Source organism: Clostridium sp. AM42-4 (assembly GCF_003480105.1).
Taxonomy (GTDB): domain Bacteria; phylum Bacillota; class Clostridia; order Lachnospirales; family Lachnospiraceae; genus Brotaphodocola.
This window is the reverse complement of sequence record NZ_QUIK01000023.1, coordinates 1-53,177: the sequence shown is the minus strand read 5'-3', so window position 1 is coordinate 53,177 and position 53,177 is coordinate 1. Positions and strand designations below refer to the sequence as shown.

Below are 53,177 nucleotides of genomic sequence, written 5' to 3'. Positions count from 1 at the left end.
CGTGATCTACAATGCAGATGCAGTAGGAGCTTATAATATTTTGAGAAAGTATCATGCCGTATCCGGCAAAGAAATTGATATGCCCGTAACCGGGCTGAGCAGTACAAAAACAATAAAAGTAGCTGTGTAACCCACCTGGGTAGCAGTAAGGGTGTCATGGACGCACCCCTGAAACTACGGAGCTATGCTTCGTAATCAGATGCTCGGTAATTCAATTGCCGATGTAGTTCACTAGAGGAGGCTGTAAATGGCCAGGAAGCGGTTGACAAGAAATTAGTAAATATGCATTGGGAAAAGGAGAAGGACTATGTTTTTAGGAAATGGAAAAGTAAAATTTGAATTTGCGCATGTAGGCATTAATGCACAGACTCCGGAAGAAGGGGCGCGGATGAAGGATTTCTTCACAGATGTCATGGGATACCATGATTACCGCGATAATCAGGTGGCCTATTTCACGGTAGATAATAAGATGGAGCTTATGAAGATCATGGGAAAAGGTACTATGGGACATCTTGGCTTCTTTGTGAACGATATGCCGGCCGCGATCGAATATCTGGAAGAAAAAGGATATCAGCTAGACTATGACACCGCACGTTATGACGAGGACGGCAAAACCATCCGCCTGATCTTTTTAAAAGAGGAGATCAATGGATTCCGTATCCACATTACCGTGAAAAAGGCACCGTTTTATGTAGAAGCATGACAACACACATCTGGAACGTGGCGCTGGTGTGTAAAATGAGAGCTATCTACAACATAAAACTGAACATGAACAAAAAGATGCTGCCGCATCGAAAGCCAGTCTGACTTTTGATGCGGCAGCTCCATTTTTAGCAGTACGCCTTGCGGCATACGTCTCATTCGTTTTAATTCCAGTTATCCTTCAAAAACTCTACAATATCTGCAGCCTTTGGCGGACAACCGGTGAGGCTCTTTTCACAGCACTTGGTGCAGCGGCCGACACCGATCTTGGCGCATCCTTCCGGCATATTCTGGTAGCCCTGGCCGATGGCAACAGACGGAAGACCGCGGCGCAGGTAACCAGCATCGTTTAAACGGTCCAGCGCATAGATCAGGGAACCGTAGCAGGCACTGCAGGCATCCTTCGGTTCGGTGTAGGCTGCCAGCTTCTGGACGCGGTGGGTCATGCGGAATTTGACTCCGGCCTGATCTGGCTGGTTTAAGTAGATCATGTTCGCATGTGCGGTATCGCTGCTTCCGACACCAAGCTTTTCAGCAAGCGGAATGTACGGAACGTCCTGAATGGAATAGCCCATGCTGTCACAGACAAAGGAATCGCAGAGTACCGGGTCTTTAAAGCCAAGAACGCGGTTCATGACAACCGGGTTGCCGCCCTCCTCAAAGTCCAAATCTCCGCAGATGTTGTCCACCAAGATAAAGTCGTTACGTGCAATGGTATTTAAGTGTGCGATCGGTTTATGTAATCCCATGGTGTGGAAGTGACGTTTTTCCTGGTTCGGGATTACTCCCTTGTTGTTCTTTAAGGCACAGGTTACCGTAGTCTGGCAATGTCCCTTTAAGACTGGCATATTGATCATGTAATCGACAGCAGCCGCTTTGTCACAAAGCTTGATCTTCATGCCTGCTGCATCGTATTCTTTCCAGGTATCGCGCTGGAGGTCGACGAACGGAACATGGTAACGGTCGCAGACCATGTCATAGCCTGCTGCGCGGAACGCTTCCCCGGTACGGTCTCCAACCCAGGAGCCTTCCATGATGGTGATGTTCTCAAAACCATGCTCCTGCAGATATTCAATGACACCGGCAAGAAGCTCACTGTGGGTAGTTGCACCGCTGGAAGGAGCTTTTGCAGTAACCAGATTCGGTTTTAAAGCAATCTTTTTCTTCTTATCGCCGATATCCTCTGCGACGTTAGCAGCTTCCATGACTTTTTTCGCCATCTGTTTGTAATTGGTTCCGTGTATTAGGATAATGTCGTTCTTTTCCATTAGAATTTCCTCACTTTGTATTGGACTTTTTCTCAATTATTATACAGCGTTTCTTTATTTTTGCAAATGGAAAGTCGAAAGAATGCCTGCATGCTTTATCTGCCGGGCATGCAGGCGTGAACAGTAACAACAAATTTGGGACAATGCGTGAACAGCAACGTAATACTTGACAAAATGGCGTGGTGAGGGGTATAGTATAACTCGTAAAGAGAATAGAACATAAGTACCGGGGAGTCTGCGGAAGCAGACTGAGAGCTGGCTATAGACCGCCAGGACCCGTATACCTGATTTGGATCATGCCAACGTAGGAAGTGACTGTGACTGGATAAAAACAGAAAGTGGTATTGCGTCCCTGCGTAGTTCCGCTTTTTTCTTTTGCCTAAATATCTCTAGCTGCCAAAGCTGCATGAATATGCTGCTGAAGATGCTACAGGTCATTCTCTTTGCGGCGGTGCATTGGGGGCACCACCTTGAGCCGCCTAAAAAATATGGATGCATGAGAGGAGTTTCATCATGAAAATGAAAACAGCATTAACGATCGCTGGAAGTGATTCCAGCGGAGGCGCCGGAATCCAGGCTGACTTAAAGACCATGACTGCAAATGGCGTTTATGCCATGAGTGCAATTACTGCGCTGACAGCCCAGAACACGACCGGAGTCCAGGGAATTTTTGAAGTAACCCCAGAGTTTTTGAAACAGCAGATCGACAGTGTCTTTACAGACATCCGCCCGGACGCGGTGAAGATCGGCATGGTTTCCTCTGCAGGCCTCATTCAGGCGATTGCAGAAAAAATGAAAGAATATAAAGCAGAAAATATTGTAGTAGACCCGGTGATGGTGGCAACCAGCGGCGCAAAGCTCATCAGCGACGATGCCATCGGAACCTTAAAGGAGTGTCTGTTCCCGCTTGCAACGGTTCTGACACCAAATATTCCGGAAGCGAAAGTGCTTTCCGATATGGATATCACCACGGCAGAGGAAATGATCGATGCAGCGAAAAAAATCAGTGAGACGTATCACTGCGCCGTTCTTTTAAAGGGCGGTCATCAGTTGAATGACGCGAATGACCTGTTATACCGGGACGGCGGATACCGCTGGTTTAACGGAAAACGGATCGATAACCCGAATACCCACGGTACCGGCTGCACCTTATCCAGTGCCATTGCTTCCAATCTGGCAAAAGGCTATGATCTGGATACTGCAGTAGAGCAGGCAAAGGCATACATCTCCGGTGCACTTGCTGCTATGCTGGATCTGGGCGCAGGCTCCGGACCGATGAATCATGCATTCGAATTCTGCGGCAAGGGCTTTGCAAAGGAGGAAGCATGAGCATGACACCGACCGAGAAACTTTTAGATTCCGTAAAAGACATCTGGACAGGCTACCACAACCATCCGTTTGTAACCGGGATCGGCGATGGCAGCCTGGACCAGAAGAAATTCCGCTATTATATGATACAGGATTATCTGTATCTGATCGATTATACAAGAGTCTTTGCCATTGGCGCGGCCAAGGCAAGGGACTTAAACGTAATGAAACTGTTCGCAGCCTATACGCATAACATTTTAGATGGGGAGATGGACATTCACCGCACTTACATGAAACGCCTTGGCATTACACAGGAAGAGGCAGAAACCACCCCGGTATCCCTTGATAACTGTTCTTACACCTCTTATATGTTAAGGGCAGCTTATGAAGGGGGAGAAGCAGAGGTTATGGCAGCCATCCTTTCCTGCGCGTTAAGCTATGAAGCGATTGCAAAAGAGCTTGTGCAGCATAACCCGGACGCGAAGGATCATCCGTTTTACGGAGAATGGGTATCCGGTTATGCGAGCGATTCCTACCATGAGGAAAATGAAATCCTGATTGGTCTGATGGACCGCCTTGCTGCAGAGTGTACTCCTGCACAGATGGACCATCTGACCGATATTTTCAAAGCTTGCTCCCGCTATGAAATGGCATTCTGGGATATGGCATGGGAAATGAGGGATTAACATGCTGGAATTTGACCATGTGTGTTTCCAGTACGATACCGATGCGTATCCGATCATGGACCAGCTGTCTTTTCAGGTACAGGACGGCGAATTTGTCTGTGTGATCGGTGCTTCCGGCTGTGGAAAAAGTACGATTTTCCGATTGGTTAACAAGCTTCTTTCCCCAGATCAGGGAACGATCCGCATCAACGGAAATCCGATCGAAACACAAAAAAACTATTGCGGCTATATGCCGCAGCATGACCTTTTATTTCCGTGGAGAACGGTAAGAGAAAATATCATGCTTCCGCTCGAGATCCAGGGCGGGATTTCAAAAAAAGAAATGGAAAAACAGGCAGATGAAGCATTGGCCTCGGTCGGTCTTTCAGACTGGGGGCAGAAAAGCCCGAGAGAGCTTTCCGGCGGCATGCGCCAGCGGGCAGCTTTTGCACGGACCGTTCTGACCGGCTCGGATCTGCTGCTTCTCGATGAACCATTTTCGGCACTCGACTATCTGACACGCCTTTCCATGCGGGAGTGGCTGTTAAAACAGTGGGAACAAGATAAGAAAACGGTATTATTTATCACCCACGATGTAGAAGAGGCGCTCTTTTTATCTGGCAGGATTCTGGTAGTTGAGGAAACACCGATGACCCACCTGCGCTCCATCGAAGTTCCGGCCGCCTATCCGCGGACCCGGGACGAACTGTCGCGTCCGGAAATCCTTACATTAAAAGAAGAACTGATCAAGATGTTAAGGAGGAACCAGGCGTGAAAAAGAAAATGAGAAACAATTCCAGCCTTCCGGCCCTAATCTTAATGTTTCTTCTGCTGTTTTTCTGGCAGGCAGCAGCAATGGGCGTAAATGCGGCCTATATTCTCCCTTCCCCAATCCAGATCCTGGTACGGCTCTGGGAGCTTCGGGAGCTGCTTTTTACGGCACATTTGCCGGCAACCATGTCTGTGGTAGCGATTGGCCTTGGCATCTCTATTGTGCTTGGCTTAGGACTTGCTGTTTTAATGGATGCAAATGACACTGCAAGAAGGGCACTGTATCCGCTCATCATTGCATCACAGACCATTCCTACTACAGCCCTGGCTCCGCTTTTTGTGCTGTGGTTTGGCTATTCCATCTGGGGAAAGGTGCTGGTTACAGTACTCATTACCTTTTTCCCGATCACCATCACGGTGTTTGACGGTTTTCAGTCCGTAAAGACAGAGATGGAAGAATTACTGTTTACCTTCGGGGCTTCACCGTCCCAGATTTTCTGGAAACTGAAGGTACCGGCAGTTTTGCCGTATTTCTTTTCCGCGATCAAGATGGCAGTACCACTTTCCATTATCGGAGCAGCAATCGGAGAATGGCTGGGTGCCCAGAATGGACTTGGCTATTTCAGCCGCCGTATGATGACGCAGTTAGATGGTGCCGGAGTATTTGCACCGATTCTGTTATTGTCGGTAGTGGCGATGCTCTTTGTGTGGCTTGTCACACTTCTGGAAAAGCGGATGATCCGCTGGAGAAATGATTTATAGAGAATAAGCATTACTGTGAAGACATGCATGCAAGAACAGTAATGACAAATGAACAACGATTGATGACACGAAAGATTGATAATACGTAAAAGTGAGGACTTTAACATTATGAAAAAAAGAATACTGATCGCAGCATTTACCGCAGCAGCTATGACTATCGCAGCTCTTTCTGGCTGCTCAAACAGCGCAAAACCGGCAGAGACCTCTGTACAGGCTGAAACAGCAGACAAAGCAGACGCAAACGATACAGAGACCAAAGATGCAGAAAGTAAAGAGCAGGCTTCTGATGCTGCGAAGGATGAGAAAAAAGATCTCCGTGAAGTGAATGTGGTTCTGGACTGGTATCCGAATGCCATCCATACCTTCCTTTATACCGCGATTGAGCGTGGCTATTACGAGGAAGAAGGACTGGATGTCCAGATCCGTTTCCCGGCTAACGCAAACGATGCGCTTTCCATGGTAGCAGCAGGAAAAGCCGAGATCGGCATGTACTACCAGCAGGATTTGATCCAGGCAGTGGCAAACCAGAAGGCATCGATCCGTTCCATCGGAGCCATTGTACAGTCTCCGCTGAACATCATCCTTTCCCTGAAGGATAAAAATATCACCAGCCCGAAAGATATGGTTGGAAAGACCATTGGTTACGGCGGCACCGTATTAAGTGAATCTTTAGTAAAATGCATGATGGAGTATGTGGGTGCGGATGCTTCCGACGTCAATCTGGTCGACGTTGGTTTTGACCTGATGAGCTCCATGACGACCGGCAATGTCGATGCCACGATCGGCTGTCTGGTGAACCACGAGGTTCCGCAGATGGAAGAAGAAGGCTTCGAATTAAACTATTTCCCGGTAAGCGGATATGGAATCCCGAATTACTATGAGGAAGTCTTCCTGACTAACAATAAGCTGCTGGAAGAGGAGCCAGAAGTGGTAGAAGGATTCCTCCGTGCATCCAAGAAGGGCTTTGACGATTTCAAGGCTGACCCGGATGGCTGTCTTGCAATCTTAATGAACAACCAGAACGAAGCAAACTTCCCGCTGACCCAGAGCGTAGAGGAGCAGTCCTGCAAGACGCTGCTTCCGCTTATGGAGACAGACTCCGCTGAGTTTTTAAGCCAGACTGAAGAATGCTGGCAGGAGAACATCGACTGGATGTTAGAAAACGGACTGATCGACAAAGCAGTAGATGTCTCCGATGTCATGACCAATATCGAGTATTAGGAAAAATGTCCCTCCCTTGTCCTTTTCTGGAAATTAAGCTATAATGTATAAAATGTTTGATATGCAAAGGAAAACCAGACTGCGTCTGGTGGGAAAAGGAGAAGATGTTTCAAATGAGAACAACAGGAATTGTAACAGACAGCCATAGCGGCATTTCGCAGGGGGAAGCACAGAAGCTTGGGATTTTTGTATTGCCAATGCCTTTTTATATGAATGAAACCTGTTATTATGAGGGTGTGAATATTACCAGGGCGGAATTTCTGGAACGGCTGGGAAGACTGGAGAACATCAGCACCTCCCAGCCTTCCCCGGAAGCTGTGATGGAGCTCTGGGATAAGGCTCTGGAAACCTATCAGGATATCCTTTATATCCCGATCAGCAGTGGTTTAAGCGGCTCCTGCCAGACTGCCATGATGCTGGCCAGGGAAGAAAAATACGAGGGAAAGGTTTATGTGGTCGATAATGGAAGCGTGGCTACCCCGCTTCACCAGAGCATTCTGGATGCACTGGAGCTTCTGGAGACCGGCTGCAGTGCGGCAGAGGTAAAAACGCGCATGGAAGCGGTGAAGACCAGAGCCGGGATCTATATTGCAGTGGATGACCTGAAATACTTAAAGCATGGTGGTCGTATCTCTGCGGGTGTAGCCCTGGTTGGAGGTCTTTTGAATGTAAAACCGGTCCTTCATTTCGATATTGGTATTCTGGAGCTTTACAAAAACTGCCGAGGATTAAAACGGGCAAAGCAGATGATGATCGAGGAAGTCAAAAAAGTGATCGAACAATCTTACCAGAGGGAATATGAAGAAGGCCGGCTACATATCGTGGCAGCGACAAGCTCTGGAAAGGAAGAAACAGATGCCTGGGTGAATGAAATCGAGGCTGCATTTCCGGGACACAAGATCCTCTGTGATGATCTGTCGTTTGGGGTAACCTGCCATATCGGACCTGGCGGACTTGGAATCGGCTATTCCTGCAAACCGTGAGAAAATGCTTTCCAGTAGTTCCCAGTAGATTTTCCATTCTCTGTATGTTAACATATTTTTGTAACATTTATGAAACATTTGTGTAACAAAAGGAGAATGACAACTATGAAAAAACACATCGTATCAACCGCAGCAGCTATGGCAGTGACCGCCCTGATGGCATTTCAGCCGATGACCGCATTTGCGGCAGTTAGCAACTGCCCGGGCAACAGCGGATGTTATAGTTCCGGATGCTATAGTAATAGCTGTGCTGCTTCCGTATGCCAGAGCCTTGGCTGTAAGACAGATGGCTGCAGACAAAGCAAAGCTTCATGCAGAACAAACCTGCCGGTGAAAGGCTGCAGCAGTCCAAAGCTGGTTTCCTGCAAGATTACTAACCTGGGATGCCAGAGATAACAGAAAACAAAAGAAACATAATCTGACGGATAACTACATAAGATTATACCTGCAGGCGCACCATGCTGGTGCGTCTGTTTTGCATTTGAATGAGATTACGTGATGCGGTATGTATGCTGTAAAGATTTTTGTTAAATCGTTGTTGGTTTTAAGTAAAATGTGACAAGACACTAACAAGTAAAATGTGAAATATAAATTAAAATTGAAAAAAATATTCAAAATCTATTGCAAAATATACAAAACGTGGTATAGTTAATGCAGAGTTAATGTTAATTAATTAACGAGATGAAACAGAAACCAAAATCAAAAAGGTGTCGCGACAAGACGCGGCAGAATGGAGGATTTGTTATGGCTAGATTCACATTACCAAGAGACTTATACCACGGAAAAGGTGCTTTAGAGGCATTAAAGACATTTGAAGGCAAAAAAGCAATGATCTGTGTTGGCGGCGGTTCCATGAAACGCTTCGGTTTTCTGGATAAAGCAAAACAGTATCTGGAAGAAGCAGGAATGGAGGTTCAGCTTTTCGAAGGCATTGAGCCAGATCCGTCCGTAGAGACCGTTATGAAGGGTGCAGCAGCTATGGAAGCATTCCAGCCAGACTGGATCGTAGCTATGGGCGGCGGTTCCCCGATCGATGCAGCAAAGGCTATGTGGATCAAATACGAGTATCCGGACATCACCTTTGAAGATATGTGTAAGGTATTCGGTATTCCGAAGCTGAGAAAGAAAGCTCATTTCTGTGCAATTTCCTCCACATCCGGAACTGCAACTGAGGTTACCGCATTCTCTATCATTACCGATTACCAGAAGGGTATCAAGTACCCGATCGCAGACTTCGAAATCACCCCGGATGTTGCGATCGTAGATCCAGATCTTGCAGAGACCATGCCGCAGAAGCTGGTTGCCCATACCGGTATGGATGCTATGACCCATGCAATCGAGGCTTATGTATCTACCGCAAACTGCGACTTTACCGATCCACTGGCTCTCCATGCGATCAAGATGATCCAGAGAGATCTGGTTGATTCCTACAACGGCGATATGGCAAAGCGTGACTCCATGCACAATGCACAGTGCCTGGCAGGTATGGCATTCTCTAATGCACTGCTTGGTATCGTTCACTCCATGGCTCATAAGACTGGTGCAGCATTTGCAGATTACGGCGCACACATCATTCACGGTGCAGCAAACGCTATGTACCTGCCGAAGGTTATCGCATTCAACGCAAAAGACGAAACCGCGAAAGAGCGTTATGGCGAGATTGCAGACTTCATGAAGCTGGGCGGCGAGACCTTAGACGAGAAGGTAGCTCTTCTGATCGCTTACTTAAGAAAGATGAACGATGACTTAAAGATTCCGCACTGCATCAAGAACTATGGCGCAGACAGCTATCCGACCGAGCAGGGCTTTGTACCGGAGGAGGTATTCTTAGAGAGACTTCCTGAGATTGCAAAGAACGCGATCGCAGACGCATGTACCGGTTCCAACCCGCGTCAGCCTAGCCAGGAGGAGATGGAAAAACTCCTGAAGTGCTGCTACTACGATACTGAAGTAGATTTCTAATTATTGTTCACGCATGCGTGCCATCAACGATTTTTAATCAATAACATTACCTGTTACAGAAACAGAGCCCTGCCGGGTGAAAATCCGGCAGGGCTTTATTAGTGTTTCTTCCTATTGCCAGCTTTCGAAAAAATGGTTATAATAACACTTTGTTACTTTAAGAATAAATCAAGGGGATGAAAAGAATCATGAAAAGGCTGGTCGCATATTTCAAAAAGGAGACGGTGCTTTGCATTGCAGCAATTCTTGCTGTTATTTCTGTATTTTTTGTCCATCCGGACAGTCAGTATCCTGGATATCTGGACTACCGGACACTGGCATTGCTGTTTTCTCTGATGACGATCATGGAAGGGTTTAAACAGACCGGGTTTTTTGGAAAGGTGGCGCAGGCACTGCTTGCGAAGGTCCATACGTTCCGCCAGCTCTATCTGGTACTGGTGATGCTTTGCTTCTTTTGCTCCATGTGGATCACCAACGATGTGTCACTGCTGACGTTTGTTCCATTTACGATCCTGGTTCTGGAGCTTGCCGGCTTACAAAAAGAAATGATCCCGGTCATTGTCATGCAGACGATCGCAGCGAACCTGGGCAGCATGATGACACCGGTGGGAAATCCGCAGAATCTGTATCTGTATTCGGTTTCCGGTATGGGAATGGGGCAGTTTCTGATGATCATGGGACCGCTTAGCCTCCTTTCTTTTTTGATGATCCTTGGAGCCTGTGTGGCTCATAAAAACTTCCCATTAGATTCGGAACGGTTGAAGTCAGAAATGCTGGCCTCTCATACAGATACAAAAACGCAAAAAGCTACCGCAGACCATGCTTTTGCAAATGTAAAAACACAGGACCGCCCTGCAGGCAAACGACACAGTGAGAAGGATCAGTCCCGTTACCAGAATCTGCTGCTGGCAGTGCTGTTTTTGTTCAGCCTGCTTTCGGTATTCCGCGTGCTGGAATGGCCGCTTCTTCTGCTGATCGTATTGATCGGATGCCTGCTGTTAAGCGGACTTTTCCACAGCACGTTTCTGCCACGAAACGTCGATTACAGCCTTCTGCTTACGTTTATTGCATTTTTTATTTTTATCGGCAATATGAAGCGGATGGATCTGGTGCGGGATCTGCTAAACCAGCTCTTGACGGGCCGGGAACTGTTTGTTTCTTTTGCCTGCAGCCAGGTGATCAGCAATGTACCGGCAGCAATCCTGCTTTCCGGCTTTACCGACCAGTATGCTGCACTTTTGCGCGGCGTGAACATTGGCGGACTCGGTACGCTGATCGCATCGCTGGCCAGCCTGATCTCTTATAAGTTTTTTGCGGAAAGTCAGGAGCATTTTCCGGAAGCCGGAACGAAACAGCAGTACCTGATCCGTTTTACGACCTGGAACTTTGGAATGGCAGTCATTTTACTGCTTGCAGCAGTGATTTTTGGTTAGCAGACTGTTGGATGAAAACAGCATGAATAGGAACAGTCTGACATCGAATCATGGATTTTGGTTCTTGATTTTGATGGAAATTTTATTTATAATTTAGATTCGAACATTTGTTTTATAGTTGGAGGGAAACATGGCAAATACACAGTATAACGCAGACAGCATCACGGTCCTGGAAGGGCTGGAAGCGGTGCGCAAACGCCCGGGTATGTACATTGGAAGCGTTGGAACAAAAGGATTAAATCATCTGATCTACGAGATCGTGGACAATGCGGTAGACGAACATCTGGCTGGCTTCTGCGATACCATATGGGTTACCCTGGAAGCAGACGGCTCCTGCACCGTAAAGGACAGCGGACGTGGCATCCCGGTAGAAATGCATAAAAAAGGCGTATCTGCAGAGCGTGTGGTTTTATCTACACTGCATGCGGGCGGTAAATTTGACAACCAGGCTTACAAGACCAGCGGCGGACTGCACGGTGTCGGTTCCTCTGTCGTGAATGCCTTATCTGCCCATATGGATGTCAAAATCTATAAAAACGGTTTTATCCATCACGATGCGTATGAGCGCGGTATCCCCACCGTGGAACTGGAAAACGGATTGCTCCCGGTACTCGGAAAGACCAGACAGACCGGTACAGAGATCAATTTCCTGCCAGACGACGAAATCTTTGAAAAAACACGGTTTAAGGCAGACTGGTTAAAGAGCCGTCTGCATGAGACCGCTTATTTAAATCCGGGCCTTACCATTTATTATAAAAATGCACGTGCCAGCGAGAAAGAAGAGATCACCTACCATGAACCGGAAGGAATCGTGGCTTATGTAAAGGAATTAAACCGCGGCAAGACGGTGATTCACGAACCAATTTACTTTAAGAAGGAACTGGATCAGATCGAGGTGGAAGTAGCGATCCAGTTTGTCGATGCTTTTGAGGAAAATATCCTTGGCTTCTGTAATAATATTTTTACGCAGGAGGGCGGTACGCATCTGGTTGGATTTAAGACCCGCTTTACCCAGCTGATCAACTCCTATGCCCGAGAGCTGGGCATCTTAAAGGAAAAAGATCCGAACTTTACTGGTGCGGATACCCGAAACGGCATGACGGCGATCGTTGCAGTGAAGCATCCGGATCCGATCTTTGAGGGTCAGACGAAAACGAAGCTTGCAAGTGCAGATGCCACCAAAGCAGTCTTTACGGTATCCGGCGATCTGCTTTCGCATTATTTTGACCGCAATCTGGAGACTTTAAAAGCCATCATCGGCTGCGCGGAAAAATCCGCAAAGATCCGCAAAGCAGAAGAGAAGGCGAAGACCAACATGCTGACAAAGTCTAAATTTTCCTTTGACAGCAACGGGAAGCTGGCAAACTGCGAGAGCCGTGATGCCGAGCTTTGCGAAATCTTTATCGTAGAGGGAGATTCTGCGGGCGGTTCTGCCAAAACAGCCAGAAACCGCAAATACCAGGCAATCCTTCCAATCCGTGGTAAGATCCTGAATGTGGAAAAAGCATCCATGGACAAGGTACTGGCCAATGCCGAGATCAAAACCATGATCAATACCTTCGGCTGCGGCTTTTCAGAAGGGTATGGAAACGATTTCGATATCACCAAACTAAAATATAACAAGATCATTCTCATGACGGATGCCGATGTCGACGGAAGCCACATCGACACCCTGCTTCTGACGTTTTTATACCGGTTTATGCCGGAGCTGATCTACAACGGCCATGTTTACATTGCCATGCCGCCGCTTTACAAGGTCATCCCGTCCAGAGGACAGGAGCAGTACTTATACGATGATAAAGAGCTGGAGCGCTACCGAAAAAACCATACCGGCGATTTCCGGCTGCAGCGTTACAAAGGTCTTGGTGAGATGGACCCGGAGCAGCTCTGGGAAACCACGCTCGACCCTGAGCGCCGCGTCTTAAAGCGTGTGGAAATCGAGGATGCACGCATGGCATCCGAAGTGACCGAGATGCTGATGGGAAGCGAAGTGCCGCCAAGAAAACAGTTTATCTATGACCATGCAAACGAAGCAGAGATCGATGCGTAAGGGAGTGAAGGAGAAAAAACATGGCTGAGAAGATATTAACAACAGAATATTCGGAGGAGATGCAGCGCAGTTACTTAAACTACTCCATGAGCGTCATTACTGCCAGAGCGATCCCAGATGCGCGCGACGGCTTAAAGCCGGTACAGCGCCGTGTCCTTTACGATATGAGCGAGCTGCGCTTGGGACACGATAAACCACACAGAAAATCGGCGCGTATCGTCGGCGACACCATGGGTAAATACCATCCGCACGGTGACAGCTCCATCTACGAGACGCTGGTTGTGATGTCCCAGGACTTTAAAAAGGGAATGGCCCTGGTAGATGGTCACGGAAACTTCGGTTCCATCGAGGGAGACGGCGCCGCGGCTATGCGTTACACCGAGGCCCGCTTAAAGAAGTTTGCGGAAGAAGTGTATTTAAAGGATCTGGACAAGACCGTGCAGTTCGTATCCAACTACGATGAATCTGAAAAAGAGCCTGAGGTTCTTCCGGTCCGCGTGCCGAACCTTCTGATCAACGGTGCGGAGGGCATCGCGGTCGGCATGAGCACCAGCATCCCGACACACAATTTGGGAGAGGTGGTCGATCTGGTCAAAGCCTATATCGACCGTCCGGACATGTCACTTGAAGAGATGATGGAATATATGCCGGGGCCGGATTTTCCTACCGGAGGTATCATTGCCAATAAAAAAGATTTGCCGGCGATCTATGAAACTGGAACCGGAAAGATTAAGCTGCGCGGTAAGATCGAGGTGGAGCTGGGACGCCGGAAAAGTGACCGAGATAAACTTGTCATCAGTGAGATCCCATACACCATGATCGGCGCCGGCATCAATAAATTCCTGGTCGATATTGCGGAGCTTGTAGAAAACAAGACTTTGTCCGATGTTGTGGACATTTCCAACCAGTCTAACAAAGAGGGAATCCGCATTGTCCTCGAACTGAAAAAGGATGCTGACATCGAGAAAATCCGCAACATTCTCTATAAGAAGACAAAGCTGGAGGATACCTTTGGCGTCAACATGCTGGCGATCGCCCACGGACGTCCAGAAACCTTAAACTTGCGCGGAATCCTGGAAAACTATCTGGAATTCCAGTATGAAAATACGACCCGCAAGTATCAGGCACTTCTGGAAAAAGAACTGGAGAAAAAAGAAATCCGCGAAGGTCTCATCCGTGCCTGCGACGTGATCGACCTCATCATTGCGATCCTGCGTGGTTCGAAAAACTTGAAAGACGCCAAAGCCTGCCTGATGACCGGTGACATTTCCAGGATCCAGTTTAAGCATCCGGGCTTTGAGGAGGATGCAAAGCAGCTTAACTTTACGGAAAAGCAGGCAAATGCCATTCTCGAAATGCGCCTTTACAAATTGATCGGTCTGGAAATCCTGGCACTGCAGAAGGACTATAAGGAATGCCTGAAGAAAATCGCAGAATATGAGAAGATCTTAAAGAGCCGCGACGGTATGAACCGGGTCATCAAGGAAGATCTGGACCACATTAAAGAAGAATTCGCCCAGCCGAGAAAGACCCTGATCGAAAACGGAAAAGAAGCCGTATACGAGGAATCTGCGGTAGCTGTGAGCGAAGTGGTGTTTGTCATGGACCGCTTCGGTTACTGCAAGCTTCTCGACCGTTCCACTTACGACCGGAACCGGGAAACCGTAGATACCGAATACAAGTATGTGATCCCGTGTCTGAATACCGATAAACTCTGTGTATTCACTGACACCGGAAACCTCCACCAGATCAAGCTGATGGATGTTCCATCCGGAAAGCTCCGCGATAAGGGAACTCCAATCGATAATTTAAGCAAATACGATGGAAGCAAAGAAGAAATCATCTTCCTGACCAATTTTGGCCGCCTGACCGGGCAGATTTTATTATTTGCCACGAAGATGGCCATGGTAAAGCAGGTCCCGGCAGAAGAATTTGTGACCAACAACCGCACGGTGGCGTCGACCAAGCTGCAGGAGGGAGACAGCCTGTTAACCGTCCGGATCGTGGGAACCGAGACCGATCTTGCCCTGCAAAGTGCCAGCGGCATGTTCCTGCGTTTCTCCATGGAAGATATTCCAGAGCTGAAGAAGAATTCCCGCGGTGTACGCGGTATGAAGCTGGGAGCGGGAGACGAGCTGGAAAACGTTTATTTTGTAACCCAGCAGCCACAGATCACTTATAAAGAAAAAGAAGTGCATCTGAACCGTCTGAAATTAGCAAAACGAGACGGCAAGGGAAGCAAGGTACGCCTATAATGTTACGATTCAAGAATTGATTTCAAACCATATAAATCCGTCTCTCACGTGCAGTTGTACTTATATCAAAGAAAACATCCGTGCAGCACGCACAAATGTATTTTTCTGACGAATAAGTATTGATTTTTTACAAAAATTGAGATAGGATAAGCGGGAACGAAAAAGCAAAAAGTGACAAACAGGTGAAAAATGTTTCTGCAGCGTGTGAACAGCCACAAAACAGTCACCGGTCAGAATCAGGAAAGAATTGTCACGAAGAAAATAAGGAGCTTATGATTATGGAAAAGAAATTGCGTGTTGGCGTGCTTGGCGCGACCGGTATGGTAGGACAGAGATTTATCTCCCTTCTGGAGAATCATCCGTGGTATGAGGTAGTTACCGTGGCTGCAAGCCCGCGTTCTGCCGGAAAAACCTACGAGGAGGCTGTCGGCGGACGCTGGAAAATGACCACACCAATGCCGGAAGCAGTAAAGAAGCTGGTAGTCATGAATGTCAATGAGGTAGAAAAAGTTGCTGCCAGTGTTGACTTTGTATTCAGTGCAGTAGACATGACCAAGGAAGAGATCAAGGCGATCGAGGAAGCGTACGCAAAGACTGAGACCCCGGTTGTTTCCAATAACAGCGCACACCGCTGGACTCCGGATGTTCCGATGGTTGTTCCGGAGATCAACCCGGAGCACTTTAAAGTAATCGAGTTCCAGAAAAAACGTCTGGGAACCAAGAGAGGATTTGTTGCTGTAAAGCCGAACTGCTCCATTCAGAGCTACGCTCCGGTCCTGACTGCATGGAAAGAGTTTGAGCCATACGAGGTCGTTGCTACCACCTACCAGGCAATCTCCGGTGCAGGAAAAACCTTCAAAGACTGGCCGGAAATGGAAGGAAACATCATTCCTTACATCGGCGGCGAGGAAGAGAAGAGTGAGCAGGAGCCGCTTCGTATCTGGGGCGAGATTAAAGATGGCGTGATCGTAAAGGCATCTGAGCCGAAGATCACCTGCCAGTGCATCCGTGTTCCGGTATTAAATGGCCACACTGCTGCAGTATTCGTAAAATTCCGCAAGAAACCGACCAAGGAAGAGCTGATTGACCGTCTGGTGAAATTCTCCGGACTTCCGCAGGAGTTAAAGCTTCCGAGCGCACCGAAGCAGTTTATCCAGTACTTAGAGGAGGATAACCGTCCGCAGGTTTCCTTAGATGTAGACTATGAGAACGGCATGGGCATTTCTGTAGGCCGTATCCGTGAAGACAGCATCTACGATTACAAGTTCGTAGGTCTTTCCCACAATACCGTCCGCGGTGCTGCCGGCGGTGCAGTGCTTTGCGCAGAGCTTCTGACTGCACAGGGTTACATTCAGGCAAAATAATCGGATTGGATTCAGGCAGTATTACAAAATAAAGGTTCAAAAACGAGGGTGCATTCAGTTCCTACTGGATTGCATCCTCGCTTTATGCTATAATCGAATAGAACATGCGTTGCTTTTTCGCAGCACATGAACAGTAACGAATTTCATACTGAAAACGTGGAGGGAATACGACTATGGCATGCAGCAAGGAATTATTTGGCACTTTGGAAAATGGGGCTAAGCTCACAAAATACATTCTTACAAATGAACACGGGTTAAAAGCTTCGTTTACAGATCTTGGCGCTATCTGGCTGGAAATGTATGTACCGGATAAAAACGGTAAGTTCAGCGATGTGGTGCTGGGCTTTGACGCACCGGAAAAATATCTGGACCAGGATGTACATTTTGGCGAGATCGTCGGAAGAAATGCGAACCGGATCGGCACTGCAACCTGCACGATCGACGGCATCACCTATGCACTGGTCATCAACGATAACGGGGTTAACAATCTTCACAGCGGACCGGATTTTCTGCGTAACCGGATCTGGGATGCAGAGGTTTCCGAAACAGAGGAAGGAACGAAGATCACCTTTTCCCTCTTTAGCCCGGACGGCGACCAGAACTACCCTGGCAATGCCGATATCCGTGTCAGCTACACCCTGACAAATGACGATGCACTCCGCATCGATTACCACATGACCTGCGACGAGGACACCATCGCAAACTTTACAAACCATGCCTACTTTAACCTGGCTGGCCAGGAATCTGGACCGGCCATGAACCAGAAGGTCTGGATCGATGCAGACCAGTTTACCATTGCAGACCAGTATTCCATTCCGACCGGAGAACTGGTTCCGGTCAAGGGAACGCCGATGGATTTCACACAGTTTAAAACCATTGCAGATGAGATTGATGCGGACTATGAGCCGTTAAAATTCGCAAAAGGCTATGATCACAACTGGGTTTTAAACCATAAGGAAGGCGAACTGTCACTGGCTGCGAAAGCCAAAGATGAAGCAAGCGGCCGTATCATGGAAGTTTATACGGACCTTCCGGGAATCCAGTTCTATACCGGCAATTTTCTCACATCTATGGAGGGCAAGAACGGAGCAGTCTATAACCATCGTCAGGGATACTGCTTTGAAACCCAGTATTTCCCGGATGCAGTCAATAAGCCGCAGTTTGCTTCCCCGATTTTAAAGGGCGGAGATATTTACCAGACTACCACGATCTATCAATTTAAAACAGAAGCGTAACAGCTTTTGCCCGTGACTGTGAAGGTACAAAACAGTTATGAAAATAGCATAATTCTGTCAATTTACACAGAAGATGCCAGGGTAAGATTCTTTCTTAAGTACATACTAGGAATGTAACAAAAAACAAACCGGCCGTGATGCAGGAAAATGCCTGCCTTACGGCAGGCGCTTAAGAAAGGAGACCAATTATGGCAAGCAGATCTTCTAACAGGGCAGAGGTACCGGAAGCAAAGGAAGCACTGGACCGCTTTAAAATGGAGGTTGCAGATGAGCTTGGTGTTCCGTTATCCGATGGTTATAACGGAAACTTAACCTCTGCACAGAACGGTTCTGTCGGCGGTTATATGGTCAAAAAAATGATCGAGGCCCAGGAAAGACAGATGGCAGGAAAGTAAACATGCTGTAAAGGTCAGCGGACGCGAAACATGCGTCCGCTGATTCTTATGTATAAAAAAAGATACGAAACTACATAATAAACTGCTTGTATATAAGAAAAAATACAGTTATAATTGCTATGATTATCATTGTGAAGGAACAGACAAATTTCAGATACCTTCAGATAAAGGGAGAATACTATGCGAGTAATAGCAGGGAGTGCAAGGCGGACACCGTTAAAGACACTGGAAGGCATGAATACCCGCCCTACGCAGGACCGCATTAAGGAAACACTTTTTAATATGCTTCAATATGACCTGGCAGACTGCACATTTTTGGACCTGTTTGCAGGAAGCGGCGGGATTGGCATCGAGGCGTTAAGCCGCGGAGCCAGTCAGGCTGTTTTCGTAGAGCAGAATGAGGCCGCTGTCCAGATCGTCCGGGATAATTTAAAGGCTACAAAGCTGGAGGACAGGGCAGTGGTCATGCATTGCGATGCACTTCTGGCATTGAAACGCCTGGAAGGAAAGCACCGCTTTAATCTTATTTTTATGGATCCTCCATACGATCATGAGCTGGAAAAGCAGATGTTAGATTATTTAAAAACCTCTTCCCTGATCGATAAGCAGAGCACGGTCATCATTGAGGCATCCCTCCAGACCGATTTTTCCTATCTGTCTGAAATGGGCTACATTACAGAGAAAATAAAAGAATACAAGACAAATAAGCATGTATTTGTCTATCGAGGTGAGTGATATGGCAATAGCAGTTTACCCTGGAAGCTTTGATCCGGTGACACTTGGACATCTGGATATCATTGAGCGGTCGGCCCATATGGTAGACCGTCTGATCGTAGGCGTTTTGCAGAATAATTCAAAAACGCCGTTGTTTTCTGTCGAAGAACGTGTTAAGATGTTAGAAGATGTGACCTCATATCTGCCAAATGTAGAAATCCGTTCCTTTGGCGGGCTTTTGGTGGACTTTGTGCACCAGTCCCAGGCAGACATTATTGTAAGAGGGCTTCGCGCGATCACAGATTTTGAATACGAGCTTCAGATGGCCCAGACCAACCGGGTCATTGCTCCCGACATCGACACGATCTTTCTCACAACAAACTTAAAGTATTCCTACTTAAGTTCCAGTATTGTCAAGGAGATCGCAGGCTACCAGGGAGATATCAGCGAGTTTTTACATCCTGCCATTGCAGAAAAAGTCAGAGAGAAGCTTGCAAATCAGTAACAAAGCATTAAGGAGAAGAAACCATGAGTAGAATCGAACAGTTAATCGGTGAGATTGAAGAATATATTGAAAGCTGTAAATTCCAGCCGCTTTCCAACACCAAGATCCTGGTAAATAAAGAGGAGCTGGAAGAGCTGCTGGTAGAGCTTCGTCTCCGTATCCCAGACGAAATCAAAAAATACCAGAAGATCATCAGCAACCAGGATGCAATCCTGAATGAGGCACGTGCCCAGGCCGATGCCATGGTGGCTGAGGCAACTGCCCAGACAAACGAGCTTGTGAACGAGCATGAGATCATGCAGAAGGCCTATGCAGAAGCAAACCGTGTCGTTGAGGACGCCCAGGCCCAGGCCCAGGCGATCATCGATGAAGCAGTAAATGAGGCAAATGGAATCCGTCAGGCATCCATCAACTATACCGATGATATGTTAAACAGCCTGCAGACCATTATCACCCATTCCATGGAGGGGGCACAGAGTCGTTTCGACGCATTTATTTCCTCCATGCAGTCCAGCTATGACATCGTATCCTCAAACCGTGGAGAGCTGGCAGGAAGCGTTACCAATGTAGAGGAAACACCAGAGGAAGAACCTGTCGAAGAACAGTAAGAATGATCACGGAAAAACCTGCATGCAGGAATTTCCACCCAATATAATGCCGGATGTCAAATCCGGCATTTTTATTGCATTGGATATCAGAAAAGCTCCTGTGGCCTGTCTGAGGATCGCACGATGTGACAGAAAGCGCTTGCCCGTGTGTCTGCTGATCACAGGACAAAGAATCCTGATATAACACACTCTTTACCTGGAAAATACCGGAGATCCCGCCAAACGAGGCAGCTGCTGCACATAGGGGAAGCTGAATGGAAGGTGGGAAGACCTGGCAGATCTGCCGGATCCCCGTAGTCATTTCCGCAATCCCGCATAACAGGGCAGCAGCTGGTCCGGGGATCCAGGCGGCATGACGGATAAAGCAGACCAGAATGGAAAACAGCATCAGATAGCCTCCGATCAGGACCATCGTATCACTTACCGAGTAGAGAACGGAATCAAGAACCGAGACTGCGCGGGCTTCCGGCTGTACGGATACCTGGGAGAAAGCCTTTTCCAGCACATCTGTACCGTTTTGTGGAGCCTTCTGACCGGGAGCACAGACTTTCGGATAATGCAGGATTTTTTTTGCTGCAGCGGACAAAAGAAAGACCGGAGCATAAACACTTATTAGTAATAGTGCGCAAGAGCTGCTTTCTGGAAGCTGCTGGCGGACATAACCAAGCAGGAACATCGGACTGGGATAGCTGCACAGGGCCAGCAGGTAAGCAGCCTCTTTTCGTGAGAGCTTTTGTTCTGTCAGAAGGCTGCTGCACAGGGATGGTCCGACCGGATACCCGCAAAGCATTCCGCCAAGGAGTGCAAAGGCACCCTGATCACTCAGAGAGAACACATGGGAGAGCAGCGGGTGAAACGGATGCATCAGAAGTGTTACGCCATTGGACTTAAGGATCAGCTGTGTCAGGATCATTGCAGGCGCCAGTGCCGGAAGCACCGTGTGAAACCAGAGCAAAAGACCATCTGCAGCACCCTCCACAGAATATTGCGGGAACAGGAGAAGCAGAAGAAAAACCAGGATAAACACCGGCGCACAAAACGATGCATCAGTCATAAGAGACTCCAGGAAAACAGGTTTTCACTTGAAGTAAATTATGCTATACTTAATGCAATTATGCCAATGTGGCAGTCATGACCGTATACAAGAGAAAGGAAGCTTATGCAGTTACCAGAAACATTTCTAAAACAGATGAAGCTGCTTTTGGGCGCGGATTACAATGAATGGCTGGAAAGCTATGAAAAAAAGCCTTTTGCAGGACTTCGGATCAATGCAGCAAAAATTACACCGGAAGAATGGGAGACTTCTCTTTGTCCGTTTCCGTTCCGGAAGGTTCCCTGGACCCCGAATGGATATTATATCAGTGAGGACAGCAGGGCATCCCGCCATCCCTACTATTATGCAGGGCTTTATTATCTGCAGGAGCCAAGTGCCATGGCACCTGCCTCTGCCCTTCCGGTTAAGCCGGGAGATAAGGTACTGGACCTTTGTGCCGCACCTGGCGGGAAGAGCACTGAGCTTGGCGTAAAGCTGCAGGGAGAAGGACTTCTGGTTTCCAACGATATCAGCAATTCCCGGGCTAAGGCGCTGCTTAAAAACCTGGAATTATTCGGAATCCCCAATCTTTGTGTAACCAGTGAAACGCCGGAAAAGCTGGCTTCTGTATTTGGCCCGTTTTTCGATAAGATCCTGGTCGATGCGCCATGCTCCGGGGAAGGTATGTTCCGGAAGGACCCGGACCTGATCAAAAGCTGGATGGAACGTGGGCCGCAGTATTATGCCCCACTCCAGCGTCAGATCTTAACCTCCGCAGTGCAGATGTTAAAGCCGGGAGGAATGCTTTTATATTCTACCTGTACGTTTGCAAAGGAAGAGGATGAGAACACGATCCAGTGGCTTCTTGATACGCACCCAGACATGAAGCTGGTGCCGCTGACCCCATGGGAGGGCGCCTGCAGCGGGTTAGATGGCATGCCGGTCATCCGCCTGTTTCCGCACAAAATAGAAGGAGAAGGGCACTTCCTTGCTTTACTCCAAAAGGATGCCGGGGCGGATGCCGAGCCGGATACACAGGCTTACACTAACACCGTACCTGCTGAGGTACGCAGACTGGAAAAGGAAAGCGATTACCTGCAGTGGGAAGCAATGCTAAAGAGTCCGCTTGACCGAAGCCGTATGATGGTCCGGGATGGCATGGTATATTATCTCCCGGAATGCTTTGACCAGTCCTGGAAGCTTCGCTATCTGCGTACCGGATTGCTTCTTGGGGAGTGGAAGAAGAACCGGTTCGAGCCATCCCAGGCGGTTGCGATGGTACTGCAGCTGCGGGAGTTTTCCCAGAGCCTGTCCCTCACGGCCATCGATGAGCGAAGCATCCGTTATTTAAAGGGGGAGACAATTTTCCCGGATCCGGAGGAAACGCTCCAAAAGGGCTGGGTGCTGGTCGGCGTAGACGGCTATCCACTCGGCTGGGCCAAGTATACCGGAAGCAGCTTAAAAAACAAATATTATCCAGGATGGCGGTGGCAGTAATGGCAAAATTAATGAGACTGGACAAGTATCTGGCAGAAATGAATAAAGGAAGCCGTACCCAGATCAAGGATGCGGCAAAAAAAGGACGGATCCAGGTAAACGGAGCCGTAGAGAAAAAAACAGAACGGAAGATTGATCCAGATACCGATGAGGTGTCTTTTGATGGCACACCCGTCCGTTACCGTGCGATGGAATACATCATGCTCTATAAACCGCAGGGTGTTATTTCCGCAACAGAGGATAAACGCCATAAAACGGTGATCGACCTGCTAACCGGGGAAAACCGAAGTGATCTGTTCCCGGTTGGACGTCTCGATATTGACACCGAGGGGCTTTTGCTTTTAACCAATGACGGAGACCTGACCCACCGCCTGTTAGCGCCTGGAAAGCATGTCGATAAAGTGTATTTTGCCAGGATCGCGGGCACACTTCCTGACACAGCAGTGGAACAGATGGCGGCTGGGCTGACCCTAAATGATGGAACACCAGTCATGCCAGGAAAGCTCGAGATCCTGAAGCAGTGGACAGGGCAGACCCGCCAAAAAGCGCTGGAGCAGTTCAGTGCTGATGCGGAGACTGCAGACAGCGCTGAGGCGAATGCCGGAGCAGAGATCCTTTTGACGATCCAGGAGGGAAAATTCCACCAGGTGAAGCGGATGTTTGAAGCGCTTGGCTGCCATGTAGTGTTTTTAAAACGTCTTTCCATGGGAAGACTGAAGCTGGATCCAGATTTAAAGCCGGGGGAATACCGGGCTCTGACAGAAGGAGAATTAGAACTGCTTCAAAAATAGGATAGTACCCTGTCTGTATATTCTTGCGATAAAATTGCGCTAATAAATAATAGAAGACAAAAGGAAGCTGTTTATGAATCAAAAAAACATAGAAAATGGAAATGCTATATCCAGCATACCGGCCGCCCTGGTACTTCCGACCATGGATGCCGTACTCTTTGACCTGGACGGTACACTGGTAGATTCCATGTGGATGTGGAAGGAAATCGATATTGAGTATCTGGGACGCTTTGGCCTGGCATGTCCGCCGGATCTGCAGAAGGTGATCGAAGGCATGAGCTTCTCAGAGACTGCAAGGTATTTTAAAAACCGGTTCGAAATTCCGGATTCCATCGATGAGATCAAGCATGCCTGGATCCAGATGAGTATTGAAAAATACCGGAGTGAAGTCCCGTTAAAGCCGGGTGCCAGACGGTTTTTGGAGTATCTGGCCTGCACAGGGAAAAAAGCAGGAATTGCTACCAGCAACGGGCAGGATATGGTAGATGCCGTGCTGGAATCATTAAAGATCCGCCCATATTTCCAGGTGATCGCAACGGCCTGTGAGGTGCCGGCCGGAAAGCCGGCCCCGGATATTTATTTAGAGGTTGCAAGACGTCTTTGCGTGTCTCCGGCACGCTGCATGGTTTTTGAAGATGTCCCTGCGGGAATCCTGGCCGGGAAACGGGCCGGCATGACTGTCTGTGCGGTAGAGGATGAGTTTTCTGCAGGGATGCGGGCAGAAAAGAAAAAGCTTGCCGATTACTATATCCAGGATTATAACAAACTATTTCAAACAGAAAAAGAATAAGGGTTACCGGCACGTGTATGCGCATGGTAACCAATAAGGAGAATCAGTTTTATGATACATGATTATTTACCAATCTGCCGGGAAGATATGGACCGGCGTGGCTGGGAAGAATGTGATTTTGTCTATGTATCCGGAGATGCCTATGTGGATCACCCATCCTTTGGTCCGGCTATCATCAGCCGCCTTCTGGAATCCCGCGGGTATAAAGTAGGAATCATTGCACAGCCGGACTGGAAGGATCCGCAGAGCATCCAGATCCTTGGAAAACCGCGGCTTGGCTTTCTGGTATCAGCAGGAAACATGGATTCTATGGTAAACCATTATTCTGTATCCAAAAAGCGCAGACAGCAGGATTCCTATACGCCGGGTGGTGTTATGGGCAAGCGCCCGGATTATGCGACCATTGTATATTGTAATCTGATCCGGTCTGTTTATAAGGATTCTGCCATCATCATTGGTGGAATCGAGGCCAGCCTGCGCCGTCTTGCCCATTACGATTACTGGTCTAACCGCCTGAAGCGTTCTATCCTGTTAGATTCCCAGGCAGACCTCATTTCTTACGGAATGGGCGAGCATTCCATTGTGGAGATCGCAGATGCCTTAAACAGCGGAATAGATGTAAAAGATATCACATTTATAGATGGAACCGTATTTAAAACGCGGAATCTGGAAATTGTATACGATTATAAGCTTCTGCCGGATTACCAGGAATTGAAGGACGATAAAAAGGTTTATGCAAAAAGCTTTTACATCCAGTACAGCAACACAGATCCGGTTCTTGGAAAGCGCCTGGTAGAGCCATACTATGGAAAAGAATATGTTGTGCAGAATCCGCCGGCAAAGCCGCTGACACAGGAGGAAATGGATGAGGTCTACGCCCTTCCTTACATGCGTAATTACCATCCATGCTATGAAGCAGAGGGAGGAATCCCGGCGATCCGCGAGATCAAATTCAGCCTGATCAGCAACCGCGGCTGCTTTGGTGCCTGCAGCTTCTGTGCACTGACCTTCCACCAGGGCCGTATCATCCAGGTAAGAAGCCATGAGTCTTTGGTTGAGGAAGCAAAGCTTCTGACGGAGGAGCCTGATTTCAAAGGCTATATCCACGATGTAGGCGGTCCTACCGCAAACTTCCGTTTCCCTGCCTGCGAAAAGCAGCTGACCAAGGGCGCATGCCCAAACAGACAGTGCCTGTTCCCGGAACCGTGTAAAAACATCCGTGCAGACCATAGCGATTATATTTCCCTCCTGCGCAAGCTTCGGGCAATCCCGAAGGTGAAAAAAGTGTTTATCCGTTCCGGTATCCGCTTTGACTATGTCCTGGCAGACAAAAACCGTGCATTCTTACGGGAACTCTGCGAATACCACGTCAGCGGACAGCTTAAGGTTGCACCGGAGCATGTGGCAGACGCAGTCTTAAAACGAATGGGTAAACCAAAAAATTCCGTATACATGCAATTTGTGAAGGAATATAAAGAGATGAACAAAAAAATCGGAAAGGAGCAGTATCTGGTTCCTTACCTGATGTCCTCCCATCCGGGTTCTTCTTTAAAGGAGGCGGTAGAGCTGGCTGAATACCTGCGTGATCTGGGCTATATGCCGGAGCAGGTCCAGGACTTTTACCCGACTCCATCGACGCTTTCGACTTGCATGTATTATACCGGCCTGGATCCACGTACCATGGAAGAGGTTTATGTTCCGCATAATCCACACGAAAAAGCCATGCAGCGTGCCCTGATCCAGTACCGGAACCCGAAAAACTATGACCTGGTAAAGGAAGCCCTGATCAAAGCCGGGCGCACAGATCTGATCGGATTTGACAAAAAATGCCTGATCCGTCCTAGAGAAATGCACTGGTGTGCGGGAGCATCATTTTCCGGCGGGACAAGGCAGCCTGGAAACAGGAATACAGACCGGAAATCATCTGGCTTTGGATCCGGAGCAGCGAAGACCGGTACATCAAATGCAGCGAAAAAGGCTACGGCTGGCAGTGTCCGCTCCGCAGGAAAACAAGCCTTCGGTACAGGATCTGAGAGCCGCAAGCCCGGAAAGAAAAAAACGATCCGCAATGTTCATAAGAAAAAATAAGGCTGTGCAATGCGTAAGCAGCAAAACAAGGCTATGTGATTATGTAAGATTCTTTTACTGAGTAGTGTTCAGGAGTGTGACGCATGAAAATGACAAAGAAAAAAATTGCCATCATAACCGGTGCATCCTCCGGCATGGGCCGGGAATGTGTAATACAGCTGGCTGACCGGTTTGCCGGTCTGGAGGAAATCTGGGTCATCGCCAGACGGAAGGAGCGGCTTTTTCGTCTTGTCAGTGAGGTTCCGGTCCCCTTAAAAATACTGGAACTGGACCTGCAAAGAGAGGAAGCCTTTGCAGCACTGGAGGAAAAGCTGGAGTGGGAAGAACCGGAGGTGAAGATTCTGGTAAATGCAGCCGGATTTGGAAAGATCGGGCAGGTATCAGAGCTTTCTCTTGATGAGGAAACCGGCATGACCGATGTAAATTGCCGTGCACTGGCCGCGGTTACCCGTCTAGTGCTTCCTTATATGACCAAAAACAGCAGGATCCTGCAATTTGCCTCGGCTGCTGCATTTCTTCCGCAGCCAGGGTTTGCCATCTATGCGGCAACAAAAGCGTTTGTATTAAGCTACAGCCGTGCTCTGTCCATGGAATTAAAAAGACGGCAGATCTATGTGACTGCAGTGTGCCCGGGACCGGTAAAAACAGAGTTTTTTGCGATCGCAGAGACAACTGGAAAGATTCCGCTTTACAAGCGACTGGCCATGGCAGATCCAAAACGGGTCGTGAAAAAGGCGCTCCGTGACAGCATGATGGGGAAGCCGGTTTCCGTATACGGACCACTTATGAAGGCGTTCTGGCTTTTGTCAAAGCTCTGCCCGCATGAGCTGATCCTGTCTCTTTTTGTTTCAATAGGGAATTGCGTTCTATGAAACAAAAAACGCTCCGCAAGGATCGCACTGCGGCACATTCTTTTATATATTGATTACGATACAGAGGAGAACAAACTACAATGAAGAAAATCCGAAAAGGGCAGTACGGTTACCGGGACCAGCATAAAAAATCAAGACTCCTGATGACCGGCCTCTTTGTGGCGGCGATCATCGCCCAGCTTGTGGCGAGACAGCTGACCGGGGACCAGGCTGCAAAAAATATCCTGACTGTTATGGCAATCCTGACGGTACTGCCAATGGCGAATCTGGCGTCCCCGCTTTTAGCATCCTGGAAATACCGCACGGGAGATCCGGCCTTTTATGAGCATGCGCGTAAATATGAGACAGCCTGTACGATGTTATATGACCTGATCGTAACGACAAAGGAGCAGATTCTTCCGCTCGATGTGGTAGCAGTTCATCCAAACGGCGTATTTGCTTTCTGCAGCAGCGAAAAGGCAGATCTTGCGAAGGCAGAAAAGGCTTTGAATACACTGTTTTCAGCAAATAAACTGGATCCAAATGTAAAGCTGATCTGCGATCCACACGCATTCTGGCGCAGAATGGACAGCTTAAAGCCGGCCTCAGAATATGAGGATGATGGTGTTGTGGATTATGCTGCTGCATTGATGAAAAACCTGTCTATGTAATATCTGGGAAAAACGAGAAAAGGAGATTTTCTTCATGAAATGCATTACCGTAAATAAAAATGAAGCAGGACAGCGCTTAGACAAGCTCCTTTCCAAATATCTGAACCTGGCAGGAAAGGGCTTTCTTTACAAGATGATGCGCAAGAAAAATATTGTGCTGAATGGGAAGAAATGTGACGGGTCTGAAAAGCTGTCTGAGGGTGATGAGATCAAGCTGTTCCTTGCAGATGAGACCATAGAGAAGTTTTCTGAGGTAAAGGTGCAGAAAGTAAAAAAAACAAAGCTGCACATCATTTATGAAGACGAGCATATCCTTCTGATCAATAAGCCATCCGGTATGCTTTCCCAGAAGGCAAAGGAGAATGATGAATCCCTGGTAGAATATCTGATCGATTACCTCCTTGATTCCGGAAAGCTGACAAAAGAAAACCTGCGCAGCTTCCGCCCATCGGTCTGTAACCGGCTGGACCGCAATACCAGTGGTCTGGTGGCAGCGGGCTGTTCCCTTGTGGGCCTTCAGAAGCTGTCGGCTATGTTTAAGGGCCGTTCCCTGCACAAATACTATCTGTGTGTGGTTTCCGGAGCAGTCCGGGAAAAAAAGAAGATTGAGGGATTTTTAAAGAAAGATGAAAAGACCAACCAGGTTACCATCAGCCAGAAAGAACTTCCGGACAGTGCACCAATTTGCACAGAATACGAACCATTGATGGAGAGCGGTGCATACACCCTTTTAAAGGTAACCCTGATCACCGGACGTACACACCAGATCCGCGCGCACCTGGCTTCCATCGGTCATCCGATCGTAGGAGATACCAAATACGGGACTCCACGGGTAAATGAAGAAGCAAAACGGAGCTATCACATTCATTCCCAGATGCTGCATTCCTGGAAACTGGTGTTCCCACAGATGGAAGCGCCGCTGGAATACTTAAGCGGGAAAAGTTTTACTGCACCTGTTCCGGGAGAATTTCAAAGGGTTCTTGGCATCCTTCCGGAAGGAGTGCGTTAGATGGGCACCTGGAAAAGCCGGGGGCTGCGTGGCTCCACGCTGGAGGATATGATTAATCACAGCAATGAGGTTTACCGCGAGAAAAAACTGGCCCTGATTCAGAAAATCCCAACCCCGATCACCCCGATCAGCATCGATAAATCCAGCCGCCATATCACGCTGGCGTACTTCGACCAGAAAAGTACGGTCGACTATATCGGGGCCGTGCAGGGAATCCCGGTCTGCTTCGACGCAAAGGAATGTGCTGTCAAAACCTTTCCGCTCCAGAACGTCCACGAACATCAGATCCGCTTCATGAAAGAATTTGAACAGCAGGGGGGAATCGCATTTATCATCCTCCACTTTACCGCGTTAGACGAACTCTATTATATTCCGTTTCGCGACCTGGAGCAGTTCTGGAAACGCATGGAAGAGGGCGGCCGCAAAAGCTTTACATATGACGAAATCGACAAAAGCTACCAGATCCACGCAAGCCGCGATATCCTGGTACACTATCTCGAAACCATCCAGAAGGATCTGGATGAGCGCGATAACAATATCTTACAGTAAACACAAATGGGCCGGAAGGTTCCGTCCCCGCCGAATGGCGGGACGAAACCTTCCGGCCCTCGTTCGTTACTGTGTAATATTGTTATATTTACTCTTGCCCATCCCAGCAGTACGTGCACAAACATTCTTTCGGAAGTCCGATGGACTTAACCAGGTCGTCCAGACGGTGGAATTTCAGGGTTGTGAAGTTTAAGCGCTTGCGGATCTCCTCGACCATTTCCTGATAATTTTTGCTGTCCGGGTTTGCGTAATCAGCTAATACTTCTGCAGATACGTCGTCGCCTTCCCGGTCGCGGATGATGCGGCGGGTGATCAGGTCTAACTCAGAATTGGAGCGGGAGAAGTTTAAGTATTTACATCCGTAAAGGAGCGGCGGGCATGCCGGGCGGATATGTACTTCTTTTGCACCGCTCTCATAAAGAAATTCGGTTGTTTCACCTAACTGTGTGCCGCGGACAATGGAATCGTCGATCAGAAGCAGGCTCTGGTCTTTGATCAGGGCGCCAACCGGGATCAGCTTCATTTTTGCGATCAGGTTGCGCTGGCTCTGGTTCTGCGGCATAAAAGAACGCGGCCAGGTAGGTGTATATTTGATAAACGGCCTTGCAAACGGGATACCGGATTCGTTGGCATAACCGATCGCATGGGCGATTCCGGAGTCCGGAACACCTGCGACGATATCCGGGTGGATAGTTTCTTTTTTGTGCCCCGGACAGTTTTCACAGCTGCCACAGCCTAAATCCCGGTCAGCCAGGATCTGTCCGCAGCGATAACGCATTTCTTCTACATTGATTCCTTCGTAGCTGGAGGTTGGGTAGCCATAGTATACCCATAAGAAGGAACAGATCTTCATTTCTTTTCTTGGGGCAGAAAGCTGCGTAACGCCGTCTGAAGTTACCCGCACAATCTCTCCAGGTCCCAGTTCATAGCAGTCATGATAGCCGAGATTGATATAGGCAAAGCTTTCAAAGGAAACACAGCAGGCATCTTCTTTTTGTCCTACGGTCAGCGGGGTACGGCCATAGCGGTCTCTGGATGCATAGATTCCTTCTGGTGTAAGGAGCAGGATCGTCATGGAACCCTGGATCATCTCCTGCGCGTAGAGCAGGCCATCGACCAGACTTTGCTTCTGGTTGATGATCGCAGCCGTCAGCTCGGTGGCATTGATCCGCCCGCCGCTCATTTCCATAAAGTGGATATGTCCGTTCTGGAAAGCATGCTGGATTAGCTCTTCCTCATTATTGATCTTGCCGACAGTTACGATCGCATAGCTTCCTAAATGGGAGTGGATCAGCAGTGGCTGTGGTTCATTGTCTGAAATCGAGCCAATTCCGGCATTTCCTTTCAGTTCTTCTACATCCCGTTCAAATTTCGTACGGAACGGGGAATTTTCTATATTATGAATACTTCTCTGAAAACCAGATTCTCCATATACAGCCATGCCGCCGCGGCGGGTACCCAGGTGAGAATGATAGTCTGTACCAAAAAACAGATCCATCACACAGTCATGCTTGGAAACAACTCCGAAAAAGCCTCCCATAGTCTCAAACTCCTTCCAAATCGATTGTCATCATGCAAATTCACGTTACTGTCTGCGCAGGAAATGAGCAAAACCGTTACACGTGTTCTTTCTATCACAAATACAGAAATAGTGTATCATATATCGTCATATTTATACAACGGCTATTATATATAAAATATACTAATAAATAACAGATGAGGAATACTAGCCATAACCGGAGTCTATTTGACGTGTTTTTTGAAAAGTCGTAAAATGTTTAAAACAGTGGAAAGATATTGATTGACAATTCAGATACTTTCTCCTATAATTGGAATCACGTTATCGAATTAGCACTTTACCATAGCAAAGTATTGGAGACGGGATTATGAACATGAATAACCAGTTACTGCATACCCCCGAGGGTGTGCGTGATATTTACGCAGAGGAATGTGCCAGAAAGCTTGCCGTGGAGCAGAAGATCCAGCATGTATTCGGGCTTTACGGATATCAGAGCATTGAGACACCGGTGTTTGAGTTCTTCGATATTTTCAAAAAGGAGCGCGGAAGCGTAGGCAGCCAGGGAATGTACAAGTTCTTTGACCGCGACAACAACACTCTGGTACTTCGTCCGGATATGACACCGCCCATTGCACGCTGCGTGGCAAAGTATTATATGGATGAGACAAAACCGCTCCGTCTGTGTTACCTTGGCCCTACCTTTATCAATGGGACCAGCTATCAGGGGCGCTTAAAAGAATCCACCCAGACGGGAGCCGAGCTGATCGGTGATGATACCTCCGATGCTGATGCAGAAATGATCGCGATGGTTATTGACGCATTAAGAGAGACCGGCTTAAAGGAGTTTCAGGTGGAACTGGGGCAGGTGGAATTTTACCGTGGACTGGTTGAGGAGTCCGGAATGGATGAGGAGACCCAGGAAAAGCTCCGCGTCCTGATCGAAAATAAAAATTATTTCGGTGTGGAGGAGCTCTTATCCGAACAGACCATGAGTGAAGACTTAAAAAAGCTCTTTCTTAAGCTTCCGGAGCTCTTCGGAGACATTGACCAAATCCGCATCGCAAAAACAATGACAACGAATAAGCGGGCGCTTGATGCGATCAAACGTCTGGAAGAAGTACAGGAAATCTTAGACAGCTATGGTCTTGGCGATTATGTTTCCTATGATCTTGGCATGCTGAGCAAATACTCCTATTATACCGGCATCATCTTTAAGGCTTACACCTACGGTACCGGCGAGTACATCGTTGCGGGTGGCCGTTATGACAAGCTGCTTGAACAGTTTGGAAAAAAAGCTGCCGCAGTCGGATTTGCCATTATGGCTGACCAGCTTCTTCTGGCTCTTTCCCGTCAGAAGATCCGTATCGATGTAAAAATGAACGATACCATTATTTTGTACGATCCGGCAGCGAGAGATAAGGCAATCCGCCTTGCCTGCCAGTTCCGCAATGCAGGAATCCCGGCGCAGCTGACACCGCGCACGGAAACAGAAGGCATGGATGCTTATCTGGATTATGCAAGGCGGTTCCAGATGCACCGGCTCATCAGCCTTTTGGGTGACGGAAGCACTGCATCCGTCTATGATACAGAAACCGGCGTATCGGTAAATCAGGCTTACACGGAAACTGTCCGGGATTACATTCACTAAAGGAGACTGGCAATTATGAGATATCTTACCTTTGCGCTGGCGAAAGGAAGGCTGGCCAATAAATCCCTCGATCTTTTCGAAAAGATCGGCATCACCTGTGAAGAAATGAAAGATAAAGATACGAGAAAGCTGATTTTTACCAATGAAGAGCTTGGCTACCGGTTCTTCCTCGCAAAAGCAAACGATGTTCCAACCTACGTGGAGTACGGAGCAGCCGATATTGGTATCGTTGGAAAGGATACGATCCTGGAAGAGGGAAGAAAGCTTTATGAGGTTCTGGACCTGAAGCTTGGCAAATGCCGCATGTGTGTGTGCGGGCCGGAATCAGCCAAAGAGCTTTTGCAGCATCATGAGCTGATCCGCGTTGCCACCAAATACCCAGCGATCGCGAAGGATTACTTCTATAATAAAAAGCACCAGACCGTAGAAATCATCAAACTGAACGGCTCCATCGAGCTGGCTCCGATCGTTGGACTTTCCGAAGTGATCGTCGATATTGTAGAAACCGGTTCGACCTTAAGAGAGAACGGCCTGACGGTCCTCGAAGAGGTTTGCCCGCTTTCTGCCCGCATGGTGCTAAACCAGGTCAGCATGAAGCGGGAGCACGAGCGCATTACCAAAATCATACAGCAGTTAAAGAATCTGATCCAGGAGGCATAACCAATCATGAGAATTGTAAAATTAGATGAACAAAGCAGGGCAAACATCCTTGCAGATTTATTAAAGCGTGACCCGAACAATTACAGTGCTTACGAGGGCACAGTCCAGGAGATCGTGTATGATGTACGCGCCAGAGGCGATGAAGCCCTGTTCGAGTATACAAAAAAATTTGACGGCGCAGAGCTCTCTGCAGACAATATTCGTGTAACCCAGGCAGAAATTCAGGAGGCACTGTCCCAGGTAGACCCGAATCTTCTGGCTGTCATAAAAAAATCCATGAAAAACATCCGCGAGTACCATGAAAAACAGAAACGTTACAGCTGGTTCGACAGCAAACCAAACGGAACCATTCTTGGTCAGAAGGTAAGCGCACTTTCCAGTGTCGGTGTTTATGTTCCGGGCGGCAAGGCAGCCTATCCGTCTTCTGTATTAATGAACATTATCCCGGCTGAGGTTGCAGGAGTCGAGAAGATTGTTATGGTAACGCCACCAGGAAAAGACGGAAAAGTAAACCCGGTTACCCTGATTGCTGCACATCTGGCAGGCGCTACCGAAGTTTATAAAGTCGGCGGTGCCCAGGCAATCGCAGCGCTGGCTTTTGGAACCAAATCCATTCCGCGTGTCAATAAGATCGTTGGACCTGGCAATATTTTCGTGGCTTTGGCAAAGAAAGCAGTCTATGGTCATGTGAGCATCGACAGTATCGCCGGACCGAGTGAAATTCTGGTCCTTGCAGATGAAACCGCAAATCCACGTTATGTCGCAGCGGATCTGTTATCCCAGGCAGAGCACGATGAGCTTGCATCTGCAATCCTGGTTACTACCAGCATGGAGCTGGCAGAAAAAGTTTCTGCTGAGGCAGAGGCGTTCGTTCAGCAGCTTTCCAGAAAAGCCATCCTGGAAAAATCTCTGGAAAACTATGGTTATATCCTGGTAGCTGATTCCATGGAAGACGCAATCGAAACCGCAAATGCCATTGCATCCGAGCATCTGGAAATCGTGACAAAGAACCCGTTTGAAGTCATGACGAAGATCCAGAATGCCGGCGCGATCTTTATGGGCGAGTACAGTTCCGAGCCGCTGGGCGATTATTTTGCAGGCCCGAACCATGTCCTTCCGACCAATGGAACCGCAAAATTCTTCTCCCCGCTAAGTGTAGACGATTTCATTAAAAAATCCAGCATCATCTACTATTCCAAAGAAGCACTGGAGCCGGTTCATAAGGATATTGAAACCTTTGCAGAGGCAGAGCATCTGACTGCACATGCAAATTCCATCCGCGTACGCTTCGAGTAAAAAATAAGAACAGGAGGTAGTGCTCATGGCACGCTGTGCGACCATAGAACGCAACACAAAAGAGACGAAAATCCGTCTGACCCTGGACCTGGACGGAACCGGAAAAGCAGATATTCACACAGGCATTGGCTTTTTTGACCACATGTTAAACGGATTTGCAAGACATGGTTTGTTTGACCTGACCCTGCATGTAGACGGGGATCTGGAGGTCGATACCCATCATACGATCGAGGATACCGGTATTGTGCTGGGACGTGCGATCAAAGAAGCCGTAGGAGATAAAAAAGGCATTGTCCGTTACGGAACCATGATCCTGCCCATGGATGAGGCACTGCTTCTTTGTTCCCTGGATCTTTGCGGAAGACCGTATCTGGTTTATGACCTGAAGCTGGACCGGGAAAAGGTCGGGGATCTGGAAACGGAGATGATCCGCGAATTTTTCTATGCAGTGTCTTACGGCGCAGAGATGAACCTGCACGTAAAGCAGCTTGACGGAATCAATAACCACCATATTATTGAAGGTGCATTTAAGGCGTTTGCAAAGGCGCTCGACAACGCAACCCGATACGACGCACGGATCACCGATGTTTTGTCGACAAAAGGCGTACTGTAAGTGGCTAGGTTTCACGTCTGTGTGCCTGGCAACAGAAAACGTATAAAAAGGAGAGATTCCCATGCAGTTATATCCGGCAATTGACATGAAGGGCGGCAAATGCGTCCGCCTGACACAGGGATTATTTGATAATGTAAAGGTTTATTCCGACACACCGGCTGATATGGCAAAATTGTGGGTCAGCCAGGGTGCATCCTTCCTCCATATTGTGGATCTGGACGGTGCGCTGGCAGGACGTTCCGTAAATGAAGATGCGATCCGTGCGATCGTATCCAGTGTGGACGTTCCGATCCAGCTTGGCGGAGGCATCCGCAGCGTGGAAGCAGTGAAAAATATGCTGGAACTTGGCATCACCCGCTGCATCATTGGAACGCGCGCCGTGGAGCGGCCGGAATTTGTGAAAGAGCTGGTTGCAACCTTTGGTGCCGACCGGATCGTAGCCGGTGTCGATGCGAAAAACGGCATGGTGGCAGTGGAAGGCTGGGAAAAGGTAAGCAGTCTTTCGGCTTTGGATCTTTGCCTGCAGATGAAAGAATTCGGGGTAAAACATATCGTTTATACCGATATTTCCAAAGACGGTACCTTAACCGGTCCGAACGTCGAGTACACAAAGTTTCTGACTAAGCAGACCGGACTGGATGTGATCGCCTCCGGCGGAGTTTCCTGTATGGACGATCTGGTCCGCTTAAATGACAGCCAGATCAAGGGCGCCATCATTGGAAAAGCATTATACGAGAAAAAGATCAGCCTGCCGGATGCGGTAGCGCGGTTTGAACAGGGAGAATAACTATGGCAGAATTTAAACGGTTACTTGCGCAGCTTTGCTGCGATGGAAAACAGGAAGAGGAAGTGCTTCCTTTTGCCTCTGCTGCCGGGAATGACGGAGCAGACGGTCTGGTATTTGCCGATGGTTCCAAAAACGATGAGGAGCATGATTACAACATTGGCCTGATCCGGAAAATGGCAAGGGCGATCGACATTCCGATCTATGCTGGCGGACGCGTAAAACGCCTGGAGGATGTGAAGAAATACCTCTACGCAGGTGCGAAGGGCGTATTTTTAGATGCATCTGTGGAAGAAAATGTGGATCTGATCAAAGAAGCGGCAGACCGCTTCGGCAGTGAAAAAATCTTTATCCGCTTAAACCAGAAAGACCAGACAAAACGGATCCCGGAGTATGCGCAGCTGGGAGCATCCATGGCACTGCTGGAAGATGCTGTTCTTCCGGAAGCTGTGGAAGTGATCCATACGATGGATGAACAGATGCATTATTATATAGTCAGCAATGCAGACGAAATCGCAAAACTGGCAGAAGAGCTGAAAGCAGACGCGGCTGCCGGTTTTGTCCTCGCCAGCCTGGCTCCGGAAAATGGAAATTATATGGAAAAGAAGCAGGAACTTGGCAGCCTTGGAATTGCGGTAGACATTCTGTGCAGCAGTGTTTCCTGGGGAGATTTTAAAACCAATTCCGACGGCCTGGTTCCGGTCATCGTCCAGGATTTCAAGACTTCCGAAGTGCTGATGCTTGCTTATATGAACGAACAGGCCTTCGCAGATACGCTCCGCACCGGCAAGATGCATTACTACAGCCGGAGCCGGAAGAGCCAGTGGTTAAAGGGCGAGACCTCCGGACATTTCCAGTATGTAAAGTCCCTGCACTTAGACTGTGACAACGATACGATTCTGGCGAAAGTCCATCAGATTGGTGCGGCCTGCCATACCGGTTCCCGCAGCTGTTTCTTCCAGACACTTGCTGAGAAAGAGACCAAAGAAACCAATCCATTGAAGGTATTTGAGGATGTCTTCTCTGTCATTCAGGACCGTAAGAGTCATCCAAAGGAAGGCTCTTACACCAACTATCTGTTTGACAAAGGCATCGACAAGATCTTAAAGAAAGTCGGGGAAGAAGCGACCGAGATCGTCATTGCAGCCAAAAACCCGGACCCGGAAGAGATTAAATACGAGATTTCCGATTTCCTGTACCATGTCATGGTTCTCATGGCGGAGCGCGGTGTGACCTGGGAGGATATCACAGAAGAGCTTGCGAACCGTTAGAATTGTTTATAAAATCACAGAGTGTTGGCATAAAAATTGCAGCAATGCAGTTACGGTATGCCAGCACTCTTTTTCTGCGTGACAAAAAGCCCTTGATTCGTCAAAAAAATAACTTATGAATATGTCAGAAGAGACATAGCCGACTGCAGAAAAACATGGTATACTTTTACATTATAAAAACAGGAGAGTTATGATCATGCAGCAGACAAAAGAATCACATGACCAATACTACGAAATGGCCAATGCGCCGGTCGGACGTGTCATCTCAAAGCTGGCTGTCCCAACCATCATCAGTATGCTGGTCACCTCGATTTATAACATGGCTGACACTTTTTTTGTAAGCCAGCTTGGGACCAGCGCTTCTGGCGCGGTCGGAATCATCTTTTCAGCCATGTCGATCATTCAGGCATTATCGTTTATGATCGGAATCGGATCCGGAAATTACATTGCCCGGCTGATCGGGGCAGGAAACCGGGAGCTGGCCGAGAAGCTTGCTTCCATCGCTTTTTTTACCGGCTTTTTTATGGGACTGGTTATCACGGTCCTCGGAACTGCCAACATCCATGCGCTGGTTATGATGCTTGGATCTACCGTAACCATTGCGCCTTATGCCGAAGCCTACGCATCCTATATTCTGATTGCGGCACCGTTTATGATGACTTCATTTATCATGAATAACATTCTACGGTTTCAGGGAAAAGCCTTATTTGCCATGGTCGGCATCACAACCGGAGGTATTTTAAACATTGTCCTTGACCCGGTATTTATTTTCGGTATGGGTATGGGGACCGCAGGCGCTGCGCTTGCAACAGGCATTTCCCAGTTTGTCAGCTTTTGCATTCTGCTTGTGATGTGCAATTTCCGAAAGGACTGCATTTCCATCGATATCCGTAAGTTCCGTCCAACTGTAAAGCTTTACGGACAGATTTTGTATGGAGGTGTGGCATCACTTGGGCGTCAGGGAATTGCCAGTGTGGCAACCATCCTGATGAATGTCATGGCACAGCCATATGGGGATGCAGCCATTGCGGCTATGTCCATCGTGAACCGCTTTATGATGTTTGTTGGCTCGGCCATGATTGGTTTCGGTCAGGGCTTTCAGCCTGTCTGCAGCTACTGTTTTGGTGCCGGGTTATATAAGCGTGTGAAAGAAGCCTGTATTTTCTGCATCAAAGTCAGCACTGCTGTGCTTTTTGTATTTGCACTGGCTGGCCTTGCCTTTTCTGGAAATATTGTTGCGGTATTCCGGAAAGACGATCTGGATGTTATCCGGATCGGAACACTGGCACTCCGTATGCAGCTTTGCACCTTGCCGCTTATGGGAGTCACCGTTATGGGCAATATGACACCGCAATCCATGGGCTACGGAACCTGGGCAACCGTGGTTTCCACCGCCAGACAGGGATGGTTTCTGATACCGGTCCTTCTGTTTCTGACTCCGGCAGTCGGCATTCTTGGAATCCAGATCGCGCAGCCTCTGGCAGATGCAGGAACCTTCATTCTGGCCGCATGGGTACTTCACAAAATCTTTAAGGACCTAGAGCAGAAAGAAGAGGGCGCATTACCATAAAGAATGGATTCCAAAATGGAACATTCTATTTTCAGAAATGTATGCGTGAAACAGAATAAAGCGGCTGATATATTACAAAAGGAGTTTGAGAAATGGAAAAAACAATGAAAACACGCAGATTAGGAAAAACCAATCTTCAGGTCAGTGAGATAGGTTTTGGCGGCGAGTGGCTGGAGCGCCATCTGGAAGAAGAGGGCATTGAGCTGATCCGCTATGCTTCTTCCAAAGGAATCAATATTCTGGACTGCTGGATGGCAGATCCAAAATCCCGCGATGTCATCGGCAAGGGAATCAAAGAGAACCGCGAATCCTGGTATATCCAGGGACATATCGGTTCTACCTGGAAGGACGGGCAGTATTTCCGCACCCGCGATATGGCTTATGTGCGTCCGGCTTTTGAGGACCTCTTAAAGCGTCTGCAGACAGACTATATCGACCTTGGCATGATCCACTATGTAGATTCCGAAGAAGAGTGGGAAAGCATCCAGCATTCCGATTATCTGGATTATATCATGGAGCTGAAAAAGAATGGCGTGATCCGTCACATCGGTATGAGTTCCCACAATCCGAAGGTGGCCGCGAAAGCGGCAGAGTCCGGCTATGTGGAGATGATCCTCTTCAGCATCAATCCGGCGTTCGACATGCTTCCGGCCAGCGAGCAGATTGAGACGATGTTCGCGGATGAATTCGATGCAGACTTAAGAGGCATTGATGCAGACCGTGCGCGCCTGTATAAGCTGTGTGAGCAGCACGATGTCGGGATTACCGTTATGAAAGGCTTTGCAGGCGGGCGTCTTTTCGATGCAAAGCGTTCCCCGTTTGGCGTAACACTGACACCGGTGCAGTGCATCCACTATGCACTTACCAGACCTGCAGTCGGCGCGATCATGTGCGGATATGACACAAAGGAACAGGTCGATGCGGCTGTTGCTTATGAGACAGCATCAGAGGAAGAAAAAGATTTCGCATCCGTGATTGCCAATGCACCGCTTCATTCTTACCGTGGAGAGTGCACCTACTGCGGTCACTGTAAACCGTGCGTGGTCAATCTGGACATTGCCATGATCAACAAATTCTATGATCTTGCAACCATGCAGCCGGCCGTACCGGCAACGGTACGGTCCCACTATGAGCTTTTGGAACATCGGGCATCGGAGTGTATTGGCTGTCATGCCTGCGAATCCCGCTGTCCGTTCGGGGTTGCGATCGCAGAGCGGATGGAAAAGACCGCGAAGTTGTTTGGATGTTAGGCGTTTTCATAAGAATTTTTGCACAACAGGAATCCTTGGCAAACGAAAGATTTCGTTTTATAATGGTCAGGTCTGTTTTTATGTTGCTGTTTACGCATTGCGCAAACAGCAACATTTTTGCAGATAGAATGAAAAAAGGAATGGTACAGAAACAATGTGGTTTTGGTTAGCCGTTACGGCACTCTTATTCTGGAGCGGTTCTGATCTGTTTTCCAAGATCGGCTGCCGCGGAAACGACAAATATGCCCATTTGAAGATGGTCATTGCAGTCGGCGTTGTCATGGGTGTCCATGCAATGTATGAAATTTTTGTGGGAGGAACGATTGTCACCTGGCATGTGATCCTTACTTACCTGCCGGTATCTCTGCTTTACATTTCCTCCATGACACTGGGCTATATCGGCCTGCGTTACATTGAACTTTCGATTTCTTCCCCAATCTGTAATTCCTCCGGTGCACTGGTAGCAGTTCTCTGTTTTCTGACCGGCACACTGGACGAGAGCATTGAGGGAACCATGCGTCTGGCCGTGATCGGTGCCGTGGCACTGGTATGTATCGGTGTGATCGGTCTTGGCATCGTAGAATCCAGGGAAGACGATGACCTGCGCCGCGCACGTCAGGAAGCATCCAACTACAAATATGCGAAGTCCTGGCTGGCTTTATTCCTTCCGGTGGCTTACTGCCTTCTGGATGCAGCAGGCACCTTTGCAGATACCTTTGTGCTGGATCTTCTGGCTGGGGAAGCAGAGGCAGCCGGACTGTTTGCAACCGCAGAAGAGTGCTCTTCCTATGCGGCATCTTCCGCAAACTGTGCTTACGAACTGACCTTCCTCTTTGCTGCAGTCTGCTGCGTGATCTACGTAGCGCTGATCAAAAAAGAACGATTTACCGTGAAACAGGAAGGACCGAAATACATTGGAGCACTCTGTGAGACGGCTGGTCAGTTTGCTTATATCTTCGCATTATCGGATACCGCACATGCAGCAATCTCCGCACCGATCATTTCCGCATACTGTGTCGCTTCCGTTGTATGGAGCCGCATCTTCTTAAAAGAGAAGCTGTCCTGGAAGCATTATGCGATGATCCTGCTGGTTGTGATCGGTATCGTAATGCTTGGGGTATTTGACATTTAACAATTCATAGAAATATTTTATCTGGTGGTCAGAATATTCTGGCCGCCTTTTTTTACACAAATTTTATGGAAATAAAGCAAAAAGCTTAAAATACAGTCGTACTTTGCTGATCGTATTTTACATGGATTTAACATTGCCTTTACGTGGGTATGGTAGATGCAAATGCCCTCAGCATTTATGATAATTAGGATAAATATTGAATGATGTAAGAACGATTACAAAGGAGAAGGTACGATGAATGAAAATGTAAAGATCTTTTTTGGTCTCATTGGCGGTTTGGCGCTGTTTTTATATGGCATGAACAGCATGAGTGACGCGCTTCAGAAAGCAGCGGGAGAGGGCATGAAAAAGATTCTCAGCTTTCTGACGAAAAATGCAGTCATGGGCGCGCTGGCAGGAGCCTTAGTCACTGCCGTATTGCAGAGCAGTTCCGCGACCACCGTTATGGTCATCGGATTTGTCAGCGCTGGCCTTATGAGTCTGCCGCAGGCGATTTCCGTTGTTTTCGGTGCTAACATCGGTACGACCATGACCGCACAACTGATGGCATTTAAGATCAGCAACTATATCTATCCGATCATCTTTCTTGGATTTATGCTGAATTTTGCCAGCAAAAAAGAAAAGATCAAAAACATCGGTATGGTAATCTTCTCCTTTGGACTTCTTTTTGAAGGAATTGAAATTATGGGCGGCGTTATGAAACCGCTTGCAAGCAGCCCGTTTTTTGTAGACATGATGGGACGTGTTTCCCATATTCCGGTACTCGGGGTACTTCTTGGTGCCGGTATGACCCTTGTGGTACAGAGTAGTTCCGCAACGATTGCAGTACTTCAGAACTTCGCTTCCCAGGCGGGCCCGGATGGGGTAACCAGTGTGATCGGTCTGACCGGCGCAATTCCGATCCTGTTAGGTGACAATATCGGTACCACGATCACAGCACTGTTAGCTTCTATCGGCCAGTCAAAAAATGCAAAAAGGACGGCACTGGCACACAGCGTTTTCAATATTACGGGAAGTATTGTATTTCTGTTTTTGATTCCGGTTCTCGCTGGCTTTGTGCGTTTCATTTCCCCGAAGGGACCGGAGCTGGAAGTCATCTCCAGACAGATTGCAAACGCCCACACAACCTTTAATGTTGTCTGCACACTGATCTGGCTTCCATTGATCCCGGTCATGGTAAAAATTGTTACCTTTCTTGTTCGCGGACAGGATCAGCAGGAACGTCAGACTTACGAGCCGAAATTCCTTGAAAACCGTGTCCTGACTCAGCCGACCGCAGCTCTTTACCTTGTCTCAGAAGAGATTCAGAGAGTGGCCGGTTTCACCACACAGATGTTAGATAACATGAAGCTTTCCTTTGTTGGAGACGAACCGCAAGCTGCTTACCAGAACTTTAAGGATATGAACCTCGCGGTAAAGAAGCTTCAGGAGCAGATCGGAAGCTATATTGTAAAGATGTTTTCCAGAGGTGCCCTGACGGAACAGCAGTCCGAACAGGCGGCAGGACTTCTCTATATCAACAATAATATCGAGCGAATTGCAGACCGTTGTGAGGAAATCAGTGCTGTTGCGGAATTTTCACAGGAACATGGCGGAATCTTCTCGGAAGACGCAAAGCATGAGCTGGAGACTGGCATCGGGACACTGGAAAATCTCTTTTCCACCGCAATGCAGGCACTCGAAAACGGCGATAAGGATATTGTTGCCAAAGTAACAAAAGACAAAAATAAGATCCGGAAGCTGCAGAAGCAGAACAATAAAGCGCATTTATCCCGTGTGAAGAAGAATACCTGCTCCTCTGATATGACAAAGCAGTATTCTAATCTGCTTTATAACATCGACCGTATCGCAGACAACTGCGTGAGCATTTCTGAAGAGGCGATGGATAACATTTCGTTCCAGAAATTGTACCAGAATAATGCAAATCAGGAAATGGCAGGAGAGCATGCTTAGCTTATACAATGTCGATCTTCTTCACGCTCTTTCTTCGTTCTTCTTCGATCGCCGCATAGAACTTCCGGGTGATGTTGACATCGTTGTGCCCTAAGATATCCGCCACAAGGTAGATATCGTTCGTTTTCGCGTAAAGGGCAGAGCCGTAGCTGCTCCGGAGCTTGTGCGGCGTGATTTTCTTTTTGGGTGTAACGATAGCAGCATATTTTTTTACGAGATATTCTACGCTTCGCACGGCAATGCGCTTTCCCCGCAGGGAAAGAAAGAGGGCCGGTTCCTCTGCCGGATCGATACCGGCACCTTTTCGCTCCTCAAGGTAATGTTCCAGATGCCGTGTGACTTCATCGCTGAAATACACAGTTGCTTCTTTTCCGCCTTTCCGGTGGATGTGAATGCTCTGCTCTGTTAAATCTACATCCCCCAGATTCAGACCGACGCATTCCGAGACACGGATTCCGGTTCCAAGCATTAAGGCAAGGATGGCACAGTCCCTTGCCTTTGTTTTTTCGTGAAATTGCTTCTGCTTCGGTGAAAGGCCGTTACCATTCTGCGCTTCTTTGATCAGCTCCCGTATTTCCTCCTGGTTTAAGCGGACAATTTCCTTTTCCCGGATACGCGGCACCTGCATGGACAGCGTCGGATTGGTCTTGATCTGCCCCGTGCGGTAAAAGTAGCCGTAAAAGCTTTTCAGGGAAAAAAACTTGCGCTTGATCCCGGCCTCTTTATTCGTATTTTTATGGTCCGGGTCATCAGGCCGGTATTTTAAAAATTCCAGGTAACGCTCCAGATCCGTAACGCTGATTTCAGTGAAATCGTTCATGGAAATCTCACTTGTCTGCAGGTTCAACAATTCCGGTTTCAGGTCCCGGATAAACACAAAAAACATGTTGATATCGTAAGCATAGGAGAGTCTTGTCATAGAAGAGGTTGCAGGCTCGATTCCACGAAAGAAATCCGCACAGAAAGGCGGGAGAGAGGCAAGCAGCTCCTGCAGCTTCTTTTCATTTTTTAAGTCACGCTGTTCGTGATATTGCAGTTCTTCCATATGAAATTACTCCTTATTCGCCTGGTTCTGGTTCGGAGCTAATGAAGCTCTCAGTTGTTCCAGTTCTGTCTGCAACCGGACATTCTCCCGGTCGGACGTCCGCAACTCCTCCTGCAGTTCTCGCTCTTTGGCGATCACGGCACGTTCCAGCTTTAAGTCCGCTTCCATCTGAGCCTGCTTTAACTGGTTCTGCGTATCGGCATCCTTCTCCTGAAGCTGTCTTTTCAGGTCAGATACCTGCACCTTATACTCCAGCATATGGCTTTCCAGCTCCCGGAGTTTTTCCTGGTTCTGTCCGGCAATACTCTCTAAATTTTTCCTCTGCGCAGTTTCATGCGACAATGTCTGCTCCAGCTCCCTGGTTTTTAATTTCAACTCCGTATTTTCTGATTTCACCAAAGCTTCCGCTTTTTGCAGCTCGTGAAGCTTTTGCAGCTGTTTTTTCAGTTCCTCATTCTGCGTCTGAAGAAGCCGGTTCACTTCCTCCTGGTCGGAGATTGCCTTCTTTGCGGAGTTCAGCTGATTCGTTGCGTATTCTGCCTGTTCTTTTAAACGGTTCTGTTCTTCTTCCAGCTTCTTTGAGACAGCCTCTGCCTGTTCTTTTTCTCCCTGCAAAGCTTCCATCTTTTCCCGCAGTTCATCAATGGTACGGTCCTTTCTTTTTAAGTCAGACTGAAATTGTTCGAGAACACGTGCCTCTGCATTACTGCTCAATTCAATGCTGTTGATATACGCAGATAATAGCTTCTTGCAAAGGCGTTCAAAATTTTCAATTTCCACAAGACGTCCGGGAGTAGCAGCCTTCGCATTGTTTAACTCCAGAACCTGCATCAGATGATCAAACCCCTGTGCCTGGTTCATTCCATGTGTGGTGCAAAACTGGCGGAAAGCCTCCGCGGAATCCGGATCAATACGGAAATTGACCTGTTTGCTTTCTTTGACGGTTCGTTCTTCTTTCATCTATTCAAATCCTCCAGGAAAATTAATCCTTTTTTACTTATATGATAGTATAGCATATCGAAAACATGTTCGTCAATTCTTATTGTGTAACAAACTCAAAAACGATATACATTGTTATACATGTAATCGCTATACATAACAACGTATAATGTGATAACAAAGGAAAAACTCGGAGAAGTATACGAAAATCAGTAAAAAAGAGCATAGGGTATTGAGCGATAATTCTTAAAAATGTGCAGACAATTTAACAAAATACCAACATGGAAGGCAAAAAGCAGAACGGATATTCGAAAAAGTAGCTTTAATATTGCGCAAAACCTTAGTTTTACGCAATAATGGAGAAATATTCGCGTTTGTTCATATTGACAGTTAATAACATAATTCATCAGAATATTTGTTTTAATATGTATCATTCACCCTATATTGTACAAATAGTTTTTATCAATCCGTTTTAAAGCATCGATATTGCCTTATGTGTCTGATAAAAAGTAGAAGTAGGGCTTATTACGCAGAATATTTACATTTAAGAAAAAAGTGATTATAATCCTATAGGATGAAATATTCTCAGGAGGAGATACTGAAACGATGTCAATTTTATTTGCGATCATTTTTCTGGTACTGATTTTCAAGTGCGTAGGCCTTGTACTTTCGATCTGCGGAAAACTATTGGGAGCAGTTCTTAGTGTACTCGGATTTATCATTTCCCTGGTGATCGGGGCAGTGGTGTTTGGACTTTCTACCGCATTTGCCATGGTGCTGCTGCTGATTGGAATCGTGTGGCTGGTCATCCGCATCATTCTGTAAGGCAAGGCAGAACAACGAAGCTTACACAGAAAAACTCCGCTTGTTTTCAGTCAGCTGGCACCATTTGACAACCTGGAAAACTGGGAAAACAAGCAAACGAAACTATTTATAGGAAAGAGTGAAATACGTATTATGAATATCATCGATCAATTTGGAACTGTTGTTGGTAACCAGTCCCTGAAAGATCCGGAAAAAGCCCGCCGTCTTCTTCTTACAGGTTACCGCCTGCAGGAGAAACGGCTTCAGTTTTTTCCGGACCGGGAACTTCCGCCGTCCGGCCAGTATGTGGCACGGGTGGTTATGAAAAATATCATTCAGTCTCTGGCAAAGCCGGAGCAGGCAGCTATGGTCAGCATTTTTGTGCCGGGAGAGCTGGTGACAGCTGCCGGACTGACCCCATATTCCGTAGAGGCATTATCCTGCTTTCTGGCAGGAACAAAATGTGAGCAGGCTTTCCTGCGAAAAACCGAAGAGGAAGGCTTTCCGGAAACCATGTGTTCCTATCATCGTGTCTTTCTGGGAGCCGCACTGACCGGGATTCTGCCAAAACCCAAATGCATGATCTACACAAACCTTGCCTGCGACGGAAATATGATGACATTTCCTTATTTAAAGGATTCCTACGATTGTCCTGGTTTTTACATTGATGTGCCGTATGAAAAGAACCAGGAATCGGTTCTGTATGTGGCAGACCAGCTTCGGAAACTGAAATTATTCCTGGAAGAAGTAAACCGGACCCAAATATCAGAGGAAGCGGTGAGTCTGGCCGTCGACAACAGCCGGAAAGCAGCTGATTATTATAAGAAGCAGCTTGCTCTGCGCAGCGAACACGATCCGGTTACATCCCTGACCAATGAACTGTATGCTCTTTTTATGTGTCATCTGCTTGCCGGTTCCGAATCAGCTGTCAAGTATACCAAAATGCTGCTGGAAGATGTAAAAAATGCTCCGAAGGGAGAGGGACTTTCAGTCCTGTGGATGCACACCCTGCCGTTTTTACAGGCACCGGTAAAGGAATTATTTAACTACAGCAAAAACATGCATATCCGCGCCTGCGATTTTATCGCGGATGGATTCCGGGAAATGCATTCCGAAGATCCGTATGAGGCCATGGCAGAGAAGATGGTTTACTGCATTTATAACGGCAATGTAAACCAGCGGATCCAGATGGCAGAGGAGCTGGCCGAGATTACCAAAGCAAATGGTGGTATCCTGTTTGCACACTGGGGCTGTAAGGGAACCATCGGCGCTTCCAGCCTGATCAAACGTTCTTTAGAAGATGCGGACCTGCCGACCATAATTCTGGATGGGGATGGATGCAATCCGGCCAATACCAGTGACGGTCAGGTTTCCACCCGTCTTCAGGCTTTCGTGGAGATGCTGGAAAAAGGAAAGGAGGAAGCACACGCATGATCCATTATGTTTGTAAATACACCCCGTTAGAATTATTTCGTGCATTTGGGGAGGACTGTGCTGTTCTGGAAGAAATGCCGGAAAACTTTGAATTGTCCGACCAGATCGCACATGCCAATCTGTGCGGATTTGGCAAATCCGTGATCCAGGCGGTTCTGGAAGGAAAAGTGGAGGAACTGGTCCTGGTAAACTGCTGCGATTCCATGCGCCGCGTTTACGATATCGTAGAAAGCACAGGAAGATGCAGATTTTTGTATATGCTGGATCTTCCACACGATGATAACGAATGTGAAAAAGAAAAATTTGCAGGTGCCCTCCGCAGATTAAAAGAATCCTACGAGGCTTATTCTGGAAAACAGTTCGATAAAGAGCGTTTCTTGCATTCTTTTGCCCTGCTTCACACAAAAAGCCGTCCTTACATCGGCGTGCTTGGCGTGCGGGTCAGCGGTGTTTTAGAACAGATGATCCGCGAAAACTTCGAGATGGACGTAGAAAACCTGACCTGTACCGGAGGGCGCAGACTGTCTGTGATTCCAAAAGAACTGGAACAGATGGAAGAAGACGCGCTTTTCCTGGCTTATGCAGATGCCCTTCTTAGCCAGATGCCATGCTTCCGCATGAACCACAGCGCACGCAGGAACCGCCTGTATCTGGACCCGGCATTAAAGGGGATTATTTATCATACGATCAAATTCTGCGATTACTATGGTTTTGAGTATGCAAGCATCAAACGGGAAATCAAAGTCCCGATTTTAAAGATTGAAACCGATTTTACCAGTCAGAGTGCCGGACAGCTTTTAACCAGGATCCAGGCATTTTCAGAAACCATCGAGGGTTCCGCAGATATGGACCCGGGAAAAGGAATCAGTGAGGAGGCTAAAAAGCAGATGGAATCAGGAGTATATTATGTAGCAGGAATCGACAGCGGTTCCACCAGTACCGACGTTGTGATTCTGGATCAGGACGGAAAGATCAAGTCCTCCATGATCATTCCGACCGGCGGCGGAGCCATGATGAGTGCCGAAAAGAGTCTGGATCTGGCAATTGAAAAAGCCGGGATCAAAAAAGAAGAAATCGTGCGGATCGACACCACTGGCTACGGACGCGCTTATATTGAAGGCGGGGATGACAGCATTACCGAGATTACCTGCCATGCGAAGGGCGCCAACTACTTAAATCCAAACGTGCGCACGATCATCGATATCGGCGGTCAGGACATCAAGGCGATCAGCATCGATGAAAACGGAGCCGTAAAAAACTTCCTGATGAACGACAAGTGCGCTGCCGGAACCGGCCGTTTCCTGGAGATGATGGCAAAGACGCTCGGTCTTTCCCTGGAAGAAATGAGTACTCTGGGATTAAAATGGAAGGAAAACATTGTCATTTCCAGCATGTGCACCGTATTTGCAGAGTCTGAGGTTGTATCCTTAGTGGCCCAGAACAAGGACGTGTCAGACATTATTCACGGACTGAACGTGTCGGTTGCTTCCAAGGTCGGCGCACTGGCTGCCCGGCTTGGCAAAGATCATCCGGGTGAATATATGATGACCGGCGGGGTTGCCAAGAACCAGGGTATTATCCAGGCGCTGGAAGAAAAGCTTGGCGCAAAGCTCTATATCTGCGAGGAAGCTCAGCTTTGCGGAGCACTTGGTGCCGCATTGTTTGCATACGAAAAATGCAAAGGGGAATCTGTCCAGAAATAGAAATTATGACGTTGCCGGACACGCACGCGCGAACAGTAACATTATGATGATCTGTACCATGGAAAGAACTTGATTAACCGGCTGAAATTAGGTAAGATTTTATAATAAGGATACGCCATTATTCATTTTATTTCAGGGGGAGAACATGAATCAGAAGAAAACACGATCAAACCGGTATCTTCACTTTTTGCTATGTTTTGTCTTGTTCATACTTGCATTGTTTCCATCTTCTGCACTGGCAGCGGAAGAAACAGCGACAAAGGTTGTCCGGGTTGGGTGGTACGAGGATTCCTACCACATCACCGGCGAAAACGGCATCCGCAGCGGCTATGGCTATGAATACGAACAGGCTGTAGCTGCTTATACCGGCTGGGATTACGAGTATGTAAAGGGCGACTGGTCCGAACTGCTCAGCATGCTGCAGGAAGGAAAAATTGATCTTATGGCAGCAATTTCCTACACCGATGAGCGTGCAAAGACCATGCTGTTTTCCGACATTCCAATGGGAGAGGAAAAATATTACCTGTATGCAGACCTTACCCATGCGGACATTTCCGCCTCGGATCTTTCTACCTTAAATGGCAAACGCGTGATAGCCATGGAAAAAAGCATTCAGGCAACGCAGTTTTCCGTATGGGAAGAAAAGCATAACATCAAAACAGAGCACGTCAATGCGGACAGCATCGAAACTGCAAAAGAAATGATCGCTTCCGGCGATGTTGTGGGTGTTATCTCTACCGAAACACCAGAATGGGTAGAAGCAGGCATGTCTGCGATCGCCACAACCGGTGGTTCCAGCATTTACTATGCGATCAACAAAAACCGGCCAGATTTAAAAGAAGAACTGGATATCGCCATGCGCAACATGGAATATGACAAGCCGTTTTACGCAGACGAACTCTACCAGCGCTATCTGACTGCAGAGTCGGTTGCCGTTCTTTCTGGCGAGGAGAGCGACTGGTTATCGCAGCATGGCGCGATCCGGATCGGTTTTCTAAAGAATGACCCTGGCGTGAGTTCCATTGATGCATCAAGCGGTAACCTGACCGGCATCATCAACGATTATATGGAATACACTGCAGACTGTCTTAACAATTATACGCTGCAGTTTGAGCCGGTTGGTTTTGATTCCCAGGAAGCAGAGATCCAGGCCTTAAAAGCCGGAGACATCGACATGATCTTCCATGCAGCCCAGAATCCATATGCCTCCCAGGAAGAAAAATTATCCCTGTCCAACACGGTCTGGACATTCAATCTGGCTGCAATCACAACACAGGATTATTTTGATGAAAATGCAGAAAACACCGTCGCGATATCCAATGATAATCTTTCCTTAAAGCAATACGTATCCTACAACTATCCACAGTGGAAGATATTGGACTGTTCCTCACGGGAAGATGCCGAAAAGATGGTCTGCCGAGGCGAAGCAACCTGCTTTATCACAAGGGCAAACCAGGTGACGCCTTATATCAAAAACACACGGTTTCACAGCATCTTTCTGCTCAAAGCAGATAACATTTCTTTTGCTGTAAAACGTGGTGATTCAAAGCTCTTGTCGATTCTGAACAAGACGTTAAAGACCATGCCGGCATCAAAATTGACTGGTGCTCTGTCTTTCTATAATAATTCAGCAAGAAAAGTCACCCTGATGGACTTTATCCGTGACAATATGCTGATTGTGATCTTTATAGTTACTTTGACTTTCGCCGGAATCCTTCTGATCATTTTGGGATTTTTGCGTAAAGCAATGAAAGCAGAAGCAAAAGCAAAAAAAGCAGCCAGTCAGTCACAGGAGCTGAACAAAAAGCTGAAAGAGAGTCAGGATGAATTAAAAGCAGCTTTAATCCAGGCAGAAAGCGCAAACTCTGCCAAAACGACATTCTTAAACAACATGTCGCACGATATCCGGACACCAATGAATGCAATCATTGGCTTTACATCGCTGGCGGCATCCCATATTGACAATAAGGAGATGGTGAAGGACTATCTGGCAAAGATTGGGACATCCAGTGAGCATCTGCTTTCCCTGATCAATGATGTTCTTGATATGAGCCGTATCGAAAGCGGAAAAGTAAAAATCGAAGAGAAACCGCTGCATCTTCCGGACCTGCTGCACGATATCCGGACCATCATCTGCCCGTCCATCAGTTCCAAACAGCTCGATTTTCTGATCGATACGGTCGATGTGGTTGATGAGGATATCATTGCAGACAAGCTGCGCCTGACACAGATTCTGCTGAACATTTTGAGCAACGGTGTCAAATACAATAAGACAGGCGGTACCATCAGCCTGAGAGTGAAGCAGGAAAAGAAAGCACCGAAAGGCTGTGCAACCTATCACTTTATCATCCGTGACACCGGAATCGGCATCAGCAAGGAATTCCAGAAGCATATTTTTGAGAATTTCTCCCGCGAAGAGACTGCAACCGTCAGCGGCATACAGGGAACCGGTCTCGGCCTTTCCATCACAAAAAAAATCGTAGAAATGATGGGCGGCACCATTCATCTCGAAAGCGAAGAGGGCGTGGGCAGCGAATTCGATGTATGCCTGACCTTTAAGCTGAGCGGTGAGCGAAAAGTTTATCAGAGGATCGAATCACTCCGGGGGCTTCGTGTTCTGGTAGCTGACGATGATACCGATACCTGCCTGAGCATTTCCTCCATGCTGACCGAAATCGGAATGCGCTCTGAGTGGACAGTTTCCGGAAAAGAAGCAGTTATCCGTGCGAAGCACGCAGCCGATATGGGTGATGACTTCTATGCCTATATCATCGACTGGCTGATGCCGGATATGAACGGAATTGAGACGGTACGCCGGATCCGCAGAGTCATTGGCGACAGCAGCCCGATCATTATCCTTACCGCGTATGACTGGTCCGATGTGGAAGAAGAAGCAAGAGAGGCGGGAGTTACTGCTTTCTGTGAAAAACCACTGTTTATGTCAGAACTGCGTGACATCCTTACAAAACCAATAGAACTGAAAAAAACAGGTGAAAACACATTGCCTGTCATTCCGGCAGGGAAAAAGATTCTTCTGGTCGAAGATAATGAACTCAACCAGGAAATTGCCACAGAAATCTTAAAAGATGCCGGATTTGTAGTCGATGTTGCAAACGATGGTTCTGTTGCAGTACAGAAGATGGAAGCTTCCACAGCCGGACAGTATGACCTGATCCTGATGGATATACAAATGCCGATCCTAAATGGCTATGAAGCAACCAGAAAGATCCGCGCCATGGAAGCGCCGCATTGCAAACAGATTCCGATCATCGCCATGACTGCAAATGCATTTGACGATGACCGCGAACTGGCACTGCAGTGTGGTATGAACGGATATCTGGCGAAGCCGATCCAGATTAAACAAATGTTAAAGCTGATCGGCTCGATGTTATAAAAATACTAGAATAAATTCATAAGGAAGGCGAAGATTATCGAGTTACTGCGTAGATAATCTTCGCTTTTTGAGCATTTTTAATATAATGAGTGCAAAGTAAATCTGGAAGACGAAGAACAGACTTGCACAAAAATAAGAAATACCTTATAATGACTTGGTTACTTTGCACTGTGCCATAAAATGTGGTTTTGCATGACCTAAGATAAAATTCCGTTTATGACACAAGTTCAAAAAGAAAAATACGATGGAAGAGACAGAAAACGGAGTCTCAAAAAATCGAAGAAATGTAGGTAAAATAAGGCTTTATGAGAAAATTAGCATTAAGCGACGAAATATTATTGAGCGTCCAGCAGCCCGCCCGCTACCTCGGAAACGAGATGAATGTGGTGGTCAAGGATCCGTCCACCACGGACATGCGTTTCTGTATGTGTTTCCCGGACGTTTTCGCGAAATAAGGTGATATATTGTGATATATGCACAAAATTATGCGAACGGCATACGGATATAATTGTGCATAGTGCAAAAGAAAACGGACAATCCAACACAAATCAACGCTGTCGTAATGCCTGCAAAAAACCTGTTTTGTCGTAATGAAAGAAAGGAAAAAGCGCAGAAATCGCTTCGTAGCCATTGGAGGCTGTCGCACTAGCAAATATTTTTTGCTGGGCGGCAGCCCTGCTTT

The 53,177-nt window shown here is 47.7% G+C and carries 46 protein-coding genes and 1 riboswitch; of the genes, 41 read left to right on the top strand and 5 right to left on the bottom strand.

Annotated elements, in window-relative coordinates; genetic code table 11:
- Nucleotides 1-307 precede the first annotated feature (307 nt).
- On the top strand, nucleotides 308-703 hold the full coding sequence (locus DW922_RS15055; protein WP_118720991.1) for a VOC family protein: 396 nt from the start codon (nucleotides 308-310) through the stop codon (nucleotides 701-703).
- Nucleotides 704-866: 163 nt separating this feature from the next.
- Here DW922_RS15055 and DW922_RS15050 read toward each other — a convergent pair whose 3' ends face one another.
- Nucleotides 867-1,970, bottom strand: coding sequence for a DUF362 domain-containing protein (locus DW922_RS15050; protein WP_118727011.1), 1,104 nt, complete (start codon nucleotides 1,968-1,970; stop codon nucleotides 867-869).
- A 217-nt stretch (nucleotides 1,971-2,187) separates the two neighbouring features.
- A riboswitch (TPP riboswitch) is annotated at nucleotides 2,188-2,298 on the top strand.
- A 191-nt stretch (nucleotides 2,299-2,489) separates the two neighbouring features.
- On the opposite strand from DW922_RS15050, the gene thiD reads away from it, so the two are divergent.
- The 17 genes from thiD to DW922_RS14965 all read left to right on the top strand — a co-directional run bounded on the left by thiD (nucleotide 2,490) and on the right by DW922_RS14965 (nucleotide 20,201).
- Complete coding sequence (gene thiD, locus DW922_RS15045; protein WP_118721018.1) at nucleotides 2,490-3,299, top strand: bifunctional hydroxymethylpyrimidine kinase/phosphomethylpyrimidine kinase; 810 nt, start codon at nucleotides 2,490-2,492, stop codon at nucleotides 3,297-3,299.
- Nucleotides 3,296-3,964, top strand: a complete 669-nt coding sequence (tenA, locus tag DW922_RS15040) for a thiaminase II (RefSeq protein ID WP_347560327.1) — start codon at nucleotides 3,296-3,298, stop codon at nucleotides 3,962-3,964. The genes thiD and tenA overlap by 4 nt, the downstream gene beginning before the upstream one ends.
- Before the next feature lies 1 nt (nucleotide 3,965).
- Nucleotides 3,966-4,718 carry an ABC transporter ATP-binding protein gene (locus DW922_RS15035; protein WP_118720993.1) on the top strand — a complete coding sequence of 251 codons (753 nt, stop codon included), beginning with the start codon at nucleotides 3,966-3,968 and terminating at the stop codon, nucleotides 4,716-4,718.
- An 8-nt stretch (nucleotides 4,719-4,726) separates the two neighbouring features.
- Nucleotides 4,727-5,476: an ABC transporter permease gene (locus DW922_RS15030; protein WP_118727015.1), complete on the top strand. Its 750-nt coding sequence runs from the start codon at nucleotides 4,727-4,729 to the stop codon at nucleotides 5,474-5,476.
- 108 nt (nucleotides 5,477-5,584) lie between these two features.
- A complete protein-coding gene (locus DW922_RS15025) occupies nucleotides 5,585-6,697 on the top strand; it encodes an ABC transporter substrate-binding protein (RefSeq protein WP_243032261.1) in 1,113 nt (370 codons plus the stop codon).
- Between the two features lie 113 nt (nucleotides 6,698-6,810).
- A complete protein-coding gene (locus DW922_RS15020) occupies nucleotides 6,811-7,680 on the top strand; it encodes a DegV family protein (protein WP_118727009.1) in 870 nt (289 codons plus the stop codon).
- Nucleotides 7,681-7,785: 105 nt separating this feature from the next.
- Complete coding sequence (locus DW922_RS15015; protein WP_118727008.1) at nucleotides 7,786-8,076, top strand: hypothetical protein; 291 nt, start codon at nucleotides 7,786-7,788, stop codon at nucleotides 8,074-8,076.
- Nucleotides 8,077-8,424: 348 nt separating this feature from the next.
- The gene (locus DW922_RS15010) at nucleotides 8,425-9,642 is read left to right on the top strand and encodes an iron-containing alcohol dehydrogenase (protein ID WP_118727007.1); all 1,218 of its coding nucleotides are present in this window, start codon (nucleotides 8,425-8,427) and stop codon (nucleotides 9,640-9,642) included.
- Between the two features lie 188 nt (nucleotides 9,643-9,830).
- On the top strand, nucleotides 9,831-11,075 hold the full coding sequence (locus tag DW922_RS15005) for an SLC13 family permease (RefSeq protein ID WP_195715086.1): 1,245 nt from the start codon (nucleotides 9,831-9,833) through the stop codon (nucleotides 11,073-11,075).
- 130 nt (nucleotides 11,076-11,205) lie between these two features.
- Nucleotides 11,206-13,125, top strand: a complete 1,920-nt coding sequence (locus tag DW922_RS15000) for a DNA gyrase subunit B (RefSeq protein ID WP_118727005.1) — start codon at nucleotides 11,206-11,208, stop codon at nucleotides 13,123-13,125.
- A gap of 20 nt (nucleotides 13,126-13,145) precedes the next feature.
- Nucleotides 13,146-15,380 carry a DNA topoisomerase (ATP-hydrolyzing) gene (locus DW922_RS14995; RefSeq protein ID WP_118727004.1) on the top strand — a complete coding sequence of 745 codons (2,235 nt, stop codon included), beginning with the start codon at nucleotides 13,146-13,148 and terminating at the stop codon, nucleotides 15,378-15,380.
- Between the two features lie 278 nt (nucleotides 15,381-15,658).
- Nucleotides 15,659-16,744, top strand: coding sequence for an aspartate-semialdehyde dehydrogenase (asd, locus tag DW922_RS14990; RefSeq protein WP_118530707.1), 1,086 nt, complete (start codon nucleotides 15,659-15,661; stop codon nucleotides 16,742-16,744).
- A gap of 173 nt (nucleotides 16,745-16,917) precedes the next feature.
- Complete coding sequence (locus tag DW922_RS14985) at nucleotides 16,918-17,979, top strand: aldose epimerase family protein (RefSeq protein ID WP_118727003.1); 1,062 nt, start codon at nucleotides 16,918-16,920, stop codon at nucleotides 17,977-17,979.
- A gap of 188 nt (nucleotides 17,980-18,167) precedes the next feature.
- Nucleotides 18,168-18,374 carry an alpha/beta-type small acid-soluble spore protein gene (locus tag DW922_RS14980; protein WP_118540501.1) on the top strand — a complete coding sequence of 69 codons (207 nt, stop codon included), beginning with the start codon at nucleotides 18,168-18,170 and terminating at the stop codon, nucleotides 18,372-18,374.
- Nucleotides 18,375-18,554: 180 nt separating this feature from the next.
- Complete coding sequence (gene rsmD, locus DW922_RS14975) at nucleotides 18,555-19,109, top strand: 16S rRNA (guanine(966)-N(2))-methyltransferase RsmD (protein ID WP_118727002.1); 555 nt, start codon at nucleotides 18,555-18,557, stop codon at nucleotides 19,107-19,109.
- Between the two features lies 1 nt (nucleotide 19,110).
- Complete coding sequence (gene coaD / locus DW922_RS14970; protein ID WP_118720999.1) at nucleotides 19,111-19,593, top strand: pantetheine-phosphate adenylyltransferase; 483 nt, start codon at nucleotides 19,111-19,113, stop codon at nucleotides 19,591-19,593.
- Between the two features lie 23 nt (nucleotides 19,594-19,616).
- On the top strand, nucleotides 19,617-20,201 hold the full coding sequence (locus DW922_RS14965) for a vacuolar family H+-ATPase subunit H (RefSeq protein WP_118721000.1): 585 nt from the start codon (nucleotides 19,617-19,619) through the stop codon (nucleotides 20,199-20,201).
- On the opposite strand, the gene DW922_RS14960 is transcribed toward DW922_RS14965, so the two are convergent.
- Complete coding sequence (locus tag DW922_RS14960) at nucleotides 20,152-21,255, bottom strand: hypothetical protein (protein WP_118721001.1); 1,104 nt, start codon at nucleotides 21,253-21,255, stop codon at nucleotides 20,152-20,154. The genes DW922_RS14965 and DW922_RS14960 overlap by 50 nt on opposite strands.
- A gap of 105 nt (nucleotides 21,256-21,360) precedes the next feature.
- Between DW922_RS14960 and DW922_RS14955 the strand changes: the two genes are divergently transcribed.
- The 8 genes from DW922_RS14955 (at nucleotide 21,361) to DW922_RS14920 (ending at nucleotide 29,480) form a co-directional block, all read left to right on the top strand.
- Nucleotides 21,361-22,731 carry an RsmB/NOP family class I SAM-dependent RNA methyltransferase gene (locus tag DW922_RS14955; protein ID WP_118727001.1) on the top strand — a complete coding sequence of 457 codons (1,371 nt, stop codon included), beginning with the start codon at nucleotides 21,361-21,363 and terminating at the stop codon, nucleotides 22,729-22,731.
- Complete coding sequence (locus DW922_RS14950) at nucleotides 22,731-23,522, top strand: pseudouridine synthase (RefSeq protein ID WP_118721003.1); 792 nt, start codon at nucleotides 22,731-22,733, stop codon at nucleotides 23,520-23,522. Before DW922_RS14955 ends, DW922_RS14950 begins: the two co-directional genes overlap by 1 nt.
- Before the next feature lie 142 nt (nucleotides 23,523-23,664).
- Nucleotides 23,665-24,312, top strand: coding sequence for an HAD family phosphatase (locus DW922_RS14945; protein ID WP_118721020.1), 648 nt, complete (start codon nucleotides 23,665-23,667; stop codon nucleotides 24,310-24,312).
- 51 nt (nucleotides 24,313-24,363) lie between these two features.
- Nucleotides 24,364-26,400 carry a YgiQ family radical SAM protein gene (locus DW922_RS14940; protein ID WP_118727000.1) on the top strand — a complete coding sequence of 679 codons (2,037 nt, stop codon included), beginning with the start codon at nucleotides 24,364-24,366 and terminating at the stop codon, nucleotides 26,398-26,400.
- Nucleotides 26,401-26,489: 89 nt separating this feature from the next.
- Nucleotides 26,490-27,272, top strand: a complete 783-nt coding sequence (locus tag DW922_RS14935; protein WP_118721021.1) for an SDR family NAD(P)-dependent oxidoreductase — start codon at nucleotides 26,490-26,492, stop codon at nucleotides 27,270-27,272.
- A gap of 80 nt (nucleotides 27,273-27,352) precedes the next feature.
- Entirely contained in the window at nucleotides 27,353-27,922 is a 570-nt protein-coding gene (locus DW922_RS14930) for an O-linked GlcNAc transferase-like protein (RefSeq protein ID WP_118721004.1), read from the top strand.
- Nucleotides 27,923-27,956: 34 nt separating this feature from the next.
- Complete coding sequence (locus DW922_RS14925; RefSeq protein ID WP_118726999.1) at nucleotides 27,957-28,931, top strand: RluA family pseudouridine synthase; 975 nt, start codon at nucleotides 27,957-27,959, stop codon at nucleotides 28,929-28,931.
- On the top strand, nucleotides 28,932-29,480 hold the full coding sequence (locus DW922_RS14920) for a Holliday junction resolvase RecU (RefSeq protein ID WP_118721006.1): 549 nt from the start codon (nucleotides 28,932-28,934) through the stop codon (nucleotides 29,478-29,480).
- An 88-nt stretch (nucleotides 29,481-29,568) separates the two neighbouring features.
- On the opposite strand, the gene DW922_RS14915 is transcribed toward DW922_RS14920, so the two are convergent.
- A complete protein-coding gene (locus DW922_RS14915; RefSeq protein WP_118726998.1) occupies nucleotides 29,569-31,020 on the bottom strand; it encodes an amidophosphoribosyltransferase in 1,452 nt (483 codons plus the stop codon).
- A gap of 346 nt (nucleotides 31,021-31,366) precedes the next feature.
- Here DW922_RS14915 and hisZ point away from each other — a divergent pair, with 346 nt between their 5' ends.
- The 10 genes from hisZ (at nucleotide 31,367) to DW922_RS14865 (ending at nucleotide 43,176) form a co-directional block, all read left to right on the top strand.
- Nucleotides 31,367-32,647 carry an ATP phosphoribosyltransferase regulatory subunit gene (gene hisZ, locus DW922_RS14910; protein ID WP_195715085.1) on the top strand — a complete coding sequence of 427 codons (1,281 nt, stop codon included), beginning with the start codon at nucleotides 31,367-31,369 and terminating at the stop codon, nucleotides 32,645-32,647.
- 15 nt (nucleotides 32,648-32,662) lie between these two features.
- Nucleotides 32,663-33,307, top strand: a complete 645-nt coding sequence (gene hisG, locus DW922_RS14905) for an ATP phosphoribosyltransferase (protein ID WP_195715084.1) — start codon at nucleotides 32,663-32,665, stop codon at nucleotides 33,305-33,307.
- Nucleotides 33,308-33,313: 6 nt separating this feature from the next.
- Entirely contained in the window at nucleotides 33,314-34,603 is a 1,290-nt protein-coding gene (gene hisD, locus DW922_RS14900; protein ID WP_118726996.1) for a histidinol dehydrogenase, read from the top strand.
- A 25-nt stretch (nucleotides 34,604-34,628) separates the two neighbouring features.
- On the top strand, nucleotides 34,629-35,216 hold the full coding sequence (gene hisB / locus DW922_RS14895) for an imidazoleglycerol-phosphate dehydratase HisB (RefSeq protein ID WP_118721007.1): 588 nt from the start codon (nucleotides 34,629-34,631) through the stop codon (nucleotides 35,214-35,216).
- Nucleotides 35,217-35,277: 61 nt separating this feature from the next.
- On the top strand, nucleotides 35,278-36,003 hold the full coding sequence (gene hisA / locus DW922_RS14890) for a 1-(5-phosphoribosyl)-5-[(5-phosphoribosylamino)methylideneamino]imidazole-4-carboxamide isomerase (RefSeq protein WP_118726995.1): 726 nt from the start codon (nucleotides 35,278-35,280) through the stop codon (nucleotides 36,001-36,003).
- 2 nt (nucleotides 36,004-36,005) lie between these two features.
- Nucleotides 36,006-37,271 carry a bifunctional phosphoribosyl-AMP cyclohydrolase/phosphoribosyl-ATP diphosphatase HisIE gene (gene hisIE / locus DW922_RS14885; protein ID WP_118726994.1) on the top strand — a complete coding sequence of 422 codons (1,266 nt, stop codon included), beginning with the start codon at nucleotides 36,006-36,008 and terminating at the stop codon, nucleotides 37,269-37,271.
- A gap of 196 nt (nucleotides 37,272-37,467) precedes the next feature.
- On the top strand, nucleotides 37,468-38,841 hold the full coding sequence (locus tag DW922_RS14880; RefSeq protein ID WP_118721009.1) for an MATE family efflux transporter: 1,374 nt from the start codon (nucleotides 37,468-37,470) through the stop codon (nucleotides 38,839-38,841).
- A gap of 92 nt (nucleotides 38,842-38,933) precedes the next feature.
- Entirely contained in the window at nucleotides 38,934-40,091 is a 1,158-nt protein-coding gene (locus tag DW922_RS14875) for an aldo/keto reductase (RefSeq protein WP_347560325.1), read from the top strand.
- Between the two features lie 154 nt (nucleotides 40,092-40,245).
- On the top strand, nucleotides 40,246-41,223 hold the full coding sequence (locus DW922_RS14870) for an EamA family transporter (RefSeq protein ID WP_118726993.1): 978 nt from the start codon (nucleotides 40,246-40,248) through the stop codon (nucleotides 41,221-41,223).
- 234 nt (nucleotides 41,224-41,457) lie between these two features.
- Nucleotides 41,458-43,176: a Na/Pi cotransporter family protein gene (locus tag DW922_RS14865; RefSeq protein WP_118726992.1), complete on the top strand. Its 1,719-nt coding sequence runs from the start codon at nucleotides 41,458-41,460 to the stop codon at nucleotides 43,174-43,176.
- Between the two features lies 1 nt (nucleotide 43,177).
- Here the strand turns inward: DW922_RS14865 and DW922_RS14860 are convergent, their stop codons facing one another.
- On the bottom strand, nucleotides 43,178-44,221 hold the full coding sequence (locus DW922_RS14860; protein WP_118726991.1) for a tyrosine-type recombinase/integrase: 1,044 nt from the start codon (nucleotides 44,219-44,221) through the stop codon (nucleotides 43,178-43,180).
- 6 nt (nucleotides 44,222-44,227) lie between these two features.
- Entirely contained in the window at nucleotides 44,228-45,181 is a 954-nt protein-coding gene (locus tag DW922_RS14855) for a hypothetical protein (protein WP_118726990.1), read from the bottom strand.
- Nucleotides 45,182-45,766: 585 nt separating this feature from the next.
- Here DW922_RS14855 and DW922_RS14850 point away from each other — a divergent pair.
- From DW922_RS14850 to DW922_RS17515, 5 genes are all read left to right on the top strand, one after another.
- Nucleotides 45,767-45,985, top strand: coding sequence for a hypothetical protein (locus DW922_RS14850; protein ID WP_118530775.1), 219 nt, complete (start codon nucleotides 45,767-45,769; stop codon nucleotides 45,983-45,985).
- Nucleotides 45,986-46,117: 132 nt separating this feature from the next.
- Entirely contained in the window at nucleotides 46,118-47,398 is a 1,281-nt protein-coding gene (locus DW922_RS14845; RefSeq protein ID WP_118726989.1) for a 2-hydroxyacyl-CoA dehydratase family protein, read from the top strand.
- Entirely contained in the window at nucleotides 47,395-49,101 is a 1,707-nt protein-coding gene (locus DW922_RS14840) for an acyl-CoA dehydratase activase (RefSeq protein ID WP_118726988.1), read from the top strand. Before DW922_RS14845 ends, DW922_RS14840 begins: the two co-directional genes overlap by 4 nt.
- A gap of 145 nt (nucleotides 49,102-49,246) precedes the next feature.
- Complete coding sequence (locus DW922_RS14835; RefSeq protein WP_118721017.1) at nucleotides 49,247-52,495, top strand: response regulator; 3,249 nt, start codon at nucleotides 49,247-49,249, stop codon at nucleotides 52,493-52,495.
- 305 nt (nucleotides 52,496-52,800) lie between these two features.
- Complete coding sequence (locus tag DW922_RS17515; protein WP_154106754.1) at nucleotides 52,801-52,950, top strand: hypothetical protein; 150 nt, start codon at nucleotides 52,801-52,803, stop codon at nucleotides 52,948-52,950.
- The last annotated feature ends 227 nt before the right edge of the window (nucleotides 52,951-53,177 follow it).

Excerpts from the sequence above, each read along its gene's own strand:
- DW922_RS14960 (WP_118721001.1), bottom strand. The coding sequence starts at position 21,255 with ATGACTGATGCATCGTTTTGTGCGCCGGTGTTTATCCTGGTTTTTCTT.
- thiD (WP_118721018.1), top strand. The coding sequence starts at position 2,490 with ATGAAAACAGCATTAACGATCGCTGGAAGTGATTCCAGCGGAGGCGCC.
- hisB (WP_118721007.1), top strand. The coding sequence starts at position 34,629 with ATGGCACGCTGTGCGACCATAGAACGCAACACAAAAGAGACGAAAATC.
- hisA (WP_118726995.1), top strand. The coding sequence starts at position 35,278 with ATGCAGTTATATCCGGCAATTGACATGAAGGGCGGCAAATGCGTCCGC.
- DW922_RS14965 (WP_118721000.1), top strand. The coding sequence starts at position 19,617 with ATGAGTAGAATCGAACAGTTAATCGGTGAGATTGAAGAATATATTGAA.
- DW922_RS14835 (WP_118721017.1), top strand. The coding sequence starts at position 49,247 with ATGAATCAGAAGAAAACACGATCAAACCGGTATCTTCACTTTTTGCTA.
- DW922_RS14875 (WP_347560325.1), top strand. The coding sequence starts at position 38,934 with ATGGAAAAAACAATGAAAACACGCAGATTAGGAAAAACCAATCTTCAG.
- DW922_RS14995 (WP_118727004.1), top strand. The coding sequence starts at position 13,146 with ATGGCTGAGAAGATATTAACAACAGAATATTCGGAGGAGATGCAGCGC.
- DW922_RS15025 (WP_243032261.1), top strand. The coding sequence starts at position 5,585 with ATGAAAAAAAGAATACTGATCGCAGCATTTACCGCAGCAGCTATGACT.
- DW922_RS15000 (WP_118727005.1), top strand. The coding sequence starts at position 11,206 with ATGGCAAATACACAGTATAACGCAGACAGCATCACGGTCCTGGAAGGG.
- rsmD (WP_118727002.1), top strand. The coding sequence starts at position 18,555 with ATGCGAGTAATAGCAGGGAGTGCAAGGCGGACACCGTTAAAGACACTG.
- DW922_RS14855 (WP_118726990.1), bottom strand. The coding sequence starts at position 45,181 with ATGAAAGAAGAACGAACCGTCAAAGAAAGCAAACAGGTCAATTTCCGT.
- DW922_RS15035 (WP_118720993.1), top strand. The coding sequence starts at position 3,966 with ATGCTGGAATTTGACCATGTGTGTTTCCAGTACGATACCGATGCGTAT.
- DW922_RS14845 (WP_118726989.1), top strand. The coding sequence starts at position 46,118 with ATGAATATCATCGATCAATTTGGAACTGTTGTTGGTAACCAGTCCCTG.
- DW922_RS15020 (WP_118727009.1), top strand. The coding sequence starts at position 6,811 with ATGAGAACAACAGGAATTGTAACAGACAGCCATAGCGGCATTTCGCAG.
- DW922_RS14920 (WP_118721006.1), top strand. The coding sequence starts at position 28,932 with ATGGGCACCTGGAAAAGCCGGGGGCTGCGTGGCTCCACGCTGGAGGAT.
- DW922_RS15030 (WP_118727015.1), top strand. The coding sequence starts at position 4,727 with ATGAGAAACAATTCCAGCCTTCCGGCCCTAATCTTAATGTTTCTTCTG.
- asd (WP_118530707.1), top strand. The coding sequence starts at position 15,659 with ATGGAAAAGAAATTGCGTGTTGGCGTGCTTGGCGCGACCGGTATGGTA.
- DW922_RS14955 (WP_118727001.1), top strand. The coding sequence starts at position 21,361 with ATGCAGTTACCAGAAACATTTCTAAAACAGATGAAGCTGCTTTTGGGC.
- DW922_RS14980 (WP_118540501.1), top strand. The coding sequence starts at position 18,168 with ATGGCAAGCAGATCTTCTAACAGGGCAGAGGTACCGGAAGCAAAGGAA.
- DW922_RS15015 (WP_118727008.1), top strand. The coding sequence starts at position 7,786 with ATGAAAAAACACATCGTATCAACCGCAGCAGCTATGGCAGTGACCGCC.
- DW922_RS17515 (WP_154106754.1), top strand. The coding sequence starts at position 52,801 with ATGAGAAAATTAGCATTAAGCGACGAAATATTATTGAGCGTCCAGCAG.
- DW922_RS14925 (WP_118726999.1), top strand. The coding sequence starts at position 27,957 with ATGAAATGCATTACCGTAAATAAAAATGAAGCAGGACAGCGCTTAGAC.
- DW922_RS15005 (WP_195715086.1), top strand. The coding sequence starts at position 9,831 with ATGAAAAGGCTGGTCGCATATTTCAAAAAGGAGACGGTGCTTTGCATT.
- DW922_RS15010 (WP_118727007.1), top strand. The coding sequence starts at position 8,425 with ATGGCTAGATTCACATTACCAAGAGACTTATACCACGGAAAAGGTGCT.
- hisD (WP_118726996.1), top strand. The coding sequence starts at position 33,314 with ATGAGAATTGTAAAATTAGATGAACAAAGCAGGGCAAACATCCTTGCA.
- DW922_RS14880 (WP_118721009.1), top strand. The coding sequence starts at position 37,468 with ATGCAGCAGACAAAAGAATCACATGACCAATACTACGAAATGGCCAAT.
- tenA (WP_347560327.1), top strand. The coding sequence starts at position 3,296 with ATGAGCATGACACCGACCGAGAAACTTTTAGATTCCGTAAAAGACATC.
- DW922_RS14860 (WP_118726991.1), bottom strand. The coding sequence starts at position 44,221 with ATGGAAGAACTGCAATATCACGAACAGCGTGACTTAAAAAATGAAAAG.
- DW922_RS14870 (WP_118726993.1), top strand. The coding sequence starts at position 40,246 with ATGTGGTTTTGGTTAGCCGTTACGGCACTCTTATTCTGGAGCGGTTCT.
- hisZ (WP_195715085.1), top strand. The coding sequence starts at position 31,367 with ATGAACATGAATAACCAGTTACTGCATACCCCCGAGGGTGTGCGTGAT.
- DW922_RS14915 (WP_118726998.1), bottom strand. The coding sequence starts at position 31,020 with ATGGGAGGCTTTTTCGGAGTTGTTTCCAAGCATGACTGTGTGATGGAT.
- coaD (WP_118720999.1), top strand. The coding sequence starts at position 19,111 with ATGGCAATAGCAGTTTACCCTGGAAGCTTTGATCCGGTGACACTTGGA.
- hisIE (WP_118726994.1), top strand. The coding sequence starts at position 36,006 with ATGGCAGAATTTAAACGGTTACTTGCGCAGCTTTGCTGCGATGGAAAA.
- DW922_RS15050 (WP_118727011.1), bottom strand. The coding sequence starts at position 1,970 with ATGGAAAAGAACGACATTATCCTAATACACGGAACCAATTACAAACAG.
- DW922_RS14935 (WP_118721021.1), top strand. The coding sequence starts at position 26,490 with ATGACAAAGAAAAAAATTGCCATCATAACCGGTGCATCCTCCGGCATG.
- hisG (WP_195715084.1), top strand. The coding sequence starts at position 32,663 with ATGAGATATCTTACCTTTGCGCTGGCGAAAGGAAGGCTGGCCAATAAA.
- DW922_RS14945 (WP_118721020.1), top strand. The coding sequence starts at position 23,665 with ATGGATGCCGTACTCTTTGACCTGGACGGTACACTGGTAGATTCCATG.
- DW922_RS14930 (WP_118721004.1), top strand. The coding sequence starts at position 27,353 with ATGAAGAAAATCCGAAAAGGGCAGTACGGTTACCGGGACCAGCATAAA.
- DW922_RS14950 (WP_118721003.1), top strand. The coding sequence starts at position 22,731 with ATGGCAAAATTAATGAGACTGGACAAGTATCTGGCAGAAATGAATAAA.
- DW922_RS14985 (WP_118727003.1), top strand. The coding sequence starts at position 16,918 with ATGGCATGCAGCAAGGAATTATTTGGCACTTTGGAAAATGGGGCTAAG.
- DW922_RS14865 (WP_118726992.1), top strand. The coding sequence starts at position 41,458 with ATGAATGAAAATGTAAAGATCTTTTTTGGTCTCATTGGCGGTTTGGCG.
- DW922_RS14850 (WP_118530775.1), top strand. The coding sequence starts at position 45,767 with ATGTCAATTTTATTTGCGATCATTTTTCTGGTACTGATTTTCAAGTGC.
- DW922_RS14940 (WP_118727000.1), top strand. The coding sequence starts at position 24,364 with ATGATACATGATTATTTACCAATCTGCCGGGAAGATATGGACCGGCGT.
- DW922_RS14840 (WP_118726988.1), top strand. The coding sequence starts at position 47,395 with ATGATCCATTATGTTTGTAAATACACCCCGTTAGAATTATTTCGTGCA.
- DW922_RS15055 (WP_118720991.1), top strand. The coding sequence starts at position 308 with ATGTTTTTAGGAAATGGAAAAGTAAAATTTGAATTTGCGCATGTAGGC.